Source organism: Thioalkalivibrio sp. ALR17-21, assembly GCF_000420185.1.
In the GTDB taxonomy this organism is placed as follows: domain Bacteria; phylum Pseudomonadota; class Gammaproteobacteria; order Ectothiorhodospirales; family Ectothiorhodospiraceae; genus Thioalkalivibrio; species Thioalkalivibrio halophilus.
Window position 1 is genome coordinate 1 of sequence record NZ_ATUL01000013.1, and the last position, 54,567, is coordinate 54,567.

The 54,567-nt window shown below is 65.2% G+C and carries 61 protein-coding genes (1 of these 61 only partly in view); 28 read left to right on the top strand and 33 right to left on the bottom strand.

The window, feature by feature from the left end:
• Positions 1 to 39: 39 nt before the first annotated feature.
• From G020_RS15265 to G020_RS0108180, 6 genes are all read right to left on the bottom strand, one after another.
• Positions 40 to 1,617, bottom strand: a complete 1,578-nt coding sequence (locus G020_RS15265; RefSeq protein WP_156002717.1) for a hypothetical protein — start codon at positions 1,615 to 1,617, stop codon at positions 40 to 42.
• Positions 1,618 to 1,646: 29 nt separating this feature from the next.
• Complete coding sequence (locus G020_RS0108155) at positions 1,647 to 2,141, bottom strand: PilX N-terminal domain-containing pilus assembly protein (RefSeq protein ID WP_024329262.1); 495 nt, start codon at positions 2,139 to 2,141, stop codon at positions 1,647 to 1,649.
• Positions 2,142 to 2,158: 17 nt separating this feature from the next.
• Positions 2,159 to 3,217, bottom strand: a complete 1,059-nt coding sequence (locus tag G020_RS14945) for a PilW family protein (RefSeq protein ID WP_081647401.1) — start codon at positions 3,215 to 3,217, stop codon at positions 2,159 to 2,161.
• The gene (gene pilV, locus G020_RS0108170; RefSeq protein ID WP_024329265.1) at positions 3,214 to 3,714 is read right to left on the bottom strand and encodes a type IV pilus modification protein PilV; all 501 of its coding nucleotides are present in this window, start codon (positions 3,712 to 3,714) and stop codon (positions 3,214 to 3,216) included. Before pilV ends, G020_RS14945 begins: the two co-directional genes overlap by 4 nt.
• Positions 3,715 to 3,749: 35 nt before the next feature.
• Entirely contained in the window at positions 3,750 to 4,268 is a 519-nt protein-coding gene (locus G020_RS0108175; protein WP_024329266.1) for a GspH/FimT family pseudopilin, read from the bottom strand.
• A 100-nt stretch (positions 4,269 to 4,368) separates the two neighbouring features.
• Complete coding sequence (locus G020_RS0108180) at positions 4,369 to 4,920, bottom strand: GspH/FimT family pseudopilin (RefSeq protein ID WP_024329267.1); 552 nt, start codon at positions 4,918 to 4,920, stop codon at positions 4,369 to 4,371.
• A gap of 183 nt (positions 4,921 to 5,103) precedes the next feature.
• Between G020_RS0108180 and G020_RS0108185 the strand changes: the two genes are divergently transcribed.
• Positions 5,104 to 5,970, top strand: a complete 867-nt coding sequence (locus G020_RS0108185) for a formylglycine-generating enzyme family protein (RefSeq protein WP_024329268.1) — start codon at positions 5,104 to 5,106, stop codon at positions 5,968 to 5,970.
• Positions 5,971 to 6,077: 107 nt separating this feature from the next.
• Here G020_RS0108185 and G020_RS0108190 read toward each other — a convergent pair whose 3' ends face one another.
• The 4 genes from G020_RS0108190 to G020_RS0108205 form a co-directional block, all read right to left on the bottom strand.
• Entirely contained in the window at positions 6,078 to 6,458 is a 381-nt protein-coding gene (locus tag G020_RS0108190; RefSeq protein WP_024329269.1) for a type II toxin-antitoxin system VapC family toxin, read from the bottom strand.
• The gene (locus G020_RS0108195) at positions 6,458 to 6,703 is read right to left on the bottom strand and encodes a type II toxin-antitoxin system Phd/YefM family antitoxin (protein ID WP_024329270.1); all 246 of its coding nucleotides are present in this window, start codon (positions 6,701 to 6,703) and stop codon (positions 6,458 to 6,460) included. Before G020_RS0108195 ends, G020_RS0108190 begins: the two co-directional genes overlap by 1 nt.
• Positions 6,704 to 6,817: 114 nt before the next feature.
• Positions 6,818 to 7,360 carry a protein disulfide oxidoreductase gene (locus tag G020_RS0108200; protein WP_018946717.1) on the bottom strand — a complete coding sequence of 181 codons (543 nt, stop codon included), beginning with the start codon at positions 7,358 to 7,360 and terminating at the stop codon, positions 6,818 to 6,820.
• Positions 7,357 to 7,788 (bottom strand): hypothetical protein, encoded by a 432-nt coding sequence (locus G020_RS0108205; RefSeq protein WP_024329271.1) that lies wholly within the window; start codon positions 7,786 to 7,788, stop codon positions 7,357 to 7,359. The genes G020_RS0108200 and G020_RS0108205 overlap by 4 nt, the downstream gene beginning before the upstream one ends.
• Before the next feature lie 71 nt (positions 7,789 to 7,859).
• Between G020_RS0108205 and nadA the strand changes: the two genes are divergently transcribed.
• Genes nadA through G020_RS0108220 form a run of 3 tightly spaced genes read left to right on the top strand, consistent with a single transcriptional unit; the run spans position 7,860 to position 9,656 of the window.
• Positions 7,860 to 8,942 (top strand): quinolinate synthase NadA, encoded by a 1,083-nt coding sequence (gene nadA / locus G020_RS0108210; protein ID WP_024329272.1) that lies wholly within the window; start codon positions 7,860 to 7,862, stop codon positions 8,940 to 8,942.
• A 14-nt stretch (positions 8,943 to 8,956) separates the two neighbouring features.
• Positions 8,957 to 9,307, top strand: a complete 351-nt coding sequence (locus G020_RS0108215; RefSeq protein ID WP_024329273.1) for a nucleotidyltransferase family protein — start codon at positions 8,957 to 8,959, stop codon at positions 9,305 to 9,307.
• Entirely contained in the window at positions 9,300 to 9,656 is a 357-nt protein-coding gene (locus tag G020_RS0108220) for a DUF86 domain-containing protein (RefSeq protein WP_024329274.1), read from the top strand. Before G020_RS0108215 ends, G020_RS0108220 begins: the two co-directional genes overlap by 8 nt.
• On the opposite strand, the gene G020_RS0108225 is transcribed toward G020_RS0108220, so the two are convergent.
• Complete coding sequence (locus G020_RS0108225; RefSeq protein ID WP_024329275.1) at positions 9,643 to 9,849, bottom strand: hypothetical protein; 207 nt, start codon at positions 9,847 to 9,849, stop codon at positions 9,643 to 9,645. The two genes, G020_RS0108220 and G020_RS0108225, sit on opposite strands and share 14 nt — an antisense overlap.
• A gap of 85 nt (positions 9,850 to 9,934) precedes the next feature.
• Here G020_RS0108225 and G020_RS0108230 point away from each other — a divergent pair, with 85 nt between their 5' ends.
• The 3 genes from G020_RS0108230 (at position 9,935) to G020_RS0108240 (ending at position 11,109) form a co-directional block, all read left to right on the top strand.
• On the top strand, positions 9,935 to 10,318 hold the full coding sequence (locus G020_RS0108230) for a hypothetical protein (protein WP_024329276.1): 384 nt from the start codon (positions 9,935 to 9,937) through the stop codon (positions 10,316 to 10,318).
• Between the two features lie 142 nt (positions 10,319 to 10,460).
• Positions 10,461 to 10,772 carry a nucleotidyltransferase family protein gene (locus tag G020_RS0108235; RefSeq protein ID WP_024329277.1) on the top strand — a complete coding sequence of 104 codons (312 nt, stop codon included), beginning with the start codon at positions 10,461 to 10,463 and terminating at the stop codon, positions 10,770 to 10,772.
• Positions 10,762 to 11,109, top strand: coding sequence for a DUF86 domain-containing protein (locus tag G020_RS0108240; RefSeq protein WP_024329278.1), 348 nt, complete (start codon positions 10,762 to 10,764; stop codon positions 11,107 to 11,109). The genes G020_RS0108235 and G020_RS0108240 overlap by 11 nt, the downstream gene beginning before the upstream one ends.
• Positions 11,110 to 11,156: 47 nt before the next feature.
• Here the strand turns inward: G020_RS0108240 and G020_RS0108245 are convergent, their stop codons facing one another.
• Both G020_RS0108245 and typA read right to left on the bottom strand, forming a co-directional pair.
• A complete protein-coding gene (locus tag G020_RS0108245; protein WP_024329279.1) occupies positions 11,157 to 11,366 on the bottom strand; it encodes a hypothetical protein in 210 nt (69 codons plus the stop codon).
• Positions 11,367 to 11,450: 84 nt separating this feature from the next.
• On the bottom strand, positions 11,451 to 13,277 hold the full coding sequence (typA, locus tag G020_RS0108250; RefSeq protein WP_024329280.1) for a translational GTPase TypA: 1,827 nt from the start codon (positions 13,275 to 13,277) through the stop codon (positions 11,451 to 11,453).
• A gap of 276 nt (positions 13,278 to 13,553) precedes the next feature.
• Here typA and G020_RS0108255 point away from each other — a divergent pair, with 276 nt between their 5' ends.
• Together G020_RS0108255 and G020_RS0108260 are read left to right on the top strand one after the other, a co-directional pair.
• A complete protein-coding gene (locus G020_RS0108255) occupies positions 13,554 to 13,784 on the top strand; it encodes a CopG family ribbon-helix-helix protein (RefSeq protein ID WP_019570245.1) in 231 nt (76 codons plus the stop codon).
• A complete protein-coding gene (locus G020_RS0108260; protein WP_024329281.1) occupies positions 13,774 to 14,196 on the top strand; it encodes a PIN domain-containing protein in 423 nt (140 codons plus the stop codon). The genes G020_RS0108255 and G020_RS0108260 overlap by 11 nt, the downstream gene beginning before the upstream one ends.
• 9 nt (positions 14,197 to 14,205) lie before the next feature.
• Here the strand turns inward: G020_RS0108260 and G020_RS0108265 are convergent, their stop codons facing one another.
• Together G020_RS0108265 and speA are read right to left on the bottom strand one after the other, a co-directional pair.
• Positions 14,206 to 14,475 carry a YcgL domain-containing protein gene (locus G020_RS0108265; RefSeq protein ID WP_024329282.1) on the bottom strand — a complete coding sequence of 90 codons (270 nt, stop codon included), beginning with the start codon at positions 14,473 to 14,475 and terminating at the stop codon, positions 14,206 to 14,208.
• Between the two features lies 1 nt (position 14,476).
• Positions 14,477 to 16,381, bottom strand: coding sequence for a biosynthetic arginine decarboxylase (gene speA, locus G020_RS0108270; protein ID WP_019591523.1), 1,905 nt, complete (start codon positions 16,379 to 16,381; stop codon positions 14,477 to 14,479).
• 386 nt (positions 16,382 to 16,767) lie between these two features.
• Here speA and speE point away from each other — a divergent pair, with 386 nt between their 5' ends.
• The 14 genes from speE (at position 16,768) to urtE (ending at position 29,745) form a co-directional block, all read left to right on the top strand.
• A complete protein-coding gene (gene speE / locus G020_RS0108275; protein ID WP_024329283.1) occupies positions 16,768 to 17,619 on the top strand; it encodes a polyamine aminopropyltransferase in 852 nt (283 codons plus the stop codon).
• 340 nt (positions 17,620 to 17,959) lie between these two features.
• On the top strand, positions 17,960 to 18,559 hold the full coding sequence (locus G020_RS0108280) for a HupE/UreJ family protein (protein ID WP_019591525.1): 600 nt from the start codon (positions 17,960 to 17,962) through the stop codon (positions 18,557 to 18,559).
• A 10-nt stretch (positions 18,560 to 18,569) separates the two neighbouring features.
• On the top strand, positions 18,570 to 19,433 hold the full coding sequence (locus G020_RS0108285) for an urease accessory protein UreD (protein WP_019591526.1): 864 nt from the start codon (positions 18,570 to 18,572) through the stop codon (positions 19,431 to 19,433).
• 14 nt (positions 19,434 to 19,447) lie between these two features.
• Complete coding sequence (ureA, locus tag G020_RS0108290) at positions 19,448 to 19,750, top strand: urease subunit gamma (protein ID WP_018869210.1); 303 nt, start codon at positions 19,448 to 19,450, stop codon at positions 19,748 to 19,750.
• Between the two features lie 13 nt (positions 19,751 to 19,763).
• Positions 19,764 to 20,084, top strand: coding sequence for an urease subunit beta (locus G020_RS0108295; RefSeq protein WP_019591527.1), 321 nt, complete (start codon positions 19,764 to 19,766; stop codon positions 20,082 to 20,084).
• Positions 20,081 to 21,787, top strand: a complete 1,707-nt coding sequence (ureC, locus tag G020_RS0108300; RefSeq protein WP_019591528.1) for an urease subunit alpha — start codon at positions 20,081 to 20,083, stop codon at positions 21,785 to 21,787. The genes G020_RS0108295 and ureC overlap by 4 nt, the downstream gene beginning before the upstream one ends.
• A gap of 7 nt (positions 21,788 to 21,794) precedes the next feature.
• Positions 21,795 to 22,259, top strand: coding sequence for an urease accessory protein UreE (ureE, locus tag G020_RS0108305; RefSeq protein WP_019591529.1), 465 nt, complete (start codon positions 21,795 to 21,797; stop codon positions 22,257 to 22,259).
• Positions 22,243 to 22,959 (top strand): urease accessory protein UreF, encoded by a 717-nt coding sequence (locus G020_RS0108310; protein ID WP_019591530.1) that lies wholly within the window; start codon positions 22,243 to 22,245, stop codon positions 22,957 to 22,959. Before ureE ends, G020_RS0108310 begins: the two co-directional genes overlap by 17 nt.
• 21 nt (positions 22,960 to 22,980) lie before the next feature.
• Positions 22,981 to 23,610, top strand: a complete 630-nt coding sequence (gene ureG / locus G020_RS0108315) for an urease accessory protein UreG (RefSeq protein WP_019591531.1) — start codon at positions 22,981 to 22,983, stop codon at positions 23,608 to 23,610.
• 245 nt (positions 23,611 to 23,855) lie between these two features.
• Positions 23,856 to 25,205, top strand: coding sequence for an urea ABC transporter substrate-binding protein (urtA, locus tag G020_RS0108320; protein WP_019591532.1), 1,350 nt, complete (start codon positions 23,856 to 23,858; stop codon positions 25,203 to 25,205).
• 93 nt (positions 25,206 to 25,298) lie between these two features.
• Positions 25,299 to 27,032 (top strand): urea ABC transporter permease subunit UrtB, encoded by a 1,734-nt coding sequence (gene urtB / locus G020_RS0108325; protein WP_019591533.1) that lies wholly within the window; start codon positions 25,299 to 25,301, stop codon positions 27,030 to 27,032.
• 12 nt (positions 27,033 to 27,044) lie between these two features.
• Entirely contained in the window at positions 27,045 to 28,136 is a 1,092-nt protein-coding gene (gene urtC / locus G020_RS0108330) for an urea ABC transporter permease subunit UrtC (protein WP_019591534.1), read from the top strand.
• Positions 28,133 to 28,984 carry an urea ABC transporter ATP-binding protein UrtD gene (gene urtD / locus G020_RS0108335; RefSeq protein WP_019591535.1) on the top strand — a complete coding sequence of 284 codons (852 nt, stop codon included), beginning with the start codon at positions 28,133 to 28,135 and terminating at the stop codon, positions 28,982 to 28,984. Before urtC ends, urtD begins: the two co-directional genes overlap by 4 nt.
• A 71-nt stretch (positions 28,985 to 29,055) precedes the next feature.
• Entirely contained in the window at positions 29,056 to 29,745 is a 690-nt protein-coding gene (gene urtE, locus G020_RS0108340; RefSeq protein ID WP_019591536.1) for an urea ABC transporter ATP-binding subunit UrtE, read from the top strand.
• A gap of 20 nt (positions 29,746 to 29,765) precedes the next feature.
• Here the strand turns inward: urtE and fetB are convergent, their stop codons facing one another.
• The 10 genes from fetB to G020_RS0108390 all read right to left on the bottom strand — a co-directional run bounded on the left by fetB (position 29,766) and on the right by G020_RS0108390 (position 39,119).
• Positions 29,766 to 30,572, bottom strand: a complete 807-nt coding sequence (gene fetB, locus G020_RS0108345) for an iron export ABC transporter permease subunit FetB (protein ID WP_019589969.1) — start codon at positions 30,570 to 30,572, stop codon at positions 29,766 to 29,768.
• A complete protein-coding gene (locus G020_RS0108350) occupies positions 30,563 to 31,183 on the bottom strand; it encodes an ATP-binding cassette domain-containing protein (protein WP_019591537.1) in 621 nt (206 codons plus the stop codon). Before G020_RS0108350 ends, fetB begins: the two co-directional genes overlap by 10 nt.
• A 177-nt stretch (positions 31,184 to 31,360) precedes the next feature.
• Positions 31,361 to 32,527, bottom strand: coding sequence for an NAD(P)/FAD-dependent oxidoreductase (locus G020_RS0108355; RefSeq protein WP_231363055.1), 1,167 nt, complete (start codon positions 32,525 to 32,527; stop codon positions 31,361 to 31,363).
• A gap of 16 nt (positions 32,528 to 32,543) precedes the next feature.
• Positions 32,544 to 32,942 carry a RidA family protein gene (locus G020_RS0108360; RefSeq protein ID WP_018946703.1) on the bottom strand — a complete coding sequence of 133 codons (399 nt, stop codon included), beginning with the start codon at positions 32,940 to 32,942 and terminating at the stop codon, positions 32,544 to 32,546.
• Positions 32,943 to 33,110: 168 nt separating this feature from the next.
• Positions 33,111 to 34,553, bottom strand: coding sequence for an FAD/NAD(P)-binding protein (locus tag G020_RS0108365; protein WP_024329284.1), 1,443 nt, complete (start codon positions 34,551 to 34,553; stop codon positions 33,111 to 33,113).
• On the bottom strand, positions 34,553 to 34,873 hold the full coding sequence (locus G020_RS0108370; protein WP_024329285.1) for a 2Fe-2S iron-sulfur cluster-binding protein: 321 nt from the start codon (positions 34,871 to 34,873) through the stop codon (positions 34,553 to 34,555). The genes G020_RS0108365 and G020_RS0108370 overlap by 1 nt, the downstream gene beginning before the upstream one ends.
• Before the next feature lie 15 nt (positions 34,874 to 34,888).
• Positions 34,889 to 35,722, bottom strand: a complete 834-nt coding sequence (locus G020_RS0108375) for an ABC transporter ATP-binding protein (RefSeq protein ID WP_029681248.1) — start codon at positions 35,720 to 35,722, stop codon at positions 34,889 to 34,891.
• Positions 35,719 to 36,651: an ABC transporter permease gene (locus G020_RS0108380; protein WP_024329286.1), complete on the bottom strand. Its 933-nt coding sequence runs from the start codon at positions 36,649 to 36,651 to the stop codon at positions 35,719 to 35,721. Before G020_RS0108380 ends, G020_RS0108375 begins: the two co-directional genes overlap by 4 nt.
• The gene (locus tag G020_RS0108385) at positions 36,641 to 37,858 is read right to left on the bottom strand and encodes a DUF1116 domain-containing protein (RefSeq protein WP_024329287.1); all 1,218 of its coding nucleotides are present in this window, start codon (positions 37,856 to 37,858) and stop codon (positions 36,641 to 36,643) included. The genes G020_RS0108380 and G020_RS0108385 overlap by 11 nt, the downstream gene beginning before the upstream one ends.
• 13 nt (positions 37,859 to 37,871) lie before the next feature.
• Entirely contained in the window at positions 37,872 to 39,119 is a 1,248-nt protein-coding gene (locus G020_RS0108390; protein ID WP_024329288.1) for an NAD(P)/FAD-dependent oxidoreductase, read from the bottom strand.
• A 354-nt stretch (positions 39,120 to 39,473) separates the two neighbouring features.
• Between G020_RS0108390 and G020_RS0108400 the strand changes: the two genes are divergently transcribed.
• Positions 39,474 to 40,091 (top strand): TetR/AcrR family transcriptional regulator, encoded by a 618-nt coding sequence (locus G020_RS0108400; protein ID WP_081647402.1) that lies wholly within the window; start codon positions 39,474 to 39,476, stop codon positions 40,089 to 40,091.
• A 7-nt stretch (positions 40,092 to 40,098) separates the two neighbouring features.
• Here G020_RS0108400 and G020_RS0108405 read toward each other — a convergent pair whose 3' ends face one another.
• From G020_RS0108405 to folB, 5 genes are all read right to left on the bottom strand, one after another.
• Positions 40,099 to 41,037: an ABC transporter substrate-binding protein gene (locus tag G020_RS0108405; protein WP_369774059.1), complete on the bottom strand. Its 939-nt coding sequence runs from the start codon at positions 41,035 to 41,037 to the stop codon at positions 40,099 to 40,101.
• A 511-nt stretch (positions 41,038 to 41,548) separates the two neighbouring features.
• Entirely contained in the window at positions 41,549 to 42,799 is a 1,251-nt protein-coding gene (locus tag G020_RS0108410) for an ammonium transporter (protein WP_024329291.1), read from the bottom strand.
• 39 nt (positions 42,800 to 42,838) lie between these two features.
• Positions 42,839 to 43,177 (bottom strand): P-II family nitrogen regulator, encoded by a 339-nt coding sequence (gene glnK, locus G020_RS0108415; RefSeq protein WP_018869196.1) that lies wholly within the window; start codon positions 43,175 to 43,177, stop codon positions 42,839 to 42,841.
• Positions 43,178 to 43,249: 72 nt separating this feature from the next.
• Positions 43,250 to 43,972 carry a TorF family putative porin gene (locus G020_RS0108420; protein WP_024329292.1) on the bottom strand — a complete coding sequence of 241 codons (723 nt, stop codon included), beginning with the start codon at positions 43,970 to 43,972 and terminating at the stop codon, positions 43,250 to 43,252.
• 319 nt (positions 43,973 to 44,291) lie between these two features.
• The gene (folB, locus tag G020_RS0108425) at positions 44,292 to 44,654 is read right to left on the bottom strand and encodes a dihydroneopterin aldolase (RefSeq protein WP_018869194.1); all 363 of its coding nucleotides are present in this window, start codon (positions 44,652 to 44,654) and stop codon (positions 44,292 to 44,294) included.
• Positions 44,655 to 44,798: 144 nt separating this feature from the next.
• Here folB and G020_RS0108430 point away from each other — a divergent pair, with 144 nt between their 5' ends.
• The 4 genes from G020_RS0108430 to G020_RS0108445 all read left to right on the top strand — a co-directional run bounded on the left by G020_RS0108430 (position 44,799) and on the right by G020_RS0108445 (position 51,910).
• Positions 44,799 to 45,794 (top strand): amidoligase family protein, encoded by a 996-nt coding sequence (locus tag G020_RS0108430; RefSeq protein ID WP_024329293.1) that lies wholly within the window; start codon positions 44,799 to 44,801, stop codon positions 45,792 to 45,794.
• Positions 45,795 to 45,810: 16 nt separating this feature from the next.
• Positions 45,811 to 46,599: a gamma-glutamyl-gamma-aminobutyrate hydrolase family protein gene (locus tag G020_RS0108435; RefSeq protein WP_024329294.1), complete on the top strand. Its 789-nt coding sequence runs from the start codon at positions 45,811 to 45,813 to the stop codon at positions 46,597 to 46,599.
• A gap of 173 nt (positions 46,600 to 46,772) precedes the next feature.
• Positions 46,773 to 49,037, top strand: coding sequence for a GGDEF and EAL domain-containing protein (locus tag G020_RS0108440; RefSeq protein ID WP_024329295.1), 2,265 nt, complete (start codon positions 46,773 to 46,775; stop codon positions 49,035 to 49,037).
• The gene (locus tag G020_RS0108445) at positions 49,034 to 51,910 is read left to right on the top strand and encodes a chemotaxis protein CheB (RefSeq protein ID WP_024329296.1); all 2,877 of its coding nucleotides are present in this window, start codon (positions 49,034 to 49,036) and stop codon (positions 51,908 to 51,910) included. Before G020_RS0108440 ends, G020_RS0108445 begins: the two co-directional genes overlap by 4 nt.
• Here the strand turns inward: G020_RS0108445 and msrA are convergent.
• From msrA to G020_RS0108460, 3 genes are all read right to left on the bottom strand, one after another.
• On the bottom strand, positions 51,892 to 52,533 hold the full coding sequence (gene msrA, locus G020_RS0108450) for a peptide-methionine (S)-S-oxide reductase MsrA (RefSeq protein ID WP_024329297.1): 642 nt from the start codon (positions 52,531 to 52,533) through the stop codon (positions 51,892 to 51,894). The genes G020_RS0108445 and msrA overlap by 19 nt on opposite strands.
• A complete protein-coding gene (locus G020_RS0108455; protein ID WP_024329298.1) occupies positions 52,533 to 53,720 on the bottom strand; it encodes a PQQ-dependent sugar dehydrogenase in 1,188 nt (395 codons plus the stop codon). Before G020_RS0108455 ends, msrA begins: the two co-directional genes overlap by 1 nt.
• Positions 53,721 to 53,911: 191 nt before the next feature.
• Positions 53,912 to 54,567: the 3' portion of a lipid A biosynthesis acyltransferase gene (locus tag G020_RS0108460; protein ID WP_024329299.1), read on the bottom strand. The gene runs 304 nt beyond the window's last position; 656 of the gene's 960 nt are visible here — the last part of the coding sequence; its start codon lies off the right edge, out of view; the stop codon is at positions 53,912 to 53,914.

Genomic DNA, 54,567 nt, shown 5'->3' on the forward strand with positions numbered 1-54,567 from the left:
CTCGGCTACCGGGCTCCGATCGAGGTCCTGGAGCAATCCTTATCGCGGCGACGCGCCGCATGACGTGGCGTTGCACTTATTGGTTGAATTCAGGGCAGAGAAAAAGTCGCCGCGCGAGTTGACTGCAGCATGCAGCATGTCATCAATCTTAGCCGAATCCGAGGAATGGGGATCGGGCCAGTCGATCTCTTCCCCGGTCGCGATCGCTGCAAACGCCTCTTGCGGATCGACTTCTCCCTCCACGCCCAACCCCACGGTATAAGTCACCATATGCTGCCAGAATGCCGGGTTGCGTGCGTCAGTCGGAACCGCATTTTCCAAATCATCGCGCAGGTCGTTCTTCCAGTACTCCATCGCAACGTCTGCAAGCGTATTTGAATGGCCATCCCTGAAGGGGGCAGATGGTATATACTGGTAAGTCTCTTGACCGTCACTCCTCTGGTGCTCCGTCCCTTGGGCATCATCGACATTACCAACACGAGGGCTCGGACCATTCCAATATCCGTCCGACATCAAAATGGTGTAACTCTGGCGGCACTCCAGATGCGCTCCTCTAGGGTCTCCCCTCTCACCTGGAGTTTCGCTCCATGGACCACGATCATCATCCCGGCCGAAATAGGTACCAGCGGCCTGCAAAGCGGTCCTGAGCGGCGTCCCTGCAGCAGGGACATCCTGCTCATAAAGTTCCTCGAAAAAATCTTCTCTGTCAGACCCTGCGAACGGCCGGACCCCCGATATTACGCCTCTATTTATACTTCCATAACCCACCCGGAACTCTTCACCCTGATCTGCGAACGCAGCGCCGATTCCGGCCCGAGATGCAAAGATCCGGTTCCGATGATACGAATACCAGTTCGCAAAATTCTGGATCTCCTGCTCGTACGTGCATACTCCACCGTCGCAATCGACCCGGCTTTCCCTTCCATGGCCTGAATAGGCATCATTTCCGCTGTGTATCTGAACAAACTCGTAACTTGATCGATCGTCTTCCGGGCCGCCTGTGTAATAGTAGTACGCTGCAGGCCAAAAATTTTTAAACCCTGATGAGTGTCCACCGTCATCATTCAGCCAGCGTGCCCACTGCCGATTCGAGCTCGTAAGATCACGCTCACCATAATCAGAAAAAAGCGGGCGATTGGGTGCACTGGCCGGATCTGCATCCGGCATCCGGGAACCGTCAGGGAGGGACCAGGGCTCATACGTCACCGAGGGGTCGTAATAAACGGTATTGAAGTCGGAAGACCGGTACATCGCTGCCATATCAGTGTCCGAAAAGCGCACCGTTCGACGATTCGAATACTGAGGGGAGCCGCCGTGAAGGTTTGCGACACGGGGAAAGGTCCACATCACATAGTCGGTGTTAAGCCCGGATCCGAACCGGGTGGTTAGCTCGTCCGGCATGGTCTCCCACTGCATGGAACCCGAGTCGTCAATCAGGAACAGGATGTTCGGGTCCACCGGGCTGGTGAGGAAAAGAGGGACCTGGGCGGGAGTCTGCGCCTGCGCCGGCCCCGCAATGCCTACAAATGCGGTTGCCAGGGCCAGCGTCAGGGCACTCTTGCGAAAGGTTCGCCGGGCACCAGGAGTCCGTTCCATCCCTGCTTCTCTGGTTTTCATCGCAGTCACCTCTTTTCCCTTTCTATCGTTCAATTCGTCACGCGAATGACGGCCTGGAGCACAACCCGAGTCTGATCCGTCCCTCCAACGCCCACGGATGTAATGCGATACGCGCTGACGGACTCCGTAGCCCCGAATTCTTCATCACAGACCTGCCCGGGCGGGCAGGAGTCCTCACCGACCAGGGACAGAAGTTCCACATGCGTGGCATGCGCCTCGGTATCACCGGGATCCAGTAGATCGAGCCACTCCTCCGCATCGAGCGGTGAGAAGCTGATCGAGCCGTCCGGAGACCCCGGGACCTGGTTCCGCGCTGCCGCACGCAAACCAGCTTCGGCCTCCTGAAAGGCAAGGTTGCGATCATGCATGTTGCCGGCCATTCGTTCCTGGAGGACGGTGTTCTGCATGCCGGCGACTGCCAGCAGGGTGATCACGATCAGCAGGATGAGGCCAACAATAAGGGCCGCGCCTTGCTGGCGTCCGCGGCCGGGACTCAACGGAGGGTGTCTTGTCTGATTTCGCATGGAGCAGCCCCTCGTGCTCATTCAAGAAGATTCCGGGCACCGATGGTGGTGCTGAAGGTCTGGTAAAGACGACGATCCGGCGCATTGAAAAGGTTACCGGAAGACGTCGGAAAGTAATGATTTTGTCGAGGCTGATCTACGACGTTGTCCTCGTCGCCGTTGTAGACCAGAAGATGTACGCGAACAGCTGCAGCATTGCTCCAGTCCGTAGCGCTCATATCACTGGCCCATCGATACGTCGAAACAACCAGATCCGAGGGGTCATTTTTGAGGCCATACTCTACGCTCATGTCATAAACACCACTTACGATTTCCTCGACTTCGTGTGAAGGATTACCATAACCACCTGAGGTAGTCGTACGGCGGTAGAGACTGGATGTGGATCCATCCGATGAGGTGCCCACATAGTAGGTCCGGCTGGACAGGGAGAGCAGATCAATCGGCCCCTGGAAATCGGTGTAGTCAACCTGACCGGCCGGGCCAATATTTCCGGGATCGACGTTCTGTCCAGGGCCCCGGTTAATCACGCCCTGTTGTGCTGGGACATTCTGAAATTGCTCACATACCCCGGTCGCGGGGTCCACAATGAGAAGAATCTGCCCTTGTTTAACCTGTTTGGGATCGCCCTCGTCGAGCTGGAAGGCTGGCTGAGTGCCCCCGGCGGCCTCAAATGGGCCACCGCCAACCGTATTCATCGAGGAAACCGTAAGGATATCCCCTCGAAGGTGTCCGGGCGGAACATCGCCATCAATAAATCCGTCGCCAGGCTCATGGAGCTCTGGGTCGTAATCCGAGCTCGCAGTATCCAGGAGGTTATTGACCGATCCGGGGCACCCGCCGTATCCGGCCTGACGCACATCCCGAGCAAGTATATCCAGGGCAAATCTCCCGGTTTCCTGCACACTGGACATCGCCTCCTGGGTGCGATTGGTCTGCTGAGTCCCGATGAACACGTGAATAATCCCAGCAGTCAGCAGCAGGCCGAGCAACAGGGCAATCATCAACTCCACGAGGGTAAGCCCGCGCGGCGGCAGAACGGCAGCCACTGACGCGGGTTGCCACTTAGCGCCACTCATATTTCGGTCTCCGTGGTAAAGACTTCGGTATATCCATCTGCAGGCGGGTCGTCATCATCGTCGATGCGGTCTTCCTGCCAGCGTACGGTGATAGTGAACGTATCGCCACTTCGGGAAACACTGGCCTGACCGGCGGGGAGGGTACAGGCGATCGCGTTTTTCCATTGAGCAAGGTCCTGGTCAGCGAGATCGCCGGTCGGGCTCAGGTTAGTATTGCAGACACCACCCGTCCCCTCATCATCTGTGAAGGCGGTATCGTAATCACCCGACAGAGCGGCCTGGCGGTTAGTCCGCATGCGGTCGGCAATGTCATAGGCAAGGTTGGTGGCCTGGGAACGCATGTAGGAGCCCTGGTTGGACTGCAGGGCGTTGGCCTGCAGGGCCGCAAGGCCGATCAGGCCGATCGACAGAACGAGAACGGCGACGAGAACCTCGACGAGGGTTACGCCCCGGGACTTTCGGCGCGCCGGACATTGCTGGAATCGCGATTGGGTCATTGCGGTTGTGCCTTGCATTCTTCGGTCCTCGCGGATCAGGGGCAATCGGAGCGGACAATGCCGACCTTGCCGCCAGGTCCGATGTTCAGATCGCGGGCGCGCTCGCCGGTACATCCCTCGGCGTGGATGAAGAACATGGGCCGGGAAGCGTCATCACGGCCGGGGCTTTCGCGCCCACCCAGCGGCCCGAAGGTGACATGGTGCTCTCCGTCGTCGATATTGTGGCTGATGACGACACGCTCGGAGCCAACCTCCCAGCGGCGCAGGGGATCGTCCATCGCGGAAGCGGTACAGGCATCGCCCAGGATCACCCGCCAGCCATTTTCGTCCCAGGAATCTCCCGCCACCGGGCAGACGGAGACTTCGACCCCGCGAGTGACCGCTTCGCTGCGAGCGAAATTAAACGCTGTACTGAGTTGGTTCGCGGCCGTCGTGGCCCGGTTGTTCTGGACCAGACTCTGGAAGCCGGGAACGGCGACCGTGAGCAGGATGGCCGCCACCGCGATGGTGACCATCAGCTCGATCAGGGTGAAGCCGGTAGCGTTACGAGACATGCCGCGGGTCCTTGTGGAATCGGTCGATTTCACTATGAGCGCAAGCCATGTGACGAGCAAGGGTTTCAGTGCCGAACGGTCGGCAAAGGCTACCGAATGGTTATGGATCGAACGGGCAGCCCTGATGGGCGACGCGAGGGCGACCGGCGCGGTTGATGACGACGGCCCGGCCTGCCGCTTCGTTGCAAATTCTCAGCGTACCCATCTGGAGCGCGCCGGAGAGGCGCCGGGTGGCCCCGAGCGCTCCGTAGGTGACGCGATGCCGCACCGGGAGATTGCCACGGATTTCCAGGCCCCCGCCGGGGTTCCCCTGCCGCCGGCGAAGGATGTCGTTCGCGCTGGCAGGCTGGGTTGCGAGACCGGGGTTGTGAAAAACCAGCCACCCGGACTCCCAACGGCCATCGCCGGAACAGTGAACGCCGTTGGCACTGGCACAGAGAGTAACCGGCGCAGCGGTCCGCACGGCCTCGCTGCGTGCATGATGGAGAGCGGTGACCAGTTCGTTGGTGGTGGCGATCAGCCGGAACCGGTCCACGAGTTGCGCAAACGACGGGATGCCCACGGTCACCAGCAGGACGAAGACCAGCAGGGCCACGAGCAGTTCGATGAGCGTGAGCCCGCGGGTCCGCGGGCGGTATGCGGTCGGGGTCACGTCGGCTCCTCCCTGAGTCCGGACATGGTTGCGGGCGTTTGGCTCGCCCAGGGTGGCAAGCTAGCGCGCGGGCGCCGTTGCTGCAAGGGCATTGTGGCGAGGCGCGGGCCCGGCGGGTTCGCGGGAACCCGGCACCCGGGCGCTGCCTTATGGGGTAGAGCCATGGAGTCACCCGGAGGGATGATGGCGAAGAACGTTCAGCAGATGGATCAGGCGCAGTTGCTGGAGCTGCAGCAGCAGGCCGCGCGGGAGGCTCGCCGGGACGCGGTTTTCCGCGACGAGGCCCGGTCGGGCGTGCCCACGCCGGAGCTGGTGGTGATCCCGCCGGGGGAGCTGGAAATCGGTTCCGATGCGCGGGAGTTCGGGCGCCAGGAGCACGAGGGCCCGCGGCGGCTGGTGACGCTGGAGCGGCCGTTCGCGCTGGGGCGTTTTACGGTCACGCTGGAGGAGTGGCTGGCCTTCGAGGAGGCCACCGGCCACGAGCGCTGGGACTGGCTGGTGCGGCCGAAGACGCCGCGCACGCCGATGTTCAACATCAAGCCGGCGGGGGTGCGCAAGTATCTGGAGTGGCTGAGCGAGGAGACCGGGCAGCGTTACCGCCTGCCGACCGAGGCCGAGTGGGAGCATGCCTGCCGCGCGGGGACGACCACGCCGTTCGCGTTCGGCGAGGTGGTGGGCTGCCGCGACGTGCATTTCAATTCGCTGTTCCCGTACGAGGAGCGACGCCAGCGGCGCAAGTGGTATATCCCGGCGTGCTTTCCGCTGAACCGGCCGCTGGATGTGGGCAGCTTTCAGCCGAACCTGTGGGGGCTGTACGACATGCACGGGAACGTGCAGGAGTTCACCGCGACGCCCTGGCACGACAACCACGCCAGCCTGCCGCGCGACGGGGTTTACGGGCCGGAGCCGGACAACGAGTGGCTGGTGACCAAGGGCGGCTCGTGGTTCGACCCGGCCGTGCTCACGCGCAGCGCCGCGCGCCGGCGCCGCAACGTGGACGAGATGGACACCAACCTGGGCTTTCGCGTGCTGCGGGAGCTGGAGGGCTAGCCCCGCGGCTTGTACGAAGCGCCGCATCGCGCAGGGGGCTGCGCCCCCACAAGGCGCCCCCGGGCCGCGGGGCCCGTCCTCTGGCCGAAGACGGCATGAGTGAGACCTTATTCCGGTCGGAACAGGTGGATTTCGAGGCCTTCGATGTGGCGGTAGTGGCGATCGTTGGCCGTGACCAGGGGCTGGCCAAGCTGGGTGGCCGTTGCGGCAACCAGGGCATCGGCCATTTGCATGTTGTGGCTGAGCGCATACGTCTCGACCAGGAAGGTGGCACGAGTCGAAATCGCTTCGCTGACGGGTTGAATTGTGGCATCCCAGTAGCTCATGGCCTGCCGAAGCATCCGGAATTCGGCCTGGTTCCGCAGGCCCTGAACCAGCTCCATGTAGGTAACGGCAGACACCGTGAACCCGGGCGAACTGTCGAGCCAGTCCCCCGCTTTCCGGTTCCCGCGCAGGTTCCAGATCAGGACATCCGTGTCCACCAGCATCAGTCGAACGCCCTCGGTTGGCGCATCCGCCGAACCTGGTCGTCTACCGATCCGGTCCGGTCACTCCAGAGTCCGAACAACGGATTGCGAGTCCTCTCTTCTCGCCCGTTTTCCTCGCGGAGGGTGAAGGGCACAAGACGGGCCCGCTTGCGGCCATGATAGGTGATCACGATCTCCTCTCCACGATCGATCGCGGCGAGGAGTTCGCGGCTGTGGAGCCGCATGTCTTTGGTGGTGGCTTCCATCTTTGCCTCCAAGGGTTACACTTTTTAGTGTAACCCTTGGTCCTGTACTGCCCAAATCCCATTGCCCGCGCCCCATGAGCTGCGATTGGAGCAGGTCGTCCGGGTGCTGCACCCTCAGAGCCAGCGGGCGAGCCAGAGTCGGAAGCGCAGTTCCAGCGGCGGGGCGTAGCCCTGTTTGCGGAAGACGACGTCGCCGTCGGTGTTGATGATGAAGCTGGCGGGGACGCCCTGGACACCGTAGCGGGCGGCGAGCTGGCCCTGCGGGTCGTTGATGGTGGCCAGTTCGCGCTCGTTCTCGTTCAGGTGGTCGATGACCTCCTGCGGCTCGCCGGACTGCATGGCGACGGTCAGCACCGGATGGCTGTCCGACAGCCGCACGATCTCGCCTTCCTCCAGCCGGCAGATGGGACACCACGTGGCCCAGAAATGCAGCAGCACGGGTTCGTCGCCCACGTAGTCCGCCAGGGCCACGGGCGAGCCGTCGAGCAGTTCGGCCTCGAACTCGGGGGCCGGGCCTTCCACCATGTCGCGGGCCATCCAGGCGCGCACCAGCAGGAAGATGGCCAGCGCGATGGCGATCTGGATGCCCCAGCCGAGCGCACGGCGGCGCGCGGTGGGTTTCGGGCGTTCGGGTTTTTCGGGCTGGGTATCGGTCAACGGATCATCTCGGCCTGGCCGGGTCGGGCGCGGGTGCCGCGCTGTTTGGGGCCCTTGCGCACGGCAATGCGTACCAGTTCGTCCTCGTCGTCCATCAGTTGTTCCCGCTGGTCTTCGCTCAGCAGCGGGTTGCGGGCCACGAAGTAGCGCAGGTTGGGGTCGCGGTCGTTCACGCAGGCGGCCACCTGCTCCGGGGTGAGGTCGGGCCGCTTGGCGCAGTTCAGGCGCACGGTCTGGTTGGGATCCGCCAGCAGCAGCGCGACTTCGTCGGGCTGCAGATCGAGGCGGCGGGAGAAATACGCCTTGACCTGGGCATGCTGGTCGCGCACGAGAAACGGGCGCCAGCACGGGTCGAGGTCGGCGGCCAGCGCCATTTCCATGCGCTGGTCGAAAGAGAGTTGTCGATACTGTTGCTCAAGCTCGGTCATGGCAGGGCCGAACGACACCGGAAAGGGGGCTGTCGTATTATAAGCAGACTGTAATGACGGCGAGGATTCCCATGACCGCACCGGTGGCCGAAAAACCGCTGTTCCACGTGCCGTCCACGGCGCACGTGACCGCCGGGCTGCACCACCTCGGCGAGGCCGAGCGCGCGGAGCTGGTGGAACGCATCAAGCGCCTGCTGCGCGAGCGCGACGCGGTGCTGGTGGCGCATTATTACGTGGACGAATCGCTGCAGCGCCTGGCGGACGAGACCGGCGGCTGCGTGGCGGATTCGCTGGAGATGGCGCGCTTCGGCAAGGACCATCCGGCCAGCACGCTGGTGGTGGCCGGGGTGCGTTTCATGGGCGAGACGGCCAAGATCCTCAGCCCGGAAAAACGCGTGCTGATGCCCACGCTGGAGGCCGAGTGCTCGCTGGACCTGGGCTGCCCGGCCGACGAGTTCGCGAAATTCCGCGCGCAGCACCCGGACCACACCGTCGTGGTGTACTCGAACACGTCGGTGGACGTGAAGGCGCAGGCCGACTACGTGGTCACCTCCAGTATTGCCGTACCGCTGGTGGAACACCTGCGCGACCAGGGGAAGAAGATCCTGTGGGCGCCCGACAAGCACCTGGGCGACTACATCCGCCGCACCACCGGCGCCGACATGGTGCTGTGGGACGGCTCCTGCGTGGTGCACGACGAGTTCCGCTCATGGGCGCTGGAAGACCTGCGCAGCCGTCATCCGGACGCCGCCGTGCTGGTGCACCCGGAATCGCCGCGCGAGGTGATCCATCAGGCCGACGTGGTGGGCTCCACCAGCCAGCTGATCGCCGCGGTGAAGGACCGCGACGAGCCGGAATTCATCGTGGCGACCGACAAGGGCATCTTCTACAAGATGCGCGAGGCGGCCCCGGACAAGACCCTGATCGAGGCCCCCACCGGCGGCGAGAGCGCGACCTGCACCAGCTGTGCCCACTGCCCGTGGATGGCGATGAACGATCTGGTCTCGCTGGCCAATACGCTGGAAGACACCGCCGAACCGGCCACCAACGAGATTTTCATCGACGAGGACGCCCGTCTGAAGGCCCTGACCGCGACGCAGCGCATGCTCGACTTCGCCGCCGAGCACCGCAAGGCCACCGCCGGCGACGCCTGAACACGGGGAGCGGGATGATGCCGCCTCATGCGACCGGTACAACGCTTGCGGGACAGCCCCCCGCATCATCGCCGCTCGAACGTCACCGTGTCCTGGCGACACTCCGGGCGCATCGCGCCATACTGATCCGCGAGTTTGGCGTACGAGAGCTCGCGCTGTTTGGCTCGCTCGCCCGAAACGAAGCCGCCCATGAAAGCGACATCGACATCCTCGTCGATTTCGCCGACCCAGCCTCAGCACAACAGTATTTCGGGCTGCAGTTCTACCTCGAGGACCTGCTCGGACGCCCTGTAGACCTGGTAACCGAACGAGCCCTGCGCCCCGAACTACGGCCGTATGTGGAACGCGAGGCCATTCATGTCTGAATCGTCACCCTCTCGGGCATGGCATTTCTATCTCGATGACATGTTGCGCTTCGCCCGCAAGGCGCTCGCCTACACCGAAGGCATGGATCACGACGCTTTCGTGCACAACGACCTGGTTTTTGATGCAGTGCTTCGCAACCTGGAGCTGATCGGAGAGGCTGCGACTCACATCCCGGAAGACATCCGCCAGGCACACCCAGAGATTCCGTGGCGCATGATCGTGGCCACGCGAAACCGCCTTATTCACGCATATCTCGGAATCGACAGCGACACCATCTGGGACCTGGTGCAGACCCATTTGCCCGAACTGGTGATACAGCTTGAGCAATTCCCCGTCAGCGATCGTTGAGCCAGGCGGCCCACTGGGAGTGGGTGGAGGCGTCCACGCCGTCGGCTTTCGCTGCCTGCTGCAGGTGGGCCTGCAGGTCTTCCATCAGTTGCGAGTCCATCAGCTCCGGCTGCAGGGTCAGCTGGGCGTGCAGCGTGGTGTACACCAGCTTCAGCTCGCCCAGGGCATACTGCGACCAGTCGAATTCGGCCATCAGAGGTTCTCCGCGATGAATGATGATCCCGGCATCCTGCGGCCCCGCGCGGGCCGTCGCCAAATGAACCTGCAGGGGCGCGGAGATGTTTAAGCGCCGCGCGCGTCTGCTGGTGGCCGCCGCCGGGAACGACGGCCGCGCCGCTCGCGTAACCGAGCTGGCCGCGCAGGACGGGGACGTAGCCGAATGGCTGGAGGTTCGCCCGCGCCCGGCCATGGGCGAACTCGCGCGCGAGGACCTGGAGTGGGCGGACCTGCTGGTGGCCGTAGACAGCAGGGCCGCGAAGGACATGCCGGCCGGTCGCCCGCCCGGCTGCCGCCCGAAGTACTGGCAACTCCCGCCGGCCAGCGTGCTGCACGACGACCCGGCCACGTTCGACGAAGCCACCCACTCGGCACTCGCCTGCATGGCCGGCGGCATGCGCATGCTCGCCCGCATGGACGCCGAAGACCCGGCCGAACCGCAGTAACACCTCAACATGGCGTGAGGCCCCAGCCGGTCTGGCCGTGGGGAGTGCCGCACTGCGGCAGCATATGCGTTCGGGCGGGCAACGCCTTGTGGCTGCGCCCCGGGCGTGACTGTCGTATCGTAGGAGGAAAGGAGGCTCGGGCATGCATCCATTGATCCAGCAACATCGTAAAGCGCTCGAATCGGTATGCCGCGACTTCGGTGTATCGCGGCTGGACGTTTTCGGGTCTGCAGCCCGTGGGGATGATTTCGACCCTCAATGTTCGGACGTGGACTTCCTGGTGGAATTCAGTCCGGACCAGACCGAATGCTCTCTGGAGCAATTCCTCGCCCTGCGCAGCGAGTTGAGCAACATTCTTGGGCGGCCCGTGGACCTGGTGATGCCGGAAAGCGTGACCAATCCGTACGTCCTCGCGGATATTGAAGAATCTCGGGAAGCGGTCCATGCGGCGTGATCCGCGGGCTTACCTGTGGGATGCGCGTGAAGCCGCCCGACGCGTGGCCGAGTTCGTGAAGGACGCAAACGAAGAGGATTACGTTGCCAGCGATCTGATGCGTTCCGCCGTTGAGCGGCAGCTGGAGATTCTGGGCGAGGCGCTGGGCCAGCTGGAAAAAGCGAATCCCGAAGTGGCTCGACAGATCCCGCAATTGAGGGCCGCCGTGGATCTGCGAAACCTGCTGATCCACGGTTATGCGAAGATCGACGACCGTATTATCTGGAATACCGTCACCACCGACGTCCCGGTCATGGCCCGGGAACTGGACAGCATACTGCGGCAACTGGACGGATGAGACGTCCAATGGCGGCCGTCAGGTTCAACGGACGACATCGCCAAAATTCAAGTCCACACGTCATCCTCGGCGGGCTCACGCCATTCATGGATCGTACTGGCGGAGTGCTCGGAGAAAGCCTGTACGTCGGCATCCTTCGCGCCACCGTCGTCGACCAGCACGACCACCCGGGCATGCGTATTGTTCAGACGCGCATACTCATCCGGAATCCTGACGACCCCATCCCGAATATCAGCCTCGAACTCAATCGCATACATCCCGCACCTCCGTGCCAATATCGCGTACACGTCAAGGATCAGGGTAGCACTCCGCCCCGGCGGGCGCCGGGGCGGAGACGGGCGTCAGGCGTTGGCGGCGGCGCGCGAGGCCTTCTTGCGCTCGTGTTCCAGCAGGAGCTTCTTGCGGATGCGGATGGCGCTCGGGGTCACCTCGACGAGTTCGTCGTCATCGATGAACTCGATCGCCTGCTCCAGCGTCATGCGCACCGGCGGGGTCAGCTGGATGTTCTCGTCGGTGCCGGCGGCGCGCACGTTGGTGAGCTGCTTAGCCTTGAGGGCGTTCACGACCAGGTCGTTCTCACGCGCGTGCAGGCCGATGACCATGCCCTCGTAGACCTCTTCGCCGGGGCCGATGAACAGCTTGCCGCGGTCCTGCAGGTTGAACAGGGCGAAGCCGATCGCCTTGCCGGGACCGTTGGCGATCAACACGCCGTTCTGGCGCGAAGCCACCGAACCGGTCGTGGACAACGGCCCGTAGTGGTCGAACACATGGTGCAGGATGCCGGTGCCCGAGGTCGCGGTCATGAACTCGGTCTGGAAGCCGATCAGCCCGCGCGAGGGGATGGTGTAGTCCAGGCGCACCCGGCCCTTGCCGTCCGGCATCATGTTGGTGAGTTCGCCGCGGCGTTCGCCCAGCTTCTCCATCACCGTGCCCTGGTGCTCTTCCTCGATATCCACGGTCACGGTCTCGTAGGGCTCCTGCTTGACCCCGTCGACCTCGCGGATGACCACCTCGGGACGCGACACGCCCAGCTCGTAGCCCTCGCGGCGCATGTTCTCGATGAGGATGCCCAGGTGCAGCTCGCCGCGGCCGGAGACGCGGAACTTGTCGGGGTCCTCGGTATCTTCCACACGCAGGGCGACGTTGTGCTTGAGCTCCTCGTCCAGGCGCTCGCGAATCACGCGGGAGGTGACGTATTTGCCCTCCTTGCCGGCCAGCGGGGAGGTGTTCACCTGGAAGGTCATGCTGACCGTGGGCTCGTCCACGGTCAGGGCCGGCAGGGCCTCGACATTGCTCGGGTCGCACAGGGTGTCGGAGATGAACAGCTTGTCCATGCCGGTGAAGGTGATGATGTCGCCGGCGTTGGCCTCGCTGACATCCACCCGGTCCAGCCCGTGGAAGCCCATGATCTGCAGCATGCGGCCGTTGCGCACGCCACCCTCGCGGTCGATCACCTTGACCTGGGTGTTCGGGGTGATGCGCCCGCGCTTCACCCGGCCTACACCGATCAGGCCCTGGTAGGAGTTGTAGTCCAGCGAGGAGACCTGCATCTGGAACGGGCCGTCGGCGTCCACGTCCGGCGGCGACACGTGCTCGACGATGGTCTCCAGCAGGCAGGTCATGTCGCCTTCGGTCACGTCCGAATCCATGCCGGCGAAGCCGTTGAGCGCCGAGGCGTAGACGATGGGGAAGTCCAGCTGCTCGTCGCTGGCGCCCAGGCGGTCGAACAGGTCGAAGACCTGATCCACGGCCCAGTCGGGGCGCGCGCCCGGGCGGTCAACCTTGTTGACCACCACGATCGGCTTGAAGCCCATCGCGAAGGCCTTCTGGGTCACGAAGCGGGTCTGCGGCATGGGGCCGTCCACCGCGTCCACCAGCAGCAGCACGGAGTCGACCATCGACAGCACGCGCTCGACCTCGCCGCCGAAGTCGGCGTGTCCGGGGGTGTCGACGATGTTGATGCGGTAGTCCTGCCACTTGATGGCGGTGTTCTTCGACAGGATGGTGATCCCGCGTTCCTGCTCCAGCGCGTTGGAATCCATGACCCGCTCGCCGTGGTCGCCACGTTCGTCGAGGGTGCCGGACTGGCGCAGGAGCTGGTCGACCAGCGTGGTCTTGCCATGGTCGACGTGGGCGATGATGGCGATGTTGCGAAGCTTCTCGGTCATGGAATACGAACTCTGGGTACTGGCAAAAGGGCCGTCACTATACAGATTTATTCGCGCCCGCGCTGCCACTCCCGCGTTTTGCACGCAGGCTCCTTCTCTCCCCGTCCACCCTTAACTCCCGGGAGAGCATCCCTGCCCCGCAGCCCCGAACCGCCGTTCCCCGTCCAAGGCCAGCCAGCCCGGCGCACCGAGCCGATCGCCGACAACACGTTGGGCTCCGTTGAAGACACGTAGATTTGGTGCTACACGTATTTGCGTGACCAAGGAGGCTTCAGCATGAAGCAGAACATCACCCTGTCTCTCGACAAGCAGGTATTGACCGAACTGAAGGTTATCGCCGCTCGTCGTTCGACTTCGGTCAGCCGGCTGCTGACCGAGGAACTGGAACACATCGTGGAACGGTCCGACCGTTATGAGCGCTCCAGGCGCGAGGCCCTGGCCGCTCTCGACAGGGGGTACCGCTTCGGTGGCGGTCGCCCGGATCGGGACGCCCTGCATGAGCGATAAGGTCTTCGTCGATACCAACATCCTGCTCTACGCGCATGACCTGGATGCGGGCGATCGACACCAGCGCGCCGAGCAAGTCGTTCGTCAGCTCTGGGATACGGGCGGGGCGATCATCAGCATCCAGGTGCTGCAGGAGTTCTACGTCAACGTGACCCGCAAGGTCGCGGATCCTCTCCCGCCAGCGGAGGCACGCCGCCTGATCGAGGCCTACCGAGCCTGGCAGGTGGAGTGCCCGGATACAAAGGCCGTGCTGCGGGCCTCCGAAATCCAGGAGCGGAACCGCCTGTCCTTCTGGGATTCGATGATTGTGGCGACCGCTTGCCAGGGCGGTGCGACGGTCCTGCTGTCGAAAGACCTGAACCATTCCCAGATCATCGAGGGCATCCGGGTGGAAAACCCCTTCCTGCATTGAATGGTCCGATCAGCCCGGCGCCCCGCCCTGCCACGGGTCGAGCTTGTCTTCCCGCGGCGGGACCTGCAGGTGGAAGCCCTGGTCCTGCAGGTTGGCGAGGACCTTCTGCGGGTCTTCCTGCGCCAGGGTACGGTCGGGGGTCAGCTCGAACTCCAGCGCGAATTCGAGGCTGCCCAGGGCCTTCATCAGGGTATCGGGCAGATCGGAGAATTCGTCCTTCTCCGGCAGGTAGACATAGGTGTCGGCGCGCCGCGTGGCGCGATAGACGTAGCACTGCATTTCAGTCCTCCAGATAGGTGTAGCCGGTCAGGCCGTGTTCCAGTTCCGCCAGCAGCCGCCCGGCCGCCTCGCCGCGCAGGCCGGCGGCGTCGATGCGGGCGCGGAACGCGCGGCGCAGGTCGTCGGGGGCGAAATGCACGTAGGACAGCAGTTCGTCCACGGTGTCGCCGCGTTCGGGGTCGACCAGACGGTAGCCGCCGTCGGCGGTGAGCTCGACGTTCACCGTGTCGGTGTCGCCGAACAGGTTGTGCAGATCGCCCAGGATCTCCTGATAGGCCCCCACCAGGAAGATGCCCAGATAATACGGCTGCGCGGGCTCCCATTCGTGCAGGGCGAGCGTGGTGTGGGTGCCTTCGCGCTCCACGTAGTACTCCACGTGGCCGTCGGAGTCGCAGGTCAGGTCCTGCAGCACCGCCCGGCGCGTGGGCGCCTGATCCAGCCGGTGCAGCGGCATGATGGGGAAGATCTGGTCGATCGCCCAGGTGTCGGGGATGGACTGGAACACGGAGAAGTTGCAGAAGACCTTGTCCGCCAGCTTGTCGGTCAGTTCGGCATGGATCTCGGCCGGCAGGGCGTCCGGGTCCGCCAGCAGTCGCTGGCACAGGGCGAAGTACAGCGCCTCGGCGCGGGCGCGGTCGGCCAGCGACAGCATGCCGCGGGCGAACTGCGCCTGCACCTCGGCCAGATGCCAGGCGGCGTCGTGGAAGACCTCGGACGGCGGACGCGCGCTGTCCTCCAGCAGCGCCCGCAGGGTCGCGATCTCGGGCGGCTCGTCGGCGGCCGGCGGCGGCACGGGGCCGTCCCCGGGGGCCGGCTCGCAGTCGATCACGTTGGTGATCAGCACCGCGTGATGCGCGGTCAGCGCGCGGCCGGATTCGCTGAACACCTCGGGCATGGGCAGGTCGTGCTCGTGGCAGATACGGCTGAGCGGGCGCAGGATATTGAGGGCGTATTCCTCCACCGAGTAGTTGATGGAGCATTCGTTGCGCGAGCGCGAGCCCTCGTAGTCGATGCCCAGGCCGCCGCCCACGTCGACCACGCGGATACCGGCCCCGGCCTCGTGCAGCGCGGCGAAGTAACTGGCCGCCTCGCCCATGCCGTTCTGGATGTCGCGGATGTTGGCGATCTGCGACCCCATGTGGAAATGCAGCAGCTGCAGGCGATCGAGCCAGTCGAGCCCGCGCAGGCGCTCGAGGATTGCCAGCACGTCCGCCGCGGAAAGGCCGAACTTGGCCTTCTCGCCGCCGGTGTTCTGCCACTTGCCCTTGCCGATGGACGCCAGGCGCACACGCAGCCCCAGCAGCGGCGAAACGTCCATGGCTTCAGCCTGGCGGATCACCTCCTCGAGCTCGGAGGGCTTCTCGATCACGATGTACACCCGGTGGCCGAGCTGCCGCCCGATCAGGGCCAGTCGCACGTACTCGCGGTCCTTGTAGCCATTGCAGATGATGACCGAGCCCGGGCGCGACTGCGCCAGCACCGCGATCAGCTCCGGCTTGGAACCGGCCTCCAGCCCCACCTGCGGCCGGTGGCCTTCGGCATCCGCGTGATCGCCGGCGGCGAGGATGCGCTCGACCACCGAGCGCTGCTGGTTGACCTTGATCGGATAGATCGCGGTGAAGTCGCCCTGGTAATCCAGCTCCTCGGCCGCCCGCGCGAAGGCACGCGACAGGCGCCGCACGCGACCGTCGAGCACGTCCTGAAAGCGCACCAGCACCGGCGGGCCCACGTGCTCCTCGCGCAGGCGGCAGGCCAGCGCGTGCAGATCCACGCCGGGGTGTTCCGGCCAGTCCGGCCGGCGCATGCAGACATGCCCGGACGCATTGATCTCGAAGAAGTCCCCGTTCCAGTGATCGATGCCGTAGGTGGCGCGAGCCTCTTCCAGACTCCAGGGTTTGGCAGACATGGCGATTCCGGCTTTCGCAGTGGATATACCCCGTCATTGCGAGGGCGGTCTTCTGATTCTGTCATCCGGAGCGGCCTTCTGATCCCGTCATTGCGAGGAGCGGCCCTCTGGTCCCGTCATTGCGAGGAGCGAAGCGACGCGGCAATCGCCTTCCATGTCCCCCGGGACATCGAGGGGCTGGCCGGTCTCCGGCGCGCTGCCCGTCGTTCAGGAGATTGCTTCGTCGCTTCGCTCCTCGCAATGACGGAATGAGGCGGCGGCTCCGGATGACAGAATCAGAAGACGGCCCTCGCAATGACGGCGGGCTCGGAGTTGCCCGCAGGATACAGGGCACTATCATGGCGGCGCATCCTACCGTTCACCCATGCACAAGGGGAGCCCGCCCGATGGCACTCGACGACAACTGGTTCACCGAGCCCGACCGCGACATCGCGATGTCCCTGCGCATCACGAAAAAGCTCCACGAGGAGCAGACGCCCTATCAGAAGATCGAGATCTTCGAGACCACGGGCTTCGGCAACCTGATGGTGATCGACGGCTTCGTGATGCTCACCGGCCGCGACAACTTCATCTACCACGAAATGATGTCGCATCCGGTCCTGTATTCGCACAACGCACCGAAGAACGTGGTGATCATCGGCGGCGGCGACTGCGGCACCCTGCGCGAGGTACTCAAGCACGACGAGGTGGAAAAGGCCACGCAGGTGGATATCGACGAACGCGTGACCCGCCTGTCCGAGCAGTACTTCCCCGAGCTGTGCGACGCCAACGACGACCCGCGCGCCGAACTCCTGTTCGACGACGGCATCCAGTACATCAAGGACGCGGAACCGGGCTCCATCGACGTGATCATCGTCGACTCCACCGACCCGGTCGGCCCGGCCGAAGGCCTGTTCTCCGCGGATTTCTACCGCGACTGCGTAAAGGCGCTGGGCTCCGATGGCCTGCTGGTGCAGCAGAGCGAATCCCCGCTGCTGCACACCGACAGCATCCTGCGGCCGATGCATGACAGCCTGCGCATGACCGGCTTCATCGACGCCCTCACCATGCATTTCCCGCAGCCCACCTACCCCTCCGGCTGGTGGACCTGCACCATCGCCTCCAAGGACGCCCCGGTCGCCTTCCTGCGCGAGGAAGCCGCCGAGGAGATCCCGTTCGTCACGCACTACTACAACGCGGCCATCCACCGCGCCGCCGGCGCCACCCCGGAATTCTTCCGCCGCAAGCTGTTCGCCTGATCCGGCCGCGCCGGTCCGCCACCCCGGCGCCGGGCCGGCGCGGGGTGGCGGCTTCAGCCGGGAGTAACGCCTCTGCATGCCTTCCGGCATCCGCCCGGCATCAGCAGACACCGCCTCGAAACCTCCCGCGCTCGCACACTCTCAGGGCAGCCTGATCCATCTTGATGCAACCCCGAGACGGGCTGCACCACGACGGAACATTCGCTGCGCGGATCGCCCCCCCGTAACCCGCCTCCACGCTCCACAATCCCTCCCGGGAAGCCATGGCATGGCTCCTGCTTGCACGGGTTACGGCCGGCGCATTCCTGCGCGCCGCACCGAGATTCCAGCGAGGAGAACCATGCTGCATCGACGCTGCATCGCATTCGTTGTTCTGTTTCTTGCGCCCGTGATGGCGCTGGCCCATCCCCACCACGGGCACCACGTCCACGAACAAGCGGGCTTCGCTGCGGGTTTTCTGCACCCGTTCACCGGCCTCGATCACCTGCTGGTCCTGCTCGGAATCGGGTTCTGGATGGCCCGCTCACAGCGAATCCCGGGCACTCTGATCTCCGGCACGGCGGTACTGGCCACTCTGGCTCTCGCCTTCGCCGTGGGGGTGGCGCAAGGACCACTGCCGACCGTCGAATTCGGCATCCTCGCCTCGCTGTTGCTGACCGGCGTGCTGGTCTTTCTCGGCACGCGTCTCCCGCTGGTGGTGACCGCCGCGATCGCGGCCGGCTTCGCCGCGCTGCACGGCTTCGCCCACGGTGCCGAAATGGCGGCCGACCTGTCCGCACTGAGATTCGCCGCCGGTTTCCTGCTGGCCAGCGCCCTGCTGCTGACCGCCGGCGCACTGGCCGCCTCCCGGATACGCGATACGGCTCTCGATCGCCCGGTGGGACAGGCAGCCGGAGGGGCCATGGTCGCCGCCAGCGTCTATCTGTTGCTGGTGGTCTAGCGGCGTGGACATGACCCCCGTGGAACTGGCTGGCGCTACAGAGACCGTCCCGGAGACCCGGGACGGATGGCTCGGGCGCCTGGAGCTGAGCTTCGCCTCGCGTGGCGGACGGACCCGGCTGGCCCGCCGCCGTCACGAGGGCCCGCTGCTGGTGCAGCGAAGCTTCTTCCCCGAAGGCGATGTCTGCCACTGCTACGTGATCCATCCCCCCGGGGGCGTCGCCGGCGGCGATCGCCTGCAGCTGGAAGCGGAGCTGGACGCCGGCAGCCGGGCGCTGCTGACCACCCCTGCCGCGGCCAAGTTCTACCGGACGCAGGCAGCCAGCGCCCGCCAGGAACAAAGCTTCACGGTGGGGCCCGACGCGAGCCTGGAGTTCCTGCCGACGGAAACCATCCTGCACGGTCGCTCCCGCGTGATGCTGCACAACCACTTCCGCCTGGGACCCGGCGCCCGCCTGTGCACCTGGGATGTCCTGTGCCTGGGACGCCCGGCGCATGGCGACCACTACGAGGGCGGAGTGTGCACCCAGGATCTGTGGATCGAGCGCGACGGCCGACCGCTGGTACATGACCGCCTTGATCTGGCCCACGGCGATCCGCTGCTGAGCCGCCCCTGGGGCCTCGACGGCTTCCCCGTGGTGGGCCAGCTGGTGGCCACCCCGGCCCCCGAGGGACTCGAACCGGCACTGCGCGAGCATCTCGGAACGCCCGACGCCCTGCGCCTGGGCATCTCGCTGATCGGGGATGTCCTGTTCCTGCGTTGTCTGGGCCATGGCGCGGAGACCGTGCGCGCGCTGCTGCAGCGGGCCTGGGCCTTCCTGCGCGAGCCGGTCATCGGGCAGCCCCCGTGCATACCCCGTATCTGGAACACCTGACCACCGGAAGATCCATGGAACTGACCCCACGCGAGAAAGACAAGCTGCTGCTGTTCACGGCCGCCCTGCTGGCGGAACGCCGCCAGGCGCGCGGGCTGAAGCTGAACTACCCGGAGGCCATGGCGCTGATTTCGGCGGCCATCCTCGAGGGGGCCCGCGACGGCCGTTCGGTCGCGGAGCTGATGAGCCTGGGCGGCGAGGTGCTGACCCGTGACGACGTACTCGAAGGCGTCCCGGAGATGATTCCGGAGGTACAGGTCGAGGCGACCTTCCCGGACGGGGTCAAGCTGGTCACCGTTCACGAACCCATCCGTTAAGAGGAAGCGCCCGATGATCCCCGGTGAACTCCTGCCCGCGGACGGCGACATCACCCTGAACGCCGGCCGCGACACCGTCACCCTGGAGGTGGCCAACAGCGGCGACCGGCCCGTCCAGGTCGGTTCTCACTATCACTTCTTCGAGACCAACAACGCCCTGCGCTTCGACCGCGAGCGCGCGCGAGGCTTCCGCCTGGACATACCGGCGGGAACGGCCGTGCGTTTTGAACCGGGCCAGACCCGCAGCGTGCAGCTGGTGGCCTACGCCGGGGAGCGCCGGGTGTTCGGATTCCAGGGCCGCATCGGTGGCCCGCTGGACGGAGATGCGCAATGAGCCAGACCATTCCCCGCCGCGCCTATGCCGAGATGTTCGGCCCCACCACCGGTGACCGCCTGCGCCTCGGCGACACCGCGCTGCTGATCCAGGTGGAGCGCGACTGGACCGTCTACGGCGACGAGGTCAAGTTCGGCGGCGGCAAGGTGATCCGCGACGGCATGGGCCAGAGTCAGCGGCACGACGAAGCCGTGGTGGACACCGTGATCACCAACGCGGTCATCCTCGACTACTGGGGCGTGGTCAAGGCCGATGTCGGCCTGAAGCAGGGCCGGATCCACGCGGTGGGCAAGGCCGGCAACCCGGATACCCAGCCGGGTGTCGACATCGTCATCGGTCCGGGAACCGAGGTCATCGCCGGCGAGGGCCGGATCCTGACCGCCGGTGGCATCGATGCCCATATCCACTTCATCTGTCCGCAGCAGATCGAAGAGGCCCTGACCTCCGGCATCACGACCATGGTGGGTGGCGGGACCGGCCCCGCCACCGGCACCAACGCCACGACCTGCACCCCCGGACCCTGGCACATCCAGCAGATGCTGAAGGCCGCCGAGGCATTCCCGATGAACCTGGGCTTTCTGGGCAAGGGGAACGCCAGCGAACCCGGCGCCCTGCACGCGCAGGTCAAGGCGGGGGCACTGGGCCTGAAGCTGCACGAGGACTGGGGCACCACCCCGGCCTCGATCGACTGCGCCCTGTCGGTCGCCGACGCGCACGACATCCAGATCTGCATCCATACCGACACCCTGAACGAATCCGGCTTTGTCGAGGACACCCTGGCGGCATTCAAGGGGCGCACCATCCACACCTATCACACCGAGGGCGCCGGCGGCGGCCATGCCCCGGACATCATCAGGGCCTGCGGCGAGGCCCACGTCCTGCCGTCCAGCACCAATCCCACGCGGCCGTTCACGGTGAACACCATCGACGAACACCTGGACATGCTGATGGTCTGCCACCACCTGGATCCGCACATCGCGGAGGACGTCGCGTTCGCCGAGAGCCGGATCCGGCGCGAGACCATCGCCGCGGAGGACATCCTGCACGACCTCGGTGCGTTCTCGGTGATCGCCTCGGACTCACAGGCGATGGGACGCGTGGGCGAGGTGATCCTGCGGACCTGGCAGACCGCCCACAAGATGAAGACCCAGCGCGGCTCGCTGGCCGGCGACCCGGCCGAGCACGACAACTTCCGCGCACGGCGCTATGTCGCCAAATACACCATCAATCCCGCTCTGGCGCATGGCATGGCCCACGAAGTGGGCTCCGTCGAGCCCGGCAAGCTGGCCGATCTGGTCCTGTGGGATCCGGCCTTTTTCGGCGTCAAGCCGGCGCTGATCATCAAGGGCGGGATGATCGCCTCGGCCCCGATGGGCGACCCCAACGGCTCCATCCCCACGCCACAGCCGGTGCATTACCGGCCGATGTTCGGCAGCTACGGCCCGGCCATGACCGGCACCTCCGTCAGCTTCGTCTCACAGGCCGCCCTGACCGCCGGGATCGGCGACCAGCTGGGTCTGGAGCGAAGGCTGGTCGCGATCCGCGGCTGCCGCGAGATCGGCAAGCAGGACATGCGGCTGAACGACTGGCTGCCGAAGATGGAAGTGGACCCGGAGACCTACGAGGTCCGTGCCGACGGCGAGCTTCTGACCTGCGAACCCGCTACCGAGCTGCCGCTGAGTCAGCGTTACTTCCTGTTCTGAGGTCCCCATGATTCACCTGATCGAACGCGCCGATAGCGCCCCGACCACCGTGACCGGAACCCTGCATCTGCCGGTCGAGACCCGGATGAAGAGCCGCTTCCGGGCCACCCTCGACACCGGCGACGAGGTCGGCGTATTCCTCGAGCGGGGCGGCATGCTGCGCGACGGGTCCGCCCTGCGCGCGGACAGCGGCGAGTGGGTCACAGTGCGTGCCGCGCCGGAACCCGTCAGCACCGTGTACTGCGAGGACCCGCTGCTGCTAGCACGCGCGACCTACCACCTCGGCAACCGCCACATTGCCCTGCAGATCGACCCGGGCCGGCTGCGTTACCTGCACGACCACGTGCTGGACGACATGCTGCGCGGCATCGGACTCGATCCGATCTTCGAGCACGCCCCGTTCGAGCCGGAGGCCGGCGCCTACGGGCACGGACACGCCCACGGCGGTCACGGCCATGGCCATTCGCACTGATCCGGGGCTGACTGACCCGGAACTGACTGACCCGGGCCTGGCACGGCGACGTCTCTGGCAACTGGTGAGCCCCACGCTGCCGGTCGGGACCTACAGCTATTCCGGCGGCATGGAATGGGCCATCGAAGCGGGCTGGCTCGCGGACGAGGACGCGGTGGCCGACTGGATGCAGGGCCAGATCCGCCACAGCCTGAGCCGGATCGACATCCCCCTGCTCGCACGCCTGCACCGGGCCTGGCTGGAGGACGACGACGAGGCCGTCGAACGGTTCAGTGCGTGGCTGGGCGCCAGTCGCGAGACCCGCGAACTGCGCGCCGAAGACCGTCACCTCGGGCAGGCGCTGGCGCGTCTGCTGTCCGAGCTCGATCTGAACGAGGCCGACCGGTGGCAGGGTCATCCCGAAGCCACCTGGGCCACGCTGTTCGCGCTGGCGCTGGCGCGCTGGTCCATCCCGGTCGAGGAAGGAGCCGAGGCGATTCTCTGGTCCTGGTGCGAGAACCAGGTCGCGGCCGCGATCAAGCTGGTCCCGCTGGGGCAGACCGCCGGTCAGCGCCTGCTCCACCGCCTGGCCTCGACCATCGGCGGGGCTGCACGGGAGGGGCTTGCGCGGGACGACGCGGCGATTGGCGGCACGGCCCCCGGTGTCGCCATCGCCAGCGCCCTGCACGAAACCCAGTATTCACGCCTGTTCCGCAGTTAGCGAAATTCCCGGGAGGCACCCATGTCACTGAATCCCCGAGTCCTGCGCGTCGGCATCGGCGGGCCGGTCGGCTCCGGCAAGACGGCCCTGCTCCAGGCCCTGTGTCAGCGCATGCGCGAGACGTACAGCATCGCCGTGGTCACCAACGACATCTACACCCGCGAGGATGCCGAGTTCCTGACCCGCCACGACGCGCTGGAGGCCGAACGCATCGTCGGGGTGGAAACCGGCGGATGCCCGCACACGGCGATCCGCGAGGATGCCTCGATGAACCTGTCGGCCCTGGCCGACCTCGGCATCCGTTTTCCCGGCCTCGAGGTGGTATTCGTCGAGAGCGGCGGCGACAACCTGTCCGCGACCTTCAGTCCGGAGCTGTCCGATCTGACGATCTACGTGATCGACGTCTGCGCGGGCGACAAGATCCCGCGCAAAGGGGGGCCCGGCGTGACCCGTTCCGACCTGCTGGTGATCAACAAGATCGATCTCGCCGAGGGGGTCGGTGCATCGCTGGAGGTCATGGACCGCGACAGTCGGCGCATGCGCGGCGAGCGCCCGTTTGTCTTCACGAACATGCGCACGGGCGAGGGCCTGGATGAAGTCGTCCGGTTCATCATCGAGCATGGGATGCTCCCCGCCAGGGAATCGGCCTGAGCAGCGACCGCCCGGCGGACGATGCACACCCGTGCGGCAACCTCCGCCCCATCACGAGACAGATGCACCATGTGCATGCAGTCCGCCCTCCCCTCCCGACCGGAGATGACTGCGGACACCGGGCGCAAGACCCCGTTTTCCGTTCATGGCACACAGCTTGCTGCCCCGGGAATGTCCGGCGCCGGTATTACGGAGTGCCGGGTTGTTCCCTGGAAACGATCCCTAGCGGAGAACGGAGACAGTCGATGCATCCAAACACGAGCCACCCCCCGCAAATTTCGCTCGCGCGCCGGGCCACCCGCACCGCCACCGGTGTCGCACTGGCCCTGGGCCTGGCAACCGGCGGAGGCATAACCGCACAGGCCGACGAAGATCCGATCAAGGTGGGCATCCTCCACTCGCTGTCGGGTACGATGGCCATCAGCGAGACGTCCCTCCGGGACGTGGCCCTGATGACCATCGAGGACATCAACGAAAACGGCGGCCTGCTGGGCCGCGAACTCGAACCGGTGGTGATGGACCCCGGCTCCGACTGGCCCACCTACGCCGAACACGCCCGTGAGATGATCGAGCGCGAGAACGTGGACGTCATCTTCGGCTCGTGGACATCAGTGTCCCGTGAAGCGGTCCTGCCGGTCCTCGAGGAACTCAACGGGCTGATGTTCTACCCGGTTCAGTACGAGGGCGAGGAGTCCTCGCGCAACATCTTTTACACCGGCGCCGCGCCGAACCAGCAGACCCTGCCCGGCGTGGAATATCTGATGAGCGACGAGGGCGGCGGCGCCGAGCGCTTCTTCCTGGTCGGCACTGACTACGTCTTCCCGCGGACCACCAACCGCATCGTGCGTGCCTATCTGAATGCCCACGGGATTTCGGACGACGCCATCGAGGAGGTCTACTTCCCGTTCGAACATGCCGATTTCCAGACCCTGGTCAGCGACATCGACAGCTTCTCCCAGGATGGCCCCACCGCGGTGATCAACACCATCAACGGCGACTCCAACGTCGCGTTCTATCAGGAGCTCGCGAACCAGGGGATCGACCCCATCGACGTTCCGGTACTGGCGACCTCGGTGGGCGAGGAAGAACTCCGCGGCATGGACACCGACCCCCTCGCGGGCCACCTCGCCGCCTGGAACTACTTCATGTCCATCGAGACCCCGGAGAACGAACGCTTCACCGAGCGGTGGATGGAATACGTGGAACAGGAAGGCCTGTCCGGTGGTTCCGACCGGGTGACCAATGATCCGATGGAGGCCACGCACATCGGCATGCGCATGTGGGCCCAGGCGGTCCTGCAGGCGGGGACCACGGATGTCGACGCCGTCCGCCAGGCGGTGTACGGGCAGTGCGTCGCTGCGCCGTCGGGATTCGAGGTGTGCATGGACGACGAGAATCACCATCTGCACAAGCCCGTGATCATTGGCGAAATCCAGCCGGATGGTCAGTTCTTCCCGGTCTGGGAAACCGATGACGTGGTCCGCGCCGAACCCTGGAGCGACTACGTCGAAGGTAACGAAGACCGTGTGGCGAACTGGCGCTATCCCTGGGTCTGCGGCGACTGCGAAGAACCCACCTACGACCTGCGCTTCTGAGTCCGGGTACGTCCGGCCGGCACCACACCGGTGCCGGCCTTCCCGATTGCCCCCCCGCGCATCCGTGGCGGGGCACCCTGAGGAGAGAGAATCATGCGACTCACCGCACGTGTCGCCAACGGCCTGCTGTGCGCGCTGCTCGTGACGCCCCTGCTGTCACCGGGCGCATCGGCGGCCATGGAAGAAGCCCGGGAACAGGCCGAGCAGCTCGAAGAAGAGCAGGAAGAACAACTGGAAGCCGAACTGGCCGAAGTCAGCGACGAAGGGCTTGCCGAAGATACCGCAGAACTCCTGAGGGCCATGGCCACTCAGGACATCCGGGCGCTGCAGGCCGCCATCGAGGACATCGCGGCCAGTCAGGACGCGGACACGCTGCCCGCCCTGCTGGCGCTGCGCGACCGTCGGCTGTTTTTCACCGATGACGAGACCCTGATCATCGAGGATGCCCGCGACGGGACATTCCGGGAGGCCATTACCGGTGAACCCCGGGAGGATCTGGACGCAGGCGATCTGAACGAACCACGTGCGACCAACCCCATCCGCCGGGTGCTGCGCCCGACCATCGGCGCGCTGCAGATCTTCGCGGACGACCCGGCCGCCCGCCTCGCCGCAGCCGAAGAACTGGCGGAACGCCCCCGTCCGGAGATGCGCGACGCCATCATCGCCGCCCTCGACGAGGAAACGGCCGCGGAAACGGAACGCCTTCTGAACATTGCCCTGGCCCAGCTGGACCTCGACAGCGAGGACGATGCCCGTCGGCTGGAAGCCGTCGAGATCGTGGCCGAGGTCCGGGCCAGCCGCCTGCGCAGCGACCTGCAGTCCCTGCTGGAACGCGACGACGACGGCCAACCCGTCGAGACGAACCCGGAGATCCGCGAAGCCGCCGCGGCCGGGGTTCGCGCAATCGAGCAGCGTGAACGCACGGCCCGCTTCGTGTCCGACCTCGTCTACGGACTTTCGATGGGCAGCGTGCTGCTGCTGGCCGCCATGGGTCTGGCGATCATCTTCGGGCTGATGGGCGTGATCAACATGGCCCACGGCGAACTGCTGATGGTCGGGGCCTACACGACCTTCATGACCCAGGCACTGTTCGCCCTTCTCATCCCGCAGTACTTCCATTACTACCTGATCGCGGCCGTCCCACTGGCCTTTCTGACGGCCGGTGCCGTGGGCATTGCCATGGAACGCGGCGTGATCCGTTTTCTTTACACCCGTCCGCTGGAGACGCTGCTGGCCACCTGGGGCATCAGCCTGGTCCTGATTCAGTCCGTCCGCATGATCTTCGGTGCACAGAACGTCAGCGTCGCCAGCCCGCCGTGGTTCTCCGGCAGCGTGCAGATCATGCAGGGGGTCAGTCTGTCGACCTCGCGCGTCGGGGTCATCGTGTTCGCGATCTTCGTCGTCGGGCTGGTCTGGGTGCTGATGAACCGGACGCGTCTGGGCCTCGAGGTCCGCGCGGTCATGCAGAACCGGGACATGGCCGCCTGTCTGGGCGTCCCGGCGCGCCGGGTCGACATGTGGACCTTCGGCATGGGCGCCGGCGTGGCCGGCCTGGGCGGGGTCGCGCTGTCCCAGATCGTGAACGTGGGCCCGGAGATGGGCCAGAACTACATCGTGGAGTCGTTCATGGTCGTCGTGCTGGGCGGCGTGGGCAGTCTGTTCGGTCCCGTGCTGAGCGCGCTGGGGATCGGCGTGACCACCAAATTCCTGGAACCGGCGGTCGGCGCCGTACTCGGCACCATCATCGTGTTCGCCGCCATCATCCTGTTCATTCAGTGGCGTCCTCAGGGGATCTTCGCCCTGAAGGGCCGCTCGGCCGACGATTAGGAGACCGTCTTCATGCATTCGTCCAGCGCAATCTCCCATCTCGGCCGGCTGCACGGCGGGACCGCCTGGGTCATCCTCGCGATCCTCGCGTTCCTGGCACTGGTGGTGGTCCCGGTGCTGTACTGGTTCGTGCCCCCCGATTCCCCGTTCCACATGCCGGGCTGGATGGTCACCCTCGCGGGTCGTTTCCTCGCCCTGGCCATGGTCGCCCTGGCCCTGGATCTGATCTGGGGCTACACCGGGATCCTGTCCCTGGGCCACGGGGTCTTCTTCGCCATGGGCGGCTACGTGATGGGCGCCCATCTCACGCGGGTCAGCTACGAGGACCGCCTGCCCAACTTCCTGCAGTGGCTGGATTACAGCGACTGGCCCTGGTACTGGGCGGGCTTCGATTCGTTCCTCTTTACCCTGCTGATGATCGCCCTGGTCCCCGGGGTGCTGGCGTTCGTGTTCGGCGTACTGGCGTTTCGTTCCCGGGTCCGGGGGGTGTATTTCGCCATCATTACGCAGGCGCTCACCTTCGGCGGGATGCACCTGTTCTTCCGCACCGAGACGGGGTTCGGCGGCGACACCGGACTGACGAACTTCACCTATCTGCTGGGGCTCGATCTCGGCACCCCGCAGGCCCGGCTGGTCCTGTTCTGGGTCTCGGCCCTGGCACTGATCCTGGCCTACCTGCTGTGCCGCTGGATCGTGACCTCCAAGCTCGGGCGGGTCCTCACGGCCGTGCGGGACGCCGAGAACCGCGTGCGCTTCACCGGTTACGATCCGCTGCGCTACAAGCTGTTCGTCTGGGTGGTCTCCGCGGTCCTGTGCGGGGTCGCCGGCGCGCTCTACGTCCCGCAGACCGGCGTCATCAACCCCTCGGAGATGGTGCCCTCCGCATCCATCGAGATGGCGATCTGGGTCGCGCTGGGGGGCCGCGGAACGCTGGTCGGGGCCATCCTCGGCGCCGGCGTGGTGAACGTGGTCAAGACCTGGGCCACCAGCGCGCACCCCGATCTCTGGCTGTTCATCCTCGGCGGCATCTTCATCTTCGTCACGCTGCTGATGCCACGCGGGGTGATCGGCCTGTTTTCCCGCCGCAAGGAGGGCAAGGCATGAACGGCGTGTCGCAAAGTCTCGAACGGTTCCGCGAGACGATGCGCCGGGACCGGGTGTTCGACCTCGTCAACAACCCCGCGGAGAACCCGGCGCTCGACGTCTCGCACGGCATGGCGCTGTACCTGGAGGGCATCACCAAGTCGTTCGACGGATTCCGCGCGCTGGATGACCTCACCCTGTACATCGGCGACGGCGAACTGCGCTGCATCATCGGCCCGAACGGGGCCGGCAAGACCACCCTGATGGACGTGATCACCGGCAAGACCCGTCCGGATGCGGGCACCGCGTGGTTCGGCAACCGGATCAATCTGCTCCGTCTGAAGGAACACGAGATCGCGGGCAAGGGGATCGGGCGCAAGTTCCAGAAGCCGACCGTCTTCGAAAACCATTCGGTGCACGAAAACCTGGAGCTGGCTCTGCACGCCGACCGCGGCCTGCTGACCAGCCTGACCTGGAAACTGAACGGCGAACAGCGGGATCAGCTGGACGAGACCCTGGAGCTGATCGGCCTGACGGAGCGGCGCGACGCCCCGGCCGGGTCGCTGTCGCACGGGCAGAAACAGTGGCTGGAAATCGGGTCGCTGCTGATGCAGAAGCCGCGCCTGCTGCTGGTGGACGAGCCGGTGGCCGGGATGACCGGCCAGGAGACCGAGGCGACCGCCGAACTGCTGACCAGCCTCGCCGGCCGCCATTCCGTGGTGGTGGTGGAACACGACATGGACTTCGTGCGGTCCATCGCCCGCCAGGTCACGGTCCTGCATCAGGGCAGCGTGCTCGCCGAGGGCCGCATGGACGAAGTTCAGGCCGATCCGCGCGTGCGCGAGGTCTACCTGGGCGAGGAGGACTGAGTCGTGGCACCGATCCATACCGGGACCATCCGCACGCCCGCGTCTCGAACATTCCACGGGAGGACCTGAACGTGCTTCGGATCGAAGGCCTCAACCAGTATTACGGCGGCAGCCACATCCTGCGCGACATCGACCTGGACATCTTTGAAGGCAGGACCAACTGCCTGATGGGCCGCAACGGGATGGGCAAGAGCACGCTCCTGAAATGCGTGATGGGCCTGCTGCCGATCGCGAGCGGGAAGATCCTGTTTCAGGGCGAGGACATCAGCCGCCGCAAGCCCCACGAACGCGGGCGGCTGGGTCTGGGCTACGTGCCCCAGGGCCGGGAGATCTTCCCGCGCCTGACGGTGGAGGAAAACCTGCAGGTCGCCCTCGCCAGCAAACGCTCCCGCGACATCCCGGAACGAGTGTATGAACTCTTCCCGGTGCTCAAGGACATGGCACGCCGCCGCGGTGGCGACCTGTCGGGCGGGCAGCAACAGCAGCTGGCGATCGGCCGTGCCCTGGTGCTGAACCCCTCCATCCTGCTGCTGGACGAACCGATCGAGGGCATCCAGCCGAACATCGTGCGCGAGATCAGCGACGTCATCCGGCTGCTCAACACCGAGATGGGCCTGACGATCCTCCTGGTCGAACAGAAGCTGCCGTTTGCCAGGGCCACCGCCGACCGCTTCGACATCATCAACAACGGCCAGATCGTGGCCGGCGGCGAGATGGGCGAACTGAGCGATGACCTGGTCCGGGAGCACCTGACCGTCTGACGCGTTCCGTTCGTTCGTCTTCAGGTGTGGCGTCCGGGCTTCAGACGGTCCAGGCGCAGACGCTGGCGGTGGTCGAACAGGCGGCTGGATGCGAACCACACCGCGCCGATGGCGCCGAAGCCGGTGCCGGCGGCGATCAGGAACATGATCAGGATCTGGTACTTGACCGCCTCCACCGGCGGCGCGCCGGCGAGGATCTGTCCGGTCATCATGCCCGGCAGGCTGACGATGCCCGCGGCGGCCATCGCGTTGATGGTGGGCATCAGTCCGGAACGCGCCGCCTCGCGGCGCATGGTGGTGACGGCCTCGCTCCACGACGCCCCCAGCGCCAGCCGGCCCTCGATGGTGCGCCGCTCGCGCCAGACGTTCTGCGTGAGCCGGTCCAGGCCCAGGGCGATGCCGGTCATGGTGTTGCCCAGCAGCATCCCCAGCAGCGGGATCGCGTACTGCGGCTCCCACCACGGGCTGGGGCCGACCATGGTCGTCAGTGCCAGCACCGTAATCGCGAACGAGGACACGAACATGGTGGCCGCGCCGATCCCGTAGCCCCAGATCCCGGCAAAACGTCGCTGCTGGCGGGCCATCACCTCGTAACCGGCCACCGCCAGCATCACCACCGCCATCAGCGCGACCCATCCCAGGTGGGCATGGTCGAACAGGGTCTGCAGCACCAGGCCCACCAGCAACAGCTGGATTACGGTGCGCACGGCGGCGATCAGCAGGGTACGGCCCACGCCCATGCGGGCCCACATGGTCACGCCGGCGAGCAGCACCACCAGTACCGCCGCCAGCGCGAGGTCGAACGGGCTGAGCCGGATCAGGTCCATGATGTGCCCTCCGGCCGGCCGTCACTCAGCGTCAGGATGCGTCCGCCCAGACGGTCGCGCTGCTGGGTGTCGTGGGTGACCCACAGGGCCGCGGCTTCGCGTTCGGCCATCCAGGCCCGTACCAGCCGCTCGAAGCGGCGGGTGTTCTCCAGGTCGAGGTTGGCGGTGGGTTCGTCCAGCAGCAGCACGCGCGGCCCGGTCAGCAGGGCCCGCAGCAGCCCCAGTCGCTGCTTCTCGCCACTGGACAGCCGCTCCACCTCCCAGTCCAGGGCGCCGTGTTCCAGCCCCAGATGCTCGAGGAAGGACTCGGCATCCTCGCGCGCCCAGTCCGCGGGCAGATGCTCGTCCACGCGATCGCCCCACCAGGCGGTCTCCGCCGGGACATAGGCCACCTGCCGGCGCCACTGCGGCGGCGTCAGCGCATCGCGCGCCTGCCCGTCCAGCCACACCTCGCCGGTGTTCGGATCCAGATCGGCGATCGCCCGCAGCAGCAGCGACTTCCCCGCACCGGAGGCGCCGGTGATCTGCACCAGCTCACCGGGCTGCAGCCTGAGGGACAGCGGCCCCAGACGTTCGGTTTGGAGGTGACTCACCTCGAGAAGGCAATCCATCAATGATCGGGCCCCGCTATCACGAGGAACGAATGGTAACCTGCCCGGCAAGCCTTGCATGCATTCCGGTCGGCACCGGCGCCGGCGACCCAGGGCAGGCCAGTCCGGTTCGACCGGACTCGCGAGACGCGCTCCCCGGCGGGACTGAAACCCTTCCACTCGTTACGAGCGGGTCTCTCACCCCCCGGGGACTGGCGCGCCCTTGCGGATAGCGGCCTTGCCCCGAACAAATGCCGATGGATGGTTCACCGCCTCAACCACCTGCACACGGCCCTCCCCGTCGGTGTGATACACCGCAAACACCTCCTCGTCCATGTTCCCCGCGATCTCCGTCGTCCAGTCACCGCCCGGCAGGCCGGCCACCTGAACCTTGTATTCGTACTGATGGGTCCAGAAATTGAAGACGTCGCGTCCGGGATCCGGCCGTCCTGTCAGATGCGCCGCCAGGCGACGGGCCTGCCCCACCGCGCCACTGACCGATTCAAGCCGCAGGCCCTCGTCCTGACCGGACTCATGGATCACCGAGCAGTCACCGATCGCATGGATGCCCGGCACCCCGGTGAACCCGAATTCGTCGACTCGAATCCCCCTGTCGCAAGCCAGCCCGCATTCCACCCCGAGCTCGTCACGCGGTGCAGCCCCGACCCCCAGCACGACCAGGTCCGCCTCATGCACCATCCCGTCCGCCGTGGTGACGCCCCGACAACGGGAATCCCCTTCGATCTTCTCCACCCTGGCCCGGAGATTCACCTCCACACCCTTTCCTTCATGGATCCTTCGCATGAAAGCGCCGATCGTCGGACTGACCGACCGCGACATCACCTCTGCCCCCGCCTCAAGAACCGCGACCTCCAGGCCCATGCGCCTTGCACTGGCCGCCACCTCGAGGCCGACGTACCCGCCGCCGACAAGAAGCACTCTGCTGCTCCTCCCGAACGCCTCGCGAAGACTGATCGCATCTTCCAGCGAGCGCAGCGTGCACACCCCCGGAAGATCCGCCCCTTCAATCGGAGGAACGACCGGCGCAGCGCCGGTAGCGATGACGAGTTTCTCGAACCGGACGCTCGACCCGTCATCCAGCAGTACCTCACGGGCTTGCGGGTCGACCCGCACCACCTTTCTTCCGAGCAGCAGCTGAATGCCCCGCTCCTCGTAGAATCTTTCCGGACGAAGAGCAATCTCCTCCGGCTGCTGGGCGCCATCCAGAACGCCCTTGGAGAGTGGCGGCCTGTGATAGGGAGCCCGGTCCTCCTCGGAGATGATGGAGACCCTCTCCTCGTATCCGTTCTGAACCAGATGGGCCGCAAGTTCCGCAGCCGCGTGCCCACCGCCCACGATCACCACACCGCCACTCTTCATCTTATTTTCCTCGGTACAGGACCATGTCGATCTCCACGAGGGCGTCGCGCCCGAGCGCGGCCACACCAACGGTCGTCCTGGCAGGAAGCGTGTCCCGCTCGAAATATTGGGTATAAACGGTATTCATCCCGGCAAAATCTTCGTGGAACCGGGTCAGGAACATCCGCACATAGACTGCATCGGTGAACTTGTAGCCGGCCTGATCGAGAATCTCCTGGATATTCTTAAAAACCAGCTCGGTCTGAGCGACGATGCCCTCCGGAAGAGGAGCGCCGTCATTGTACGGGTCGATCGGCAACTGGCCGGTCACATAAAGCCATCCATCCGCCTCGACCGCATGGTGATAGGGAGCGACCGGCGCCGGGGCCGATTCGACATTGTGATAACTGATGCTGCTCATGGTTTCTCCTTTATCAAACATTAGCGATTTGCATTTTTAATCACCCTCCGTGGCGGGCCTCTCAAGGACACGCCTCATGCCGCCGGGAACGGCGGCAACCACGCGACAGCGCCCAGGGCGCCTGCCCGGCTCCATGCCGGGCGCCCCTCACTCCATATGGAGAGAATCTCAGAGCATCGCTCGCTCTTCGTCCGGTGATGTCTGCGCTTCAGGCAAGGGGTCCCTTTTAATCACACGGGACAGCGCGGCGGTCTGCGCCGCAATCTCGGGAACGCCCATGACCTCGCCGAACACCGAACGCGTCAGGGGGCCGGCGGCATAAAGCCCGGGCACCACTTCATGGTCCGAATCCAGCACCCGACATTGCTGATCAACCTGGACGCCCAGGCCCAGCGAATCGGCCGCGATCATTTCCTTTTGCAGCAGTCCCGAGAACAGGGGGTCACGTGACCGCCGGATATCACTCACGGGGCCGATGCAGTTAACCAGCGAGTCCGCGGAAAACGTTCTGGCTTCTTCCGAGCCCCTCGGCCTGATCCCCACGCGGAACCGGTCTTCACTTGCATCCAACCGAACGCCGACGATGGATCCTGCCGTCACGGTGAGCTGACCGCTGGAGCGTGCATCCGCCAGAACCTGCAGGACCTGCGGGGACAGGCGGTAACGGTGCGTATCCCAGTACGGGCGCAGATGACGGAGGACCGAGCGACGCTCCCGCATCGACCACTGCGGCCAGATCGTCGGCAGCGCCGCACGCACGCCTTCGATCACCGGTTGCCACTCCATTCCCCGGCTCTCCGCATCCCCGAGCATGGAGCGGATGATCCGCAGGAACTTCGCGGGGCCGGGCGTCTCGCCCCCCGGGCATGGATCGATCGGGACGGGTTCGTACGAGCAACCGTGCGGGCGGGGCAGCAGGCCACGCCGGGATACGGCCCGGATGGGACCCACGTGGCCTCGGTCCAGCAGGCCCACCACCGTGTCTGCCATGGTCAGGCCCGTACCAAAAATCAGCACCTCGTCGCGCGTTCCGATACGCCCGAGCGCTTCGCGTTTCCACGGGTCGTCCACCCGACGGGGATGATCAAGGACCGCCTCGTCTGCGGCCCAGGGAAACTGCGGCGACCCGTGGCTGTTGCAGAGGACCAGCCGCCGGGCTACGAGCGATTGACCGTTCGCTGCCTCAACCCGAAAACCACCGGAGACCCGTTCCACGACCCTCGCGGCAGAAGGGACCGTCTCCACAGGCAAGGGGTGTGCGGCGAGCCGCTCCTCCACATATCGTCCGAAATCGCCCCGCGCGGGATACAAATGCCCGTCCGCGCCTCTGGCATCCGGATCGAATTCGTCGACGCCCGCCTCGTGCAAGCACCACTGCAGGAAATCGTCAGGCGCATCCGCAAAGACGGTCATCTTTTCGGCCGGCACGTTAATGCGGTGCAACGGGTCTGCGGTGTCATAGGCGAGCCCGTAGCCCAGCCGCCCCCGTGGTTCGAAGAAAGCGATCGAGAGATCCGCTTTCTCGCGAGCCAGGTGGAGGGCGAGCGACGTCCCGGTAAATCCGCCGCCCACGACGGCAAGGTCAAAGACGCGGCCCATCGCCGGTTCCATCAGAACTGCTCTTCGGGCAGAAACACCCGAAGCCCTTCATGGTCCGGTTCGATGTTCACCTGGCAGGAGAGGCGGCTGTTGTCCCGCCGGTCTTCACGTGCAGAGAGGAGTTCATCCTCCATGGGGTTGGGCGGACCGATCCGCTCGGACCAGTCATCATCCACATAGACATGGCACGTAGCACAGGCGCAATCCCCGCCACAATCGGCCAGTATCCCCGGCACGCCATTCCCCACGGCGGATGCCATCAACGAGGATCCGACCTCGGCTTCCACTTCGTGGGTCTGGCCGTCACTTTCGACAAAAATCACATTTGGCATCTTGGTCAACCTCTTTCAGTTTTTGCTGCCGCCGGCCGCACCCAGGATCTCTCGTTCCTCGGCGGTAAATTCTCCCCTTGTAACCTCGCGCTCCAGGTGATTCTCCAGTTGTGCGTGCAACTCCCGCATGCCGTCATCGAAGGGGTCTCTTGGACGCGGAAGATCAACGTCGATGATGTCCGAAACACGCCCGGGCGAACCCGTCACAAGAACAATCCGGTCGGCGAGCGCGAGCGCTTCATCCAGGCTGTGCGTCACCATCACGACCGAACACCCGGTTTCTTCCCACGTCATGAGGAGGTACTGGTGCATGAGCTTCTTGGTCTGGTGATCGAGGGCTGCGAACGGCTCATCCAGAAGCAGCAGCCGAGGACTCAGGGCGAAGGCACGCACCAGCGCAACCCGCTGTTTCATCCCACCGGAAAGCTGCATGGGGTATTTTTGGATGCAGCCCCCCAGGCCGACGGCGCCCAGAAGCGCCTTTGCCCGTTTTCGTGCCTCGGCAGGGCGGCAACCCTGGTTGCGCAGGGCGAATGCGACGTTCCCCTGGGCCGAAAGCCACGGAAAAAGGTTGTAGCTTTGAAACAGGAGCGCGGTCTTCGGAGTGGGACCCAGGGCCTGTCGACCATTCGCAAACACATAGCCTTCGTCGGGCGAGGACAGGCCCGCCGCCATCCCCAGAAGGGTGCTTTTTCCGCAGCCACTGGGTCCGATGACGACGGTAAAACTTCCTCGAGGGACACGGAAGTTCACATTCTCAATGGCAGGCTGGCCATCGAATTTCTTCGTCACATCCTCGAAGATCACTTCGGCATCCTGAGCTGGAACGTTGCGCGCATGATCATTCATTGCTGGGACCCCCACCATGCAGCCTTTTTCTTCAACAGAACCAGGGCTCGATCGATCGCGAAGCCAAGGAATCCGATCGTAATGATGCCTACCATGACAAGCTTCATGTTATACATCTGCTGCCCCAGCATGATGAGATAGCCAAGGCCGGAATCGATGCCCGCCATCTCGCCGGCCAGGACCGCCATCCACGCGGCAAAAAAACTCAATCGGGCAGTCTCGATGAGAGTCGGGGCGGCCGACGGCAGAATGACATGCGTCCACAGACGCACCCCCCGGGTCCCCAGGTTGCGGGCGACCATCAGATATTCCTGCGGGGTATTTTCGATCGCAGTCACGACCGAGATGGTCATCGAACCTATAATGGCCATGAAAACCACGAATATGGCCGCCGGACCGCCAATACCGACAATGGCGATTGCAAAAGGAATCCATGCAACCGGCGAGATGGGGGCGATGGTCTGCACGATGGGCAGGACCAGATTCCGGAATGGTCGAACCAGGGAAATCATGACCCCGATAACAATGGCCACGGTGACCCCAAGGACAAAACCGAGGGCAATACGACCCAGGGTGTCCAGGACGGCACCACCGTAGGTCAGTTGCTGCGTACCAATACCGGCAGGAGCAGGGCCCGACAAAAGGTACGGGATCGTTTCGCTGGGCGGCGGCAGGATGCGGCCGTGCACCCAGTGGAAATGGACCGCCACTTCCCAGAGAACGCCAATCAGAAACCAGGCCAGCAGAAACCAGACGACCGTTGACACGGTTCCGCGCAGGTCACGCCAGCGCAACGCAAGCCAGGTACCGAGCGAGTGGGCCGACGGCCGGGAACCATCGCCTTGAGCGAGGGACCCCGCGTCCGAGGGCTCTGTGGCGGAAGCCGGTACTGGCTGAGAATGCGAGTCGACATCGGGACTATGGCGCATCAGTAATCTCCTGCAGGGTTTGCACGGCCCGCGAAAAACAGGCAACCGGCGCCCGTACGCGACCAATGCCAATCCAGCCGGTGGCGCCGTCGCGGTGGGCGATACCGGTATGGATCAGAAGGCCGGCATGCGAGCGGGCAACTTCCCGCGCGTCGAGGCCAAGGCCATAGTCCCGTGCGTCGGGGATATCCGGCGGCGCAAACCACGGATTTGCGGTGAGAAACCAGGAACGCTGGACAACGGCATCACGGTCGGCCTGATCCTGCGCGACGCCCAGCTTGCGATTGAGCGCCGGGGCCGAGAACGCCGCACCTCCGCCCAGGCCGATCGTCTCCATGATCGCGCTGTCTCCGAGGTCGGGCTGGCAGTCGTCCGGCGTGAAGGTCCCGAACAACTGGCCGCGAGGCAGATTGGACGGGGCGCAGAACCAGCGGTCCCCGGTACCGGCGAGCTGGACGCCACATTCATCGCCGTTGCGTGCAACGGCCACCACAATCGAACTGCCGGAGACACCTCTGGCCGTATCCAGGACGAGTTTGGCCGCACCCATCGCGTAGTTGAGGCAGTGCTGGGGGTTTTCGCCAAGCCACGCCGCGACATCCGGCGGCAAACCCTCCAGTGCGTCGATGAAGGCCCGCGTGAAGGCTTCGTTCCTTTGGTGGATGTCATCGCCCTGGCGCAGTCCCTGCGAAACCAGCGGCCAAACGGGCAATCCTCCTTTGGGGAGGGCAGCCGCGATCGCCGGAGCAATCCTTTGCTCGAGTTCCGCGAGGTGGCCAGCTACGCTGGAGCCCCAGACGCCAAAACGAAGACCCTGGCGTCCGCCCTCCGCGAAGGTGGCAAAGGCCGTCTCCGAGCCAGCGCCGTTGCGCACCTCCATCACGGGTTGAGAGGGTCGGACCACGCCGGCCATGGGAGACACGGTGCCCAGCTCATGATTCGGCGTAAGCCGGATCGAACCTTCGAGAATCAGGCGGCGCCCTTCTTCATGGTTGGTGGCCCAGCTTTCCAGGACCGTCGCGCCCGCGAGTGCGGAAAGCACAACCGGCGGAATCCGTGACGGATCGCGGAACGGCGGCCCGGCATGCCCCAACTGTCGCTCGCCCATGCCGAGGGCCTCTCCAGCGACACGGATCCCGCTCAGGTGCGGCTCGCACGCACGGACCCGCTCCAGGGCCTCCTGATTGGCCACATCCACGCTCGTCATGGAGTCGGAAAGATCAGGCTGTCTTGCGGAGGTCATCTTGGCTCTCGATCGGCGTCAGGACGTCCTCGACACTGGTACCCGTAGTGGCCTCCATTCCGGGGATATTCGGAATGACGTCCTCCCACGGGCGCGACCGACGAGACCAGACGTCGAACAGTCGGCGCGCGGTATCCGGGTCATGCACCAGGGCCTTGAACATGAGTTCCATGGAGGCATGCGTTGGCACCTCGGCCAGATGCTTGCTGAACGCATACAGCTCCCGGGACGCTTCGTGTCGCCACTGCGGGTACTCATCCCGATAGGTACCGCTGCAAATCATCGGTGCGAGGGCCTCGGCGGCATGCAGGGCATCACCAATGCCCTGCGCGGTCGCCGGATGCTTGAAGTGCGCGGCGTCGCCGGTGAGAGCCCAGCCAGCACCGGTGGACCGGCGGTAGAAACCTTCCAGACGGGTGGTGCCCTTTACCTGACTGACCTTTTCGGCCCGCGAAAGCCTGCCCCACAAAGCAGGTACGGATTCCAGTTTGGAGAGATAGAACTCTTCCAGATTCTTGATGGACTTCCGTTCACTCTTGGGCCCGTTGATCGAGACCACATGGTGATCGTTGTCGGAAGGAAAGTGGGTGACGACCCAGGGAGGCTCAAAGAAGAAGTCCTGCGTGTTGCGAACGTCGGCATTCTTCCAGTAAGCAAAGTACTGCATCGTCTCGCTGGGCATGACGGAGTACTTCTCTGCTCCGAGAAGCCGGGCGATCGACGAGTTAGCACCGTCCGCTCCCACCACCACATCGGCGGTCAGACTGAATTCACCCTCGGGGCCGGACGCGGTGACCCCACGAACCGGATCGATGTCGGTCGCTTCACCGATCAGGCCCGTGACCTGGCACCCCTCGAAGACCTCGGCTCCATCAGACCGGGCCTGATCCACCAGGATCGAATCGAGGGTGATCCGCCGCACACAGATCGCCCAGTCACGCCCTGCAATAGGCGTGTGGGGGGCGACTACCATCTGTCCGTCATAATGCCAGGCGGTATACAGGGGGGGCGGACCATTCTCCAGCACCCGGTCGAGGACCCCGAGTTCGTCCATCCGCTTGAGCGTATTGGGATAGACAACATGGGTCGAAAGCGTGTCCGACGGGAACGTCGTGCGATCGAGCACAGCTACTTTCTGACCCGCACGCGCAAGCTGTATGGCCAAGGAGCTGCCCGCCACACGCGCCCCCACGATGATGGTGTCGTAATGCTTGGCTTCCGGCATGTCCGTCTCCTTCGTTGCTTCCTCGCCTGGCAAAGACCGGCTCACCGGGCGATGAGCTTGTATCGTGAATAATAAAGAGACCGGTCTTTCTACTAGGTGCCAATGCAGAGACCATGCCAACCCTTTACAAACCGCAGAATCAGAACCTTAAGAAACGCAAAACGGGTTGCCCGATACCCCGAGGCCCCATGGGCGGGCCCCATCAGCGAGCAGTTGCACCCCGATGTGGCATTGACGGGACCCCATTCCGAACCGGGCGCCGGGGTCGCTGCACTGCCTCGGAAAAGCGGCAAGCCCGCGTGATGATCGCGTGTTACGATCGCGCTCAGGCTCAGCCATCGGGGTGCACACGACATGGGGCGTCGACCGCGAGATGAAGATCCCAGGGAAATTCTGCTCGACACGGCAACAAGGCTGTTCTGCCGCGACGGCGTCAATTGCACCGGACTCAACCGACTACTCGCCGAAGCCGGGGTCGCGCGAAAGACGCTTTATGAACAATTCGGCTCCAAACAGAATCTCCTCAAGGAGGTTCTGGAGCGGGATGGCCATCGCTGGATGGAATGGTTCGAGAGCCGGCTGGATGCTTTGCCGGGAACCGGGGCAGATCGTGTCGCAGGTGTGTTTGACATCCTGGAGGACTGGTTCCTCCACGAGGAATTCTATGGATGTCCTTTCGTGAACACGGTTGCGGAACATGACAAACGGGCCGACGAATACCGCAGGATGGCGCTGAATCATCGCGATTCGATCAGGCGGGCCATTATCCGGCTATTGCGTGACGAAGGGTTTCCGCGGCCCGAGGAACTGGGCGAACAGCTGACCATCCTCGTCGATGGCGCAACCGTTACAGCCATGGTGACCCGGACAGCGAGTGCTGCCCGGGAAACCAGGGCCATCGCGGAAGTCCTGCTCCGGTCACAACAACCGGTCCGGCAAACATGCGGCGCCGAACATCACGGCACCGCATGATCCACAGTCAGGCGGTCTCGCTCGGACTCAGACGCAGATCGATCACCTCGTCCGCGATGTTCGAATCGAAATATCCGAGTTCGATCAGGTAGTCGACGCCCTGGCGGATCCCATCCGCGGATTCCTGCGACATTACCGGTGCCGGCGGCTGACGCTTCAGGGCGACTTCCAGCACCTCGCGTGACGCGCTGAACAGAGGCTCCAGGTCGTCCAGCGCCGACTCGAAGTCGGAATGGAACTGTTCCCCTGCCTCCTTGAGGACCTCCATGTAGCGCGTCGCCACCTCCGGGCGCTCTTCCATGAAATCGGCAGTGGCATTAATCACGCAATCCGCCGCATCCGGGCCCCAGACATCGTTGCTTGTGGCGATGTATTTGCCGCCCGACTCCTTGACCACGGTCTCGGCATAGGGCTGTGCAAGGGTACAGACATCGACGTTGCCGTTGATCAGGGCCTCGCCCATCCCCGGCATGCCGTTAAAGAACGTCATCTCGTAGTCACTGTATGAAAGCCCGTTCTGCGACATCGTCCCGTAGGCAACCAGCTCCAGTGTGTCCAGCCGCAACGTACCGACCCGCAGCCCCTGGCCCGCCGCTTCGACGAACTCCTCCACGGACGTCACCGAGCCTTCGCGTGCCACCAGCTCGATCCCGGAGATGCCGCTACCGCCAATAATCCGCAGGCCATCATTGCCCTCGGCATAATCCGCCATGGACGCTGTCCATGGGTTGTGGGCCACATCCACTCCCCCGACGCCGAGCGCCCGGAGATTCTCCATGGGGCCGTTGAACTGGGTAATGTCCACGGCCAGCCCGGCCTCCTTGAAGAGCCCCCGTTGCGCGGCCAGGAGCAGGTGAGAAATACACCCCGCGGGCAGGTGCCCCGCCTTCACCATTTCATCCGCAACCCCGGCCCTGGCACTTCCGGTGGTCGCTAGCAATGCCATGCCGGCCGAGGAAAGACTCAACGCACCACAGGCACATCCCGTTCGAAGGAACTTACGGCGATCGGGGCTGAATGCCGTATTCGCGGCGTCCGCGCGACGGGGCGAAACGAGGTTTGCAAGCTTCTTGAATTTCATTGGCTCTATCTCCGCTGACCATCACCACAAAGAGACTGATTTGTCTCGCATGTAACTGGCCTGCAAACGGAGTGCCAGAAATAATCTTTCCGCAATTTCAATTGGTTATTAAGCAAACCCCAAACAAGGAAGATCAACACTGGTGCGAATTGCCCCGCCACTGATCGTATTCGCACTCGCAACGAACAGGCACCCCCCCGATCGGCAGGTCCGCGGGATCCGCGTTCATCGCCCCAAAAAAGAGGGCGCCACGAGGGCGCCCTGAAGGCCAACTTCCGGGTCCCGGGAGAGACCGTGCTGTCGGCGTCGGAGGAGACAAGTTGCGGGGCCGGCCCCCCGGCCCCGTCCAGCCTGCGTACAGGCTATGGGTTTCGCGTTACTTGTTCGTGAACTCGGGGTAGGCCTCGAGGCCGCACTCGGTCACGTCGGCACCGATCTCTTCTTCCTCTTCACCCAGGCGGATGCCCATGGCCATTTTGAGGACGAACCACACCAGCAGGCTGGCGAGGAAGACGAAGACGAAGATCGCCGCCAGACCCGCGATCTGCGCCACGAAGGTCGCATCCGGGTTGGACAGCAGCACCGCGAGGACACCCCAGATGCCGGCCGTGCCGTGGGCCGAGATCGCACCCACCGGGTCATCGATCTTGACCTTGTCCAGGGCGACGATGGAGAACACCACGATCACGCCACCCACGGCGCCGATGAAGGTCGCCAGCAGCGGGCTGGGCATCAGCGGTTCGGCGGTGATGGACACCAGGCCGGCGACCGCGCCGTTCAGGGCCATGGTCAGATCGGCCTTGCCGAACATCAGGCGGGTGGTGATCAGCGCGGCAATCACGCCCCCGGCCGCGGCCAGGTTGGTGTTGGTGAACACGGCCGCCACGGCATTCGCGGATTCAACGTCGGACACCTTGAGCTCGGAACCGCCGTTGAAGCCGAACCAGCCCAGCCAGAGGATCAGCACGCCCAACGTCGCCAGCGGCATGCTGGAGCCCGGGATCGCGTTGATCTGGCCGTCCTTGCCGTACTTGCCCTTGCGCGCCCCCAGCAGCAGAACGCCCGCCAGCGCGGCCACGGCACCGGTGAAGTGGACGATGCCCGAACCGGCGTAGTCGAGATAGCCGATCTGGTCCAGCATGCCGCCGCCCCAGCTCCAGAAGCCCTGGATCGGGTAGATCACGCCGGTGAGCACCACGGCGAAGGCGAGGAAGGCCCACAGCTTCATGCGCTCGGCCACCGCACCGGAGACGATCGACATCGCGGTCGCCACGAACACCACCTGGAAGAAGAAATCCGCGCGATCCGAGTAGTAGATGTCGCCGCCGCTGCCCAGCACCTCGGCCACGGCGTTGTCACCGGTGATGAAGAAGCCCAGGCCCGGGATCAGAGAAGTGAGCCCGTCGCTGTACATGATGTTGTAGCCGATCAGCATGTACATGACCGAGGCAATGGAATAAAGGGAGATGTTCTTGGTAAGGATTTCGGCCACGCTCTTGGTCCGCACCATGCCGGCCTCGAGCATGGTAAAGCCCGCGGCCATCCACATGACCAGAGCACCGGCCATCAGGAAGTAAAAGGTGTCAAGGGCGTAGGCCACCTCGACGACTTGCTGTTCGATATCCATTTTCGGATTACCTCATCTAATAATGACCGAGATGGGCGCTCAGAGCGCTTCGGTTCCGGTTTCACCCGTGCGGATTCGCAGGACCTGCTCGACCGGCGAGACAAAGATCTTTCCGTCCCCGATCTTGCCGGTGCTCGCGGCCTTCGAAACGGCTTCGATCACCTGGTCGACCAGGCTGTCATCCACCGCAACCTCCAGCTTGACCTTGGGCAGAAAGTCCACGACGTATTCGGCACCGCGGTACAGTTCGGTGTGGCCACGCTGGCGACCGAAACCCTTGACTTCGGTCATGGTGATGCCCTGCACACCGATCTCGGACATCGCCTCGCGCACATCATCAAGCTTGAACGGCTTGATCACGGCAGTAATCATCTTCATGTCATGCTCCTCTCAGGCGGGTCGCCACCGGGGGCAACGACCCGCAACGAAGTTTTGCTTCCGGTTCAACGTTCAGAAGGATTTCGACCAGCCCACCCAGGCACGCATGTCTTCGTCATCGACGTCGGCATAGGCCAGGTTCAGGCTGAATTCGCCGAATTCGCCGGCATCGCGAGCGAGGCTGGCGGAGTAGTGGGTGTAATCGTCATTGTCGCTGTCGTCGTACGTCTGACGTCCGACCATGAAACCGGCGCTGTAGACCTCGGCGAACGGCACATCCAGACCACCGTAGAAGTACACGTCGTCACTTTCGAGGAGCGACTCCGAGGCACTGTCGGTCACCACCCACTGGACACCGCCATAAAAGCCGATCACGTCCATGTCATAACTGACCGACCCGACCAGCTCGCCGAAGTCGTATGAGACGGAATCACCTTCGAACGAGGCATCCGGATAGGCGTAATAGACATACCCCACGTCGTAGCCGAAACCGTTATCAAAGGAATCGGCAAAACCACCGTAAAGGTCGAGCTCGTAGGTCGTGCCATCATCTTCCCCGAAATCCACGTTGGAAGCCCAGGTCCCCAGGTAAAACCCGGAGGCATGCTCCCAGTCAAAACCACCCTGGATAGCGGCGCCGCCATCGGTTTCGGAAAAGCCCCGCAGTTCATAATCGGACACGATCGAGATATTGGCCGACACCTCGGCGGCCGCGCTGGAAGTAAAGACGACACCCCCGGTGGACCCGACGGCCAGGATCGCGGTGGCGACGGCGGAATAGGCGAATTTCTTCATTGGTTGACTCCCTCTGCGTGTTTTCTGGATGTCGCTGCTTGTCGACACCCGTTCCTTGCAGGGGGCGTGCCAGAAACGTTAAACGGGGCAAAAACCGGTTTTATGCAACGCTGTTGCGGGCAAACCACGGGTGATTGCCACGAACGGGTGCAATCACAAAGTGCAGGCGCACCAAAAGGGGGCAATACGAGGCGGGGCCGCCACCGGAAAGGGCGCCGCGCGGGAAAGAGCAGTACGGGAAAGCTGTGCGGGAGACAGGAGCAGGAAGTGTGGAAGCGTCCTGCCAATCGGCCAGGGCCTGCGCGCCGAAGTCCCGAGGTCAGTCGGTGGCGAGCGAGCCGCGTTCGATGGTGATGCCCACCTCGCGCACCCCGGCCACCGCGCCCGGTTTGCCCAGGGTGATGCGCAGCCACGGCGAACCGAACTGCGCCATCAGGGTCTCGGCGATCTCCTCGGCGAGGGATTCGAGCAGGATGTGGGGTTCGCGGGTCACGATGGCCCGCACCGCGTTGGCCACGGCCTCGTAGTCAACCGTGTCTTCGATCTCGCCGGAGTGGGCGGCCACGCGAGTGTCCGCCGCCAGCTCGATGTCGAAGCGCAGCGGGCGCTGCATGCGCTGTTCCCAGTCGTAGACGCCGACCACGGCGGGGATTTCGAGATCGCGCAGATAGATACGGTCCATGCGGGACACCGGGGACACAGGGTTGCGGAGGGGCTTATCGTACTGCCTGCCCCCGCCCGCGTACACCGGGGCGTGCGATGGTGGCGCAACGCGCTACCATGCCCGAACAGTCCGACCGAACAGCGTCGCCAGGAGAGCCGCCGCATGTCCACCACTTCGTTTCAGCCACTGCCGTGGACCCGGACCCCCGAGGGGGCCCTGCGCCGGGTCGGCGTGGAGATCGAGATGGCAGGGGTCTCGCTGGAGACGATGGCCCGCGCCATCATCGACGAATTCGGCGGGCACATCGAAGCCGAGCATGCCTTCGTGCTGCATGTCCGCGACAGTGACGCGGGGGATTTCCAGCTGGAGCTGGATGCCCGCGTACTCAAGGACCGCGGCTATCGCGAGCACCTGGCCCGGCTGGGGGTCGACCTGGACGACCGCGACCAGGAAGCACTGGAGGCCTGGCTGGCCGATGCCGCCGGGCGCCTGGTCCCGCACGAGATCGTGGCGCCACCCCTGGAGCCTGCGCAGCTGCCCCGCCTGGACCGGGTGCGTGCCGCGCTGCAACAGGAAGGTGCCCTGGGCACGGAACGCTCCCTGCTCTACGCCTTCGGGCTGCAGCTGAACATCGAGATCCACAGCCGCGAGCCCGAATGGCTGCTGGCCATCCTGCGAGCCTTCGTGCTCATGTACGAGATCCTCGCGCAGGCGGGGGCCATCGACCTGTCGCGCCGCCTGTCGCCCTACATCCGGCCGTTCCCCGGCGCCTTCGTGCGCCACATTCTCGACCCCGATTTCACCCCGGACCGTGCATCGCTGATCGACACCTGGCTGGCGCACAACCCCACGCGCAACCGTCCGCTGGACCTGCTCCCGGTACTGGCGGAGCTGGACCCCGAACGCGTTGCGGCGGCGCCGGTGGAACACGAACTGATCAAGCCGCGTCCCGCCCTGCATTACCGGTTGCCGGACTGCCGCATCGACGACCCGGCCTGGAGCCTGGCGCACCCGCTGAACGGCTGGGTGGAAGTGGAACAGCTGGCCGCCCACCCCGAACGCCTCGACCGACTCGCGCGGGAATACCTGGAACGCCCGGGCCAGGCGGTGGGCCGCTGGGCCGACGAATGGATGCAGCGGCTGCGTGCCTGGTTCTGAACGCCCGCACCGCCCGGTGATCGCCGTCACCGGCCCGGACCGTGGCGGCACGCCCGCGTGGCTGTTCACCGCCCTCGCGGTGTGGCGGGCCGGCGGCCGCCCCCTGCGCATCCGCCCCGGGCGTCCCCGCCGCAACCGCCGCATCGACGCGCTGATCGTCGGCGGCGGGGCTGACGTCGATCCCGGGCTTTATGGCGAGACGCTGCCCGACGGCCCAGGCAGCGCGGCGATCCGGCAGGCCGAACGACGCCTGTCACAGCGCCTGATCGGCTACGCCTTCTATCCCGCGCTGTGGTTGCTGCGCCGGCTGTTCCAGTCGAAGAGGTCATCGCTGGACCCGGAGCGCGACCGGCTGGAGAAATCCCTGATTCACCACGCGCTGGACGAGCACCTGCCGATCCTCGGCATCTGCCGCGGGATGCAGCTGATCAACGTGGTGCGCGGCGGCAGTCTGCATCGCGACCTGGCCGCGTTCCACGCGGAGACCCCCAACGCCCGCAGCCTCTTGCCGGTCAAGCAGGTACGACTGGATCCGCACTCGCGGCTGTCCGCCATCCTTGGCGATGCACCGCTGCGCGTGAACGCCCTGCACGATCAGGCCGTCGACCGCCTTGGCCACGACCTGAACGTTGTCGGACGCGAACCCTCGCGCGTGGTCCAGGCCATCGAGGCCGGCGGCCGCGATTTCTGCATCGGCGTGCAGTGGCACCCCGAATACCTGCCGCAGAAGGCCCGCCACCAGCGCCTGTTCCGGGCGCTGGTGGCCGCGGCCTGCGCCCCCCGCGTTCGCACCGGGTCCGAATAAATACTTGCGAACCTTGTGGAAAACCTCTAGCTTGGCCGGACAATCCGAAGGGTCTTCTTCACCGGGTGGGCGCATCCACCCGACGGGCGATCGTCACACAACCCCGGCCCGCCGGCTCCGAACAGGGAGATCCCTGCCCGTCGCCGGCGGGCCCGCGACCCGGGTACGCTCCGATGACCGACGAGCAACAAGCGCAAGGAGAATCGCCGCTCCCGGAAACCCTGGAGCAGGCGCGGGAGCGCATACGGGAACTGGAAACCGAACAGGAAGGTGCCCAACGGACCCTGGAAGAACTGCGCCTGCACCAGGAAGAGCTGCACGCCCAGAACGAGGAACTGCGGCAGACGCAGCAGGCCCTGGCTCAAGCCAGTCAGCGCTATCAGGATCTGTTCGACTTTGCCCCCGTGGCATTCCTGGTTCTCGATGCCAACGGGGAAACGGTGGAAGTTAATCGCACCGCGACGCGCATGCTGGGACTGCCACGCAGCCATCTGCTGCAGCAGCCACTGCGGCGGTTCCTCGACACCTCCAGCCGCGAGCCGTTCCACCAGCTTCTGGCCGCCGCCGGACACGGCACCCCGCCGGAGGATTTCGAGCTGGTACTCAACACGCCCGAGCAGTCGGAACTGCACGTGCAGGTCAGCCTTTCCCCGGACCACGACCCGGCGGGTCTGCGTTTCCGTCTGGCCATGGTGGATGTCACGGCCCGCAAGCGCGCCGAACAGCATCAGCGTCTGGCCGCCACGGTGTTCGAGGAAAGCAACGAAGGCATCATCGTGACCGACGCCCGTGCCCGCATCCAGCGGGTCAATCATGCATTCACCATCGTCACCGGATATCAGGAAGACGAAGTCGTCGGCCGTACTCCGGGTCTGCTCTCGTCGGGGCGCCATGACCGCAGCTTCTACGAGCACATGTGGAACCGGCTCCAGGAGGAAGGCCACTGGATGGGAGAGGTCTGGAACCGGCGCAAGAACGGCGAGATCTACCCGGAGTGGCTGAAGATCAACGCGGTCACCGACCGGGACGGGAACATCCGGCATTACCTCGGGATCTTTTCCGACATCGGTGATCACGGCCAGACGGGACAGGATGTCGAACGCTTTGCTTTCTATGATGCCCTTACCGGCCTGCCCAACCGGACCCTGCTGCACGAACGCCTCAAGCACGGCCTGATGCGCTCCAAACGCGACGGCAGGATGGTCGGCGTGTTCTATCTGGACCTGGACGGCTTCAAGACCCTCAACGACACCCTGGGTCATCAGGCCGGAGATCAGCTGCTGCAGCAGGCAGCGGAACGGCTGCAGAAGGTCATCCGCCCCTCCGATACGGTCGCGCGGCTGGGCGGCGACGAGTTCACCGTGGTGCTGTGCGAACTGGACGACGAGGAGACGGCGATGCAGACCGCCCGACGGGTGGCCGGCGACATCCTCGCGGCCCTGCGGCGCCCGTTCCACATTCACGGTAACGAAGTCATCTCCGGGGGAAGCATCGGCATCGCCCTGTTCCCGCGGGACGGCTCGACCTGCAGCGAACTCGCCAAGCACGCCGATATCGCGATGTATCAGGCCAAGGAGGACGGCGGACAGAAGTACGCCTTTTTCGCCCCCGAGATGAATCGCCAGCTCGAACGGCGGGTATCGCTCGAGAACCAGCTCCGGCACGCCCTGGGGCGGAACGAACTGAGCCTCGCCTTCCAGCCGGTGGTGGATACCCGGCAGGGGCGCGTGGCGGGCGTGGAGGCCCTGATGCGATGGGACGGCTTCGACGGCTCGATCTCGCCCCTGGAGTTCATCCCGATCCTCGAGAACCTCGGCCTCGGCGCGGAGGTGGCCCGCTGGACCCTGGAGCAGGCCTGCAATGCCTTGCGCGACTGGGCATTCCCCGGTGCCGAAGAGCTGTGGCTGGCCGTGAATTTCTCTCCCCGACAGCTCCACGGCCTGACCGCGGGGGATCTCCGCGACACCTTCGCGAAGACCGGAGTGCAACCGACGCGCGTGGTCGTGGAAGCGACCGAGGACCATTTCCGGGACGATGCGAGCTCCGTCATCTCCACCCTCCACGATCTGCGCAGCCTGGGGGTGCGGGTCGCCCTGGACGACTTCGGGACCGGCCATTCGTCGCTGGGGAGGCTGCGCCACATGCCGATCGATATCATCAAGCTGGACCGCAGCTTTGTCCGCGGCCTGCCGGAGGACACCTGTGACCTGGCGATCGTCAACACGGTGATGACCATGGCCAGGCATCTGGACATGCACTTCCTCGCCGAGGGCGTGGAAACCTGCGAACAACTGGGACTTCTGCGGGATCAGGGCTGCGACCTGATTCAGGGGTACGTCTACATTCCCCCGCTCCCTGCCAGCGACTGTGCCCGCTGGTGCGAAGAATTCCACCGGGACGGGCCATCCTCACCCTCGCAATGCGGAGATCCCACGTGAGCACACCCGATTACATCGTCGGGATCGGCGCCTCCGCAGGCGGGCTGGAAGCCCTGGATGCGTTTTTCCAGCAGATGCCGCCCGACAGCGGCCTGAGCTTCGTCGTGGTTCAGCACCTGTCGCCCGACTACAAGAGCCTGATGGCCGAACTGCTGTCGCGGCACACGGAGATGCCGGTACAGCGTGCCGAAGACGGCGAAACCGTGGCCGCCAACCAGGTGTATCTGATCCCGCCGCGCAAGAACCTGACGCTGTTCCACGGCAAGCTGATCCTCAGCGAGCAGGATGCAAGCCGTGGCGTGAATCTTCCCATCGATGTCTTCCTCCGTTCCCTCGCGGAAGATCAGGGCGAACGCGCGATCGCCGTCATCCTGTCCGGCACCGGGTCCGACGGCACCCGCGGCATCCGCGCCATCAAGGAACAGGGCGGGATGATCATGGCGCAGTCCGCCGATTCGGCCAAGTTCGATGGCATGCCGCGCAGCGCCGCGGCCACTGGCCTCCCGGACTTCGTGCTGCCACCGGAGGAGATGCCACGCCTGCTGCAGTCTTTCGTGCAGCATCCGCATTCCGCCAAGGCCGAGGGCCCCGGTGTCATCGTCACCGACGAGGATGCCCTCACCCGGATCTTCGCGCTGCTGCGCGAGGATTCCAGCATCGACTTCACCTTCTACAAATCCAGCACCGTTGTGCGCCGCATCGAGCGCCGGATGACCGTCAACGAAATCGGCGAACTGCGGGACTATGCCCGCTATCTCGAGCGCCATCGCGATGAGGTCAACACCCTGCGGCGTGAACTCCTGATCGGTGTCACCAGCTTTTTCCGCGACCGCGAGGTCTGGGAGTATCTGGAGCAATCGGTGCTGCCGGGGCTGATCGAGAACAGTGGCAAGGGGGGCCTGCGCTTCTGGGTCGCCGGCTGCTCCACCGGCGAGGAGGCGTACAGCCTGGCCATCATCACCCGCGAGGTCATGGACCGCCTCGGCCTCACCGTGGACGTCAAGATCTTCGCGACCGACGTGGACCGCAATGCCGTGCAGAACGCCGGCAGCGGGATCTATCCCGAGAGCATCGTCGCCGATCTGCCCCCGGATCTGCTGGCCAAGTACTTCCAGCGCCAGGACGAGCAGTTCCAGATTGCCCGCCGGATCCGCGAGATGGTGGTGTTCGCCCCGCACGACCTGTTGCGGGATCCCCCGTTCACCAACATCCAGCTGGTGTCATGCCGCAATCTGCTGATCTATCTGCAGCCCGTGCTGCAGAAAAAGGTCCTGGACCTGTTCAACTTCTCCCTGAGCCCGGACGGTGTCCTCGTCCTCGGCAACAGCGAGACCGTGGGTGACGCGCCCGATACCTACGAACCCGTCGACCAGAAACTGCGGATCTTCCGGACCCGGGGCAAGCGCCGTCTGCCCGCCAACCAGGAATCCCGCGAACACAGCATGCGCACGGGGCCGAGCCCCTCCGGGCCGTCCGGTCGCGCCGCCCGCCAGGAACACGAGGAAGAACGACTGCTCGGACGCCTGGTAGAAACCCTGGGCGAAGAGATCCTGCCCCTGATTCTGGTCGTCAGCCAGGACCTGGAACTGCGCCATGTGGTCGGCAACCCCGAGGGTTATCTCCACATGCCCACGGGCCGCGTGCACCACGACATTACCCGCCTGGCAACCGCGGACCTGGCCACCCCGCTGGCCACCGGGCTGCAGAAAGTGTTCAAAACCGGTGAACGCACCAGCTACAGCAACGTTCATCTGCGCCTGCGCGAAGAGAAACAGGTCGTGGAGCTGCGCATGCTCCCGCTGCCGACACACAAGGGCCAGACACCGCTGGCTGCGGTGGTCATCCGGCCGCAGCACCAGCAGGCCTCTTCCAGCGACGAGGCCGTCGTCTACGACCTTGACCAGGAGACCCAGCAGCGCATCGCCGACCTGGAAGCCGAACTGCAGTTCACGCGGGAGAACCTGCAGGCCACGGTGGAGGAGCTGGAAACCGCCAACGAAGAACTCCAGGCGTCCAATGAAGAACTGCAGGCGTCGAACGAAGAGCTGCAGAGCACCAACGAGGAGCTGCAGTCGGTCAACGAGGAACTGCACACCGTCAACGCCGAATACCAGAGCAAGATCAGCGAGCTCTACGAGCTCAACAACGATCTCGACAACCTCCTTTCGGCCAATGGCATTGCCTCCCTGTTCCTCGACAGCCAGCTGCGAATCCGGCGCTACACCCCGGCCCTGACGGAGGTCTGCCAGATCACCGACGGCGACATCGGGGGCCATCTGGCGGAGGTCTGTCGGCGGCTGGGAGCGCAGGACCTGCCGGAACTCGCATGCCAGGTGCAGCGGGAGCGGCAGCCGGCGGAACGTGAAGTACACCTGGGACGGGGCCGCTGGTATCTGCTGACCATGCACCCCTATCAGGTCGGATCCGAGTACACCTCCTCGGTGGTGATGAGCCTGGTGGACGTCACCCACCTGAAGGACACGCAACGGGCGCTGGAGGCATCCCAGCTGCATTTCCGCCGGCTGTTCGACGAGGCGCCGCACATCATCCTGCTGCTGGACCCGCAGGGCCGAATCCGCGAACTCAACCGGACAGCCCACGAGCGGCTGGGGTCCGCCCTTGAGGGCCTGGAATCACCGGACCTTCGCGAACTGATCCCGGACCCGCCCGACGATGAGGGCGGCCACCAGGCCCTGGAGTCACTCCTGAAGGGAGCCCCCCTCAGTGAAGGCCGCATCCGGCTGCGGATCCCGGACGGCACGGAAATCCCCGCCGAGGCCAGCGGGGTGCCCGAAATGGTCGAGGGTCGTGTCACCGGTGCGCGCATCGTGCTGCGCGACATGCGCGAGCGCGCTCAGACCGGGGACGGATAGGCGACGCGCAGGCCACCCAGGCCGCAATAGCCGTCCGGAACCTTCGCCAGATACTGCTGGTGATACTCCTCGGCGAAGTAGTACGCCTCCAGCTCGCGGATCTCGGTGGTGACCGGTCCCAGTCCCGCCGCCTGCAGCGCGGTGTTGAAACGCTCGCGGCTGGCCAGCGCGGCCTCGTAATGGGCCGGGTCCACGGTGTACACCCCGGAACGGTACTGGGTCCCGACATCATTGCCCTGACGCATCCCCTGGGTCGGGTCGTGTCCCTCCCAGAAGGTGCGGAACAGGGTCTCTGTCGACACCGCGCGTGGATCGAACACCACCCGCACCAGTTCGGCATGGCCGGTCCGGCCACTGCAGACCTCGCGGTAGGTCGGATTGGGGGTGTACCCGCCGCCGTAACCCACGCTGGAGGAATACACCCCTTCGAGCTGCCAGAACAGTCGCTCGGCGCCCCAGAAGCAGCCCATGCCGAAGTGGATGATTTCCATGCCATCGGGGTACGGCGGCGCCAGCGGGGTCCCCAGCACCGCATGGCGTTCCGGCACCGGCATGGCCTCGCTCCGGCCGGGCAGGGCGCTCTCGGGCTCCACCATCTGCGGCTGCATCCAGTCGCCGAACATCATTCGCTGCCGTGGTCGCCGCCCGGGCGCAGCCGCAGCAGCTCGCCGGGGTTATGGTCGGTCAGCACCCAGATCGCGCCGTCGTGCACGCGCACGTCGCGCACCCGGCGGTCCAGATCGGGCAGCACCTCCACCTCGCTGACCAGCTCGCGATCATCGAAAGTCAGACGGCGCAGGGTACGGTGGGCCAGCCCGCCCGCCAGCAGGTCGCCGTCCCACTCGGCAAAGGCCGGATCCCGCAGGATCGCCATGCCGGAAGGCGCAATCGACGGCGTCCAGTGGTGCAACGGGGAGACCATCCCCTCCTTCTCGGTGATGCCCTCCCCGATCTGGCCGCCACCGTACTCCTCGCCATGGGTGATCACCGGCCAGCCGTAGTTGTTGCCCGGCTCGACGATGTTGACCTCGTCCCCGCCCTGCGGCCCGTGCTGGTTCTCCCACAGGGTGCCGGTCTCGGGGTCCATCACCATGCCCTGCGAGTTGCGCACGCCATACGCCCAGATTTCGTCACGCCGGTCGGCGTCATCCACGAACGGGTTGTCCGCGGGGACCGAGCCGTCGTCGTGCAGGCGGATGATGGTACCGATGTGGTTGGACGGATCCTGCGCCTGGTGGCGGTCCCCGCGGTCGCCGACGCTGATGAACACGTGAGTGTCGTCGTCGAACACGATGCGGCTGCCGAAATGGCGCCCGCCCCGCACGCCCGGCTCGGCGGTGAACAGGGTCTCGACGTCGCTCAGGGCCCCGTCCTCGAGACGCCCGCGCGCCAGACGCGTGGTCAGCCCGCCGTCCACGCTGGCCGCATAGGTGAAGTACAGCCAGCGGTTGTCGGCGAATTCCGGATGCAGGGCCAGATCCAGCAACCCGCCCTGGTTGCGCGCCCGCAGGTCATCCGGCAGCCCCGGCACCAGTTCACCCCGGCCGGAAAAATCCGGGCCGTGGTCGCCGGCCGGGAAATGCCGCAGCGCGCCCGGGCGCTCGCTGATCAGCGCCGAGCCATCGGGCAGAAAGGCAATGGCCCATGGGTGATTGAGCCCCTCGTGCAGAATCTCCACCGACAGCCCGTCGGCCGACGCCTCCACCGCCTCGGGCGACGGCGCCGAGGCTCCGGAACATCCCGCGACGAGAAAACTCCCGGCGGCCAGCGCGGCCAGACTGCGACGCACAACGTGAACCGGTTTCATCATGATGCTCCTCCCGTCAATCCTTCTTCTTTGGTCCGGAACCGTGCCTTCCGGGTTCCGGCGTGTGCCCGTACCCCGTTCACGGCTCCGCGCGCGTATTCGTACCAGGTGCCCCACATCCCGAGGTGGGTGCGCAGCAGCCACGGCGTATCGTCAGGCTCGGGTCGATAATTGGTGTCGCCCTCGGGCATGGATCAGTAGAGCGGGGGCTCGCCCTCGGGGCGGGTGCGGAACAGGCGCAGGGTCCACAGATACTGCGCCGGGGCCTGTTCCACGCCCCGTTCGATAGCGGCATTCATGGCCCGTGCGTCGACCGCGTCGTCGCCCGAGGGGAAGCCCTCCATTGGAGGCCACAGGCGCATCACGTATTCGTCACGGGCGAGGTCGTACCAGGCGAAACTCGGCAGCACCACCGCCCGCGACATGCGCGTCAGCCGTCCCAGAGCGGTCAGCGTAGCCTTGGATACACCGAAGAAATCCACGAACACCGCGCCGTCGGCGCCCAGGTCCTCGTCCGGCAGGTAATAGAAGAACCGCCCGCGACGCAGTTGGCGAATCGCCGGGCGCAGCCCCTGCTCGCGGGCGAAGATGTCCCCGGAGTAGCGGGTGCGGCTGCGGTGGTTGATCCACTCCAGCACGGGGTTCTTCATCGGCTTGGCGAAGGAGACCCCGTCGTACATCTGGCTCATGCGCACCCCGCCGTAATCCAGCCCCAGCGAGTGCGGGGCGAGGATGATCACCGGTGTCCCGTCGGAGCGCGCGCGTTCGTAGTGCTCCAGCCCGTCCACCCGGATGCGCGAGGCATGCTCGCCGGGCTTGCCGAACCACAGGAGCCCGTAGTCCAGCACGG

Bases quoted from the DNA above. Each gene is read 5' to 3' on its own strand.
- G020_RS15265 (WP_156002717.1), bottom strand. From the start codon at position 1,617: ATGAAAACCAGAGAAGCAGGGATGGAACGGACTCCTGGTGCCCGGCGA.
- G020_RS0108155 (WP_024329262.1), bottom strand. From the start codon at position 2,141: ATGCGAAATCAGACAAGACACCCTCCGTTGAGTCCCGGCCGCGGACGC.
- G020_RS14945 (WP_081647401.1), bottom strand. From the start codon at position 3,217: ATGAGTGGCGCTAAGTGGCAACCCGCGTCAGTGGCTGCCGTTCTGCCG.
- pilV (WP_024329265.1), bottom strand. From the start codon at position 3,714: ATGACCCAATCGCGATTCCAGCAATGTCCGGCGCGCCGAAAGTCCCGG.
- G020_RS0108175 (WP_024329266.1), bottom strand. From the start codon at position 4,268: ATGTCTCGTAACGCTACCGGCTTCACCCTGATCGAGCTGATGGTCACC.
- G020_RS0108185 (WP_024329268.1), top strand. From the start codon at position 5,104: ATGGCGAAGAACGTTCAGCAGATGGATCAGGCGCAGTTGCTGGAGCTG.
- G020_RS0108190 (WP_024329269.1), bottom strand. From the start codon at position 6,458: ATGCTGGTGGACACGGATGTCCTGATCTGGAACCTGCGCGGGAACCGG.
- G020_RS0108195 (WP_024329270.1), bottom strand. From the start codon at position 6,703: ATGGAAGCCACCACCAAAGACATGCGGCTCCACAGCCGCGAACTCCTC.
- G020_RS0108205 (WP_024329271.1), bottom strand. From the start codon at position 7,788: ATGACCGAGCTTGAGCAACAGTATCGACAACTCTCTTTCGACCAGCGC.
- nadA (WP_024329272.1), top strand. From the start codon at position 7,860: ATGACCGCACCGGTGGCCGAAAAACCGCTGTTCCACGTGCCGTCCACG.
- G020_RS0108215 (WP_024329273.1), top strand. From the start codon at position 8,957: ATGATGCCGCCTCATGCGACCGGTACAACGCTTGCGGGACAGCCCCCC.
- G020_RS0108220 (WP_024329274.1), top strand. From the start codon at position 9,300: ATGTCTGAATCGTCACCCTCTCGGGCATGGCATTTCTATCTCGATGAC.
- G020_RS0108225 (WP_024329275.1), bottom strand. From the start codon at position 9,849: ATGGCCGAATTCGACTGGTCGCAGTATGCCCTGGGCGAGCTGAAGCTG.
- G020_RS0108230 (WP_024329276.1), top strand. From the start codon at position 9,935: ATGTTTAAGCGCCGCGCGCGTCTGCTGGTGGCCGCCGCCGGGAACGAC.
- G020_RS0108235 (WP_024329277.1), top strand. From the start codon at position 10,461: ATGCATCCATTGATCCAGCAACATCGTAAAGCGCTCGAATCGGTATGC.
- G020_RS0108240 (WP_024329278.1), top strand. From the start codon at position 10,762: ATGCGGCGTGATCCGCGGGCTTACCTGTGGGATGCGCGTGAAGCCGCC.
- G020_RS0108245 (WP_024329279.1), bottom strand. From the start codon at position 11,366: ATGTATGCGATTGAGTTCGAGGCTGATATTCGGGATGGGGTCGTCAGG.
- typA (WP_024329280.1), bottom strand. From the start codon at position 13,277: ATGACCGAGAAGCTTCGCAACATCGCCATCATCGCCCACGTCGACCAT.
- G020_RS0108255 (WP_019570245.1), top strand. From the start codon at position 13,554: ATGAAGCAGAACATCACCCTGTCTCTCGACAAGCAGGTATTGACCGAA.
- G020_RS0108260 (WP_024329281.1), top strand. From the start codon at position 13,774: ATGAGCGATAAGGTCTTCGTCGATACCAACATCCTGCTCTACGCGCAT.
- G020_RS0108265 (WP_024329282.1), bottom strand. From the start codon at position 14,475: ATGCAGTGCTACGTCTATCGCGCCACGCGGCGCGCCGACACCTATGTC.
- speA (WP_019591523.1), bottom strand. From the start codon at position 16,381: ATGTCTGCCAAACCCTGGAGTCTGGAAGAGGCTCGCGCCACCTACGGC.
- speE (WP_024329283.1), top strand. From the start codon at position 16,768: ATGGCACTCGACGACAACTGGTTCACCGAGCCCGACCGCGACATCGCG.
- G020_RS0108280 (WP_019591525.1), top strand. From the start codon at position 17,960: ATGCTGCATCGACGCTGCATCGCATTCGTTGTTCTGTTTCTTGCGCCC.
- G020_RS0108285 (WP_019591526.1), top strand. From the start codon at position 18,570: ATGACCCCCGTGGAACTGGCTGGCGCTACAGAGACCGTCCCGGAGACC.
- ureA (WP_018869210.1), top strand. From the start codon at position 19,448: ATGGAACTGACCCCACGCGAGAAAGACAAGCTGCTGCTGTTCACGGCC.
- G020_RS0108295 (WP_019591527.1), top strand. From the start codon at position 19,764: ATGATCCCCGGTGAACTCCTGCCCGCGGACGGCGACATCACCCTGAAC.
- ureC (WP_019591528.1), top strand. From the start codon at position 20,081: ATGAGCCAGACCATTCCCCGCCGCGCCTATGCCGAGATGTTCGGCCCC.
- ureE (WP_019591529.1), top strand. From the start codon at position 21,795: ATGATTCACCTGATCGAACGCGCCGATAGCGCCCCGACCACCGTGACC.
- G020_RS0108310 (WP_019591530.1), top strand. From the start codon at position 22,243: ATGGCCATTCGCACTGATCCGGGGCTGACTGACCCGGAACTGACTGAC.
- ureG (WP_019591531.1), top strand. From the start codon at position 22,981: ATGTCACTGAATCCCCGAGTCCTGCGCGTCGGCATCGGCGGGCCGGTC.
- urtA (WP_019591532.1), top strand. From the start codon at position 23,856: ATGCATCCAAACACGAGCCACCCCCCGCAAATTTCGCTCGCGCGCCGG.
- urtB (WP_019591533.1), top strand. From the start codon at position 25,299: ATGCGACTCACCGCACGTGTCGCCAACGGCCTGCTGTGCGCGCTGCTC.
- urtC (WP_019591534.1), top strand. From the start codon at position 27,045: ATGCATTCGTCCAGCGCAATCTCCCATCTCGGCCGGCTGCACGGCGGG.
- urtD (WP_019591535.1), top strand. From the start codon at position 28,133: ATGAACGGCGTGTCGCAAAGTCTCGAACGGTTCCGCGAGACGATGCGC.
- fetB (WP_019589969.1), bottom strand. From the start codon at position 30,572: ATGGACCTGATCCGGCTCAGCCCGTTCGACCTCGCGCTGGCGGCGGTA.
- G020_RS0108350 (WP_019591537.1), bottom strand. From the start codon at position 31,183: ATGGATTGCCTTCTCGAGGTGAGTCACCTCCAAACCGAACGTCTGGGG.
- G020_RS0108360 (WP_018946703.1), bottom strand. From the start codon at position 32,942: ATGAGCAGCATCAGTTATCACAATGTCGAATCGGCCCCGGCGCCGGTC.
- G020_RS0108365 (WP_024329284.1), bottom strand. From the start codon at position 34,553: ATGGAACCGGCGATGGGCCGCGTCTTTGACCTTGCCGTCGTGGGCGGC.
- G020_RS0108370 (WP_024329285.1), bottom strand. From the start codon at position 34,873: ATGCCAAATGTGATTTTTGTCGAAAGTGACGGCCAGACCCACGAAGTG.
- G020_RS0108375 (WP_029681248.1), bottom strand. From the start codon at position 35,722: ATGAATGATCATGCGCGCAACGTTCCAGCTCAGGATGCCGAAGTGATC.
- G020_RS0108380 (WP_024329286.1), bottom strand. From the start codon at position 36,651: ATGCGCCATAGTCCCGATGTCGACTCGCATTCTCAGCCAGTACCGGCT.
- G020_RS0108385 (WP_024329287.1), bottom strand. From the start codon at position 37,858: ATGACGAGCGTGGATGTGGCCAATCAGGAGGCCCTGGAGCGGGTCCGT.
- G020_RS0108390 (WP_024329288.1), bottom strand. From the start codon at position 39,119: ATGCCGGAAGCCAAGCATTACGACACCATCATCGTGGGGGCGCGTGTG.
- G020_RS0108400 (WP_081647402.1), top strand. From the start codon at position 39,474: ATGGGGCGTCGACCGCGAGATGAAGATCCCAGGGAAATTCTGCTCGAC.
- G020_RS0108405 (WP_369774059.1), bottom strand. From the start codon at position 41,037: ATGGCATTGCTAGCGACCACCGGAAGTGCCAGGGCCGGGGTTGCGGAT.
- G020_RS0108410 (WP_024329291.1), bottom strand. From the start codon at position 42,799: ATGGATATCGAACAGCAAGTCGTCGAGGTGGCCTACGCCCTTGACACC.
- glnK (WP_018869196.1), bottom strand. From the start codon at position 43,177: ATGAAGATGATTACTGCCGTGATCAAGCCGTTCAAGCTTGATGATGTG.
- G020_RS0108420 (WP_024329292.1), bottom strand. From the start codon at position 43,972: ATGAAGAAATTCGCCTATTCCGCCGTCGCCACCGCGATCCTGGCCGTC.
- folB (WP_018869194.1), bottom strand. From the start codon at position 44,654: ATGGACCGTATCTATCTGCGCGATCTCGAAATCCCCGCCGTGGTCGGC.
- G020_RS0108430 (WP_024329293.1), top strand. From the start codon at position 44,799: ATGTCCACCACTTCGTTTCAGCCACTGCCGTGGACCCGGACCCCCGAG.
- G020_RS0108440 (WP_024329295.1), top strand. From the start codon at position 46,773: ATGACCGACGAGCAACAAGCGCAAGGAGAATCGCCGCTCCCGGAAACC.
- msrA (WP_024329297.1), bottom strand. From the start codon at position 52,533: ATGTTCGGCGACTGGATGCAGCCGCAGATGGTGGAGCCCGAGAGCGCC.
- G020_RS0108455 (WP_024329298.1), bottom strand. From the start codon at position 53,720: ATGATGAAACCGGTTCACGTTGTGCGTCGCAGTCTGGCCGCGCTGGCC.